Origin of the sequence: Kitasatospora sp. NPDC101157, from assembly GCF_044768255.1 — a bacterium.
Taxonomy (GTDB): Bacteria; Actinomycetota; Actinomycetes; order Streptomycetales; family Streptomycetaceae; genus Kitasatospora.
Genome location: NZ_JBIWPL010000006.1, coordinates 361,072 through 412,573, shown reverse-complemented (window position 1 = coordinate 412,573; position 51,502 = coordinate 361,072). Strand labels below are relative to the sequence as shown.

At 72.0% G+C, this 51,502-nt stretch carries 43 protein-coding genes and 4 tRNA genes; 20 read left to right on the top strand and 27 right to left on the bottom strand.

From position 1 onward, the window contains the following. Positions 1-71: 71 nt before the first annotated feature. The 4 genes from ACIRVF_RS16960 to ACIRVF_RS16945 all read right to left on the bottom strand — a co-directional run bounded on the left by ACIRVF_RS16960 (position 72) and on the right by ACIRVF_RS16945 (position 5,394). Positions 72-2,171 carry an FUSC family protein gene (locus ACIRVF_RS16960; RefSeq protein WP_402817507.1) on the bottom strand — a complete coding sequence of 700 codons (2,100 nt, stop codon included), beginning with the start codon at positions 2,169-2,171 and terminating at the stop codon, positions 72-74. A 9-nt stretch (positions 2,172-2,180) separates the two neighbouring features. Beyond that, a complete protein-coding gene (locus ACIRVF_RS16955) occupies positions 2,181-3,284 on the bottom strand; it encodes an HTTM domain-containing protein (RefSeq protein WP_402817505.1) in 1,104 nt (367 codons plus the stop codon). A gap of 137 nt (positions 3,285-3,421) precedes the next feature. Continuing rightward, the gene (locus tag ACIRVF_RS16950; RefSeq protein WP_402817503.1) at positions 3,422-4,081 is read right to left on the bottom strand and encodes a DUF5819 family protein; all 660 of its coding nucleotides are present in this window, start codon (positions 4,079-4,081) and stop codon (positions 3,422-3,424) included. Positions 4,082-4,209: 128 nt separating this feature from the next. Next, entirely contained in the window at positions 4,210-5,394 is a 1,185-nt protein-coding gene (locus ACIRVF_RS16945; RefSeq protein WP_402817501.1) for a rhodanese-like domain-containing protein, read from the bottom strand. 279 nt (positions 5,395-5,673) lie between these two features. Here ACIRVF_RS16945 and ACIRVF_RS16940 point away from each other — a divergent pair, with 279 nt between their 5' ends. Beyond that, positions 5,674-8,460, top strand: coding sequence for a SpoIIE family protein phosphatase (locus ACIRVF_RS16940; RefSeq protein WP_402817499.1), 2,787 nt, complete (start codon positions 5,674-5,676; stop codon positions 8,458-8,460). 55 nt (positions 8,461-8,515) lie between these two features. On the opposite strand, the gene ACIRVF_RS16935 is transcribed toward ACIRVF_RS16940, so the two are convergent. The 3 genes from ACIRVF_RS16935 to ACIRVF_RS16925 form a co-directional block, all read right to left on the bottom strand. Next, complete coding sequence (locus ACIRVF_RS16935; RefSeq protein WP_402817497.1) at positions 8,516-9,232, bottom strand: hypothetical protein; 717 nt, start codon at positions 9,230-9,232, stop codon at positions 8,516-8,518. A gap of 302 nt (positions 9,233-9,534) precedes the next feature. Then, on the bottom strand, positions 9,535-11,364 hold the full coding sequence (locus ACIRVF_RS16930; RefSeq protein ID WP_402817495.1) for a phosphatidylglycerol lysyltransferase domain-containing protein: 1,830 nt from the start codon (positions 11,362-11,364) through the stop codon (positions 9,535-9,537). A 17-nt stretch (positions 11,365-11,381) separates the two neighbouring features. After that, positions 11,382-11,510, bottom strand: coding sequence for a hypothetical protein (locus ACIRVF_RS16925; RefSeq protein ID WP_402817493.1), 129 nt, complete (start codon positions 11,508-11,510; stop codon positions 11,382-11,384). Positions 11,511-11,703: 193 nt separating this feature from the next. Between ACIRVF_RS16925 and ACIRVF_RS16920 the strand changes: the two genes are divergently transcribed. Beyond that, positions 11,704-12,354, top strand: a complete 651-nt coding sequence (locus ACIRVF_RS16920; protein ID WP_402817537.1) for a response regulator — start codon at positions 11,704-11,706, stop codon at positions 12,352-12,354. Further along, the gene (locus tag ACIRVF_RS16915; protein WP_402817491.1) at positions 12,351-13,502 is read left to right on the top strand and encodes a sensor histidine kinase; all 1,152 of its coding nucleotides are present in this window, start codon (positions 12,351-12,353) and stop codon (positions 13,500-13,502) included. The genes ACIRVF_RS16920 and ACIRVF_RS16915 overlap by 4 nt, the downstream gene beginning before the upstream one ends. Before the next feature lie 86 nt (positions 13,503-13,588). Here ACIRVF_RS16915 and ACIRVF_RS16910 read toward each other — a convergent pair. Continuing rightward, positions 13,589-13,672, bottom strand: a tRNA-Leu gene (locus ACIRVF_RS16910). 434 nt (positions 13,673-14,106) lie between these two features. Here ACIRVF_RS16910 and ACIRVF_RS16905 point away from each other — a divergent pair. The 6 genes from ACIRVF_RS16905 (at position 14,107) to pknB (ending at position 22,650) form a co-directional block, all read left to right on the top strand. Then, complete coding sequence (locus tag ACIRVF_RS16905) at positions 14,107-14,967, top strand: FhaA domain-containing protein (RefSeq protein ID WP_402817489.1); 861 nt, start codon at positions 14,107-14,109, stop codon at positions 14,965-14,967. Between the two features lie 46 nt (positions 14,968-15,013). Continuing rightward, entirely contained in the window at positions 15,014-15,562 is a 549-nt protein-coding gene (locus tag ACIRVF_RS16900) for an FHA domain-containing protein (RefSeq protein WP_402817487.1), read from the top strand. A 53-nt stretch (positions 15,563-15,615) separates the two neighbouring features. Beyond that, positions 15,616-17,265, top strand: a complete 1,650-nt coding sequence (locus ACIRVF_RS16895) for a PP2C family protein-serine/threonine phosphatase (protein WP_402817485.1) — start codon at positions 15,616-15,618, stop codon at positions 17,263-17,265. A 139-nt stretch (positions 17,266-17,404) separates the two neighbouring features. Further along, positions 17,405-18,808: an FtsW/RodA/SpoVE family cell cycle protein gene (locus tag ACIRVF_RS16890; protein WP_402817534.1), complete on the top strand. Its 1,404-nt coding sequence runs from the start codon at positions 17,405-17,407 to the stop codon at positions 18,806-18,808. Beyond that, on the top strand, positions 18,805-20,256 hold the full coding sequence (locus ACIRVF_RS16885) for a peptidoglycan D,D-transpeptidase FtsI family protein (protein WP_402817483.1): 1,452 nt from the start codon (positions 18,805-18,807) through the stop codon (positions 20,254-20,256). Before ACIRVF_RS16890 ends, ACIRVF_RS16885 begins: the two co-directional genes overlap by 4 nt. A 267-nt stretch (positions 20,257-20,523) precedes the next feature. After that, positions 20,524-22,650 carry a Stk1 family PASTA domain-containing Ser/Thr kinase gene (gene pknB, locus ACIRVF_RS16880; RefSeq protein WP_402817481.1) on the top strand — a complete coding sequence of 709 codons (2,127 nt, stop codon included), beginning with the start codon at positions 20,524-20,526 and terminating at the stop codon, positions 22,648-22,650. Positions 22,651-22,765: 115 nt separating this feature from the next. On the opposite strand, the gene ACIRVF_RS16875 is transcribed toward pknB, so the two are convergent. The 5 genes from ACIRVF_RS16875 to ACIRVF_RS16855 form a co-directional block, all read right to left on the bottom strand. Further along, positions 22,766-23,593, bottom strand: coding sequence for a class E sortase (locus ACIRVF_RS16875; RefSeq protein ID WP_402817479.1), 828 nt, complete (start codon positions 23,591-23,593; stop codon positions 22,766-22,768). 38 nt (positions 23,594-23,631) lie between these two features. Beyond that, positions 23,632-24,732, bottom strand: coding sequence for a class E sortase (locus ACIRVF_RS16870; RefSeq protein WP_402817477.1), 1,101 nt, complete (start codon positions 24,730-24,732; stop codon positions 23,632-23,634). A gap of 5 nt (positions 24,733-24,737) precedes the next feature. Continuing rightward, entirely contained in the window at positions 24,738-25,400 is a 663-nt protein-coding gene (locus ACIRVF_RS16865; RefSeq protein WP_402817475.1) for an aminodeoxychorismate/anthranilate synthase component II, read from the bottom strand. A gap of 55 nt (positions 25,401-25,455) precedes the next feature. Further along, positions 25,456-25,635 (bottom strand): hypothetical protein, encoded by a 180-nt coding sequence (locus tag ACIRVF_RS16860; RefSeq protein ID WP_030278236.1) that lies wholly within the window; start codon positions 25,633-25,635, stop codon positions 25,456-25,458. Between the two features lie 87 nt (positions 25,636-25,722). Further along, entirely contained in the window at positions 25,723-26,478 is a 756-nt protein-coding gene (locus ACIRVF_RS16855) for a DUF881 domain-containing protein (RefSeq protein WP_402817473.1), read from the bottom strand. Between the two features lie 165 nt (positions 26,479-26,643). On the opposite strand from ACIRVF_RS16855, the gene crgA reads away from it, so the two are divergent. After that, entirely contained in the window at positions 26,644-26,892 is a 249-nt protein-coding gene (gene crgA / locus ACIRVF_RS16850) for a cell division protein CrgA (RefSeq protein ID WP_402817471.1), read from the top strand. A 360-nt stretch (positions 26,893-27,252) separates the two neighbouring features. Here crgA and ACIRVF_RS16845 read toward each other — a convergent pair whose 3' ends face one another. Further along, positions 27,253-28,146 (bottom strand): rhomboid family intramembrane serine protease, encoded by an 894-nt coding sequence (locus ACIRVF_RS16845; RefSeq protein ID WP_402817469.1) that lies wholly within the window; start codon positions 28,144-28,146, stop codon positions 27,253-27,255. Between the two features lie 182 nt (positions 28,147-28,328). On the opposite strand from ACIRVF_RS16845, the gene ACIRVF_RS16840 reads away from it, so the two are divergent. Then, positions 28,329-28,982, top strand: a complete 654-nt coding sequence (locus tag ACIRVF_RS16840; protein ID WP_402817467.1) for a DUF5324 family protein — start codon at positions 28,329-28,331, stop codon at positions 28,980-28,982. 60 nt (positions 28,983-29,042) lie between these two features. Here ACIRVF_RS16840 and ACIRVF_RS16835 read toward each other — a convergent pair. From ACIRVF_RS16835 to dnaA, 13 genes are all read right to left on the bottom strand, one after another. Then, a tRNA-Ala gene (locus tag ACIRVF_RS16835) sits at positions 29,043-29,115 on the bottom strand. Positions 29,116-29,283: 168 nt separating this feature from the next. Next, a complete protein-coding gene (locus ACIRVF_RS16830; RefSeq protein ID WP_014137031.1) occupies positions 29,284-29,412 on the bottom strand; it encodes a DLW-39 family protein in 129 nt (42 codons plus the stop codon). A gap of 314 nt (positions 29,413-29,726) precedes the next feature. Next, positions 29,727-29,803: transfer RNA gene (locus tag ACIRVF_RS16825), tRNA-Ile, on the bottom strand. Between the two features lie 89 nt (positions 29,804-29,892). After that, positions 29,893-29,969, bottom strand: a tRNA-Ile gene (locus tag ACIRVF_RS16820). Positions 29,970-29,985: 16 nt separating this feature from the next. After that, complete coding sequence (locus ACIRVF_RS16815; RefSeq protein WP_402817465.1) at positions 29,986-31,359, bottom strand: class I SAM-dependent methyltransferase; 1,374 nt, start codon at positions 31,357-31,359, stop codon at positions 29,986-29,988. 258 nt (positions 31,360-31,617) lie between these two features. Continuing rightward, a complete protein-coding gene (locus tag ACIRVF_RS16810; RefSeq protein WP_402817463.1) occupies positions 31,618-32,364 on the bottom strand; it encodes a DUF3566 domain-containing protein in 747 nt (248 codons plus the stop codon). A 148-nt stretch (positions 32,365-32,512) separates the two neighbouring features. Then, positions 32,513-35,044: a DNA gyrase subunit A gene (gyrA, locus tag ACIRVF_RS16805; protein WP_402817531.1), complete on the bottom strand. Its 2,532-nt coding sequence runs from the start codon at positions 35,042-35,044 to the stop codon at positions 32,513-32,515. A gap of 131 nt (positions 35,045-35,175) precedes the next feature. Continuing rightward, positions 35,176-37,194, bottom strand: coding sequence for a DNA topoisomerase (ATP-hydrolyzing) subunit B (gyrB, locus tag ACIRVF_RS16800; RefSeq protein ID WP_402817461.1), 2,019 nt, complete (start codon positions 37,192-37,194; stop codon positions 35,176-35,178). A gap of 268 nt (positions 37,195-37,462) precedes the next feature. After that, entirely contained in the window at positions 37,463-37,996 is a 534-nt protein-coding gene (locus tag ACIRVF_RS16795; RefSeq protein WP_402817459.1) for a DUF721 domain-containing protein, read from the bottom strand. Between the two features lie 153 nt (positions 37,997-38,149). Next, a complete protein-coding gene (gene recF, locus ACIRVF_RS16790; protein WP_402817457.1) occupies positions 38,150-39,283 on the bottom strand; it encodes a DNA replication/repair protein RecF in 1,134 nt (377 codons plus the stop codon). A gap of 53 nt (positions 39,284-39,336) precedes the next feature. After that, a complete protein-coding gene (gnd, locus tag ACIRVF_RS16785; RefSeq protein ID WP_402817455.1) occupies positions 39,337-40,263 on the bottom strand; it encodes a phosphogluconate dehydrogenase (NAD(+)-dependent, decarboxylating) in 927 nt (308 codons plus the stop codon). A 137-nt stretch (positions 40,264-40,400) separates the two neighbouring features. Further along, complete coding sequence (gene dnaN, locus ACIRVF_RS16780; protein ID WP_360242831.1) at positions 40,401-41,531, bottom strand: DNA polymerase III subunit beta; 1,131 nt, start codon at positions 41,529-41,531, stop codon at positions 40,401-40,403. A 954-nt stretch (positions 41,532-42,485) separates the two neighbouring features. Continuing rightward, positions 42,486-44,279 carry a chromosomal replication initiator protein DnaA gene (gene dnaA / locus ACIRVF_RS16775; protein WP_402817453.1) on the bottom strand — a complete coding sequence of 598 codons (1,794 nt, stop codon included), beginning with the start codon at positions 44,277-44,279 and terminating at the stop codon, positions 42,486-42,488. Between the two features lie 353 nt (positions 44,280-44,632). Between dnaA and rpmH the strand changes: the two genes are divergently transcribed. The 9 genes from rpmH (at position 44,633) to ACIRVF_RS16730 (ending at position 51,326) form a co-directional block, all read left to right on the top strand. Further along, positions 44,633-44,770 carry a 50S ribosomal protein L34 gene (rpmH, locus tag ACIRVF_RS16770; protein ID WP_030059672.1) on the top strand — a complete coding sequence of 46 codons (138 nt, stop codon included), beginning with the start codon at positions 44,633-44,635 and terminating at the stop codon, positions 44,768-44,770. Positions 44,771-44,788: 18 nt separating this feature from the next. Continuing rightward, the gene (gene rnpA / locus ACIRVF_RS16765) at positions 44,789-45,217 is read left to right on the top strand and encodes a ribonuclease P protein component (RefSeq protein WP_380413691.1); all 429 of its coding nucleotides are present in this window, start codon (positions 44,789-44,791) and stop codon (positions 45,215-45,217) included. Continuing rightward, positions 45,214-45,528, top strand: coding sequence for a membrane protein insertion efficiency factor YidD (gene yidD / locus ACIRVF_RS16760; protein ID WP_188307180.1), 315 nt, complete (start codon positions 45,214-45,216; stop codon positions 45,526-45,528). Before rnpA ends, yidD begins: the two co-directional genes overlap by 4 nt. Positions 45,529-45,531: 3 nt before the next feature. Further along, entirely contained in the window at positions 45,532-46,686 is a 1,155-nt protein-coding gene (yidC, locus tag ACIRVF_RS16755) for a membrane protein insertase YidC (protein ID WP_402817450.1), read from the top strand. Positions 46,687-46,770: 84 nt separating this feature from the next. After that, positions 46,771-47,301 (top strand): protein jag, encoded by a 531-nt coding sequence (locus tag ACIRVF_RS16750; RefSeq protein WP_402817448.1) that lies wholly within the window; start codon positions 46,771-46,773, stop codon positions 47,299-47,301. 159 nt (positions 47,302-47,460) lie between these two features. Continuing rightward, entirely contained in the window at positions 47,461-48,309 is an 849-nt protein-coding gene (gene rsmG, locus ACIRVF_RS16745; RefSeq protein WP_402817446.1) for a 16S rRNA (guanine(527)-N(7))-methyltransferase RsmG, read from the top strand. Positions 48,310-48,572: 263 nt separating this feature from the next. After that, entirely contained in the window at positions 48,573-49,520 is a 948-nt protein-coding gene (locus tag ACIRVF_RS16740; protein ID WP_402817529.1) for a ParA family protein, read from the top strand. Beyond that, a complete protein-coding gene (locus ACIRVF_RS16735) occupies positions 49,517-50,575 on the top strand; it encodes a ParB/RepB/Spo0J family partition protein (RefSeq protein ID WP_402817444.1) in 1,059 nt (352 codons plus the stop codon). The genes ACIRVF_RS16740 and ACIRVF_RS16735 overlap by 4 nt, the downstream gene beginning before the upstream one ends. Before the next feature lie 133 nt (positions 50,576-50,708). Continuing rightward, a complete protein-coding gene (locus tag ACIRVF_RS16730) occupies positions 50,709-51,326 on the top strand; it encodes a GNAT family N-acetyltransferase (protein ID WP_402817442.1) in 618 nt (205 codons plus the stop codon). Positions 51,327-51,502: the final 176 nt, after the last annotated feature.

The window sequence follows — 51,502 nt, the reverse complement described above, 5'->3', positions numbered from 1 at the left end:
CCCCGGCGTCACCCACCCTCCCGAAAGCCCCACCCCCCAACAGCAACCCCCCAACAGCACCCCCCACCCCCCTACCGCTCCGCACTCCCCCGCAACGCCCGCTCCAAATCCCGCAAAGCCACCCCGATCAACCGAGTCCCCGCCCGCACCACGTCCCCCTGCACCCCCACCGGCACCCCCGCCTCCAACCGCTCCTGAGCCACCCGCACCGCCCTGAACTCCACCGTCCCCCCCGTCAACAAGGCCCCCGCCGCCAACGCCGTGGCCAGCCGCAACTCCTCCGCGTACTCAGCCGCCCCCGGCACGGGCTCCGCATCGGCACCCGGCAGGTGCGCCTCCAGCAGCACCGCCGCCCGCCCGAGGTGCCCGACCGCCGCCCGGGCCCGGTCGAGCTGCCGCCGGGTGACCCCGGTCAGCCCCGACTCGTGCCGCCCCGGCTCCGCGTCCGCCCGTTCCATGGCCTGGATGAGCTCCGACCGCGCCTCCCGCGAGTCCAGCAGCGCCGACCGGACGACCCGCCCCCGCGGCGTCGCCGGCTCCTCGTAGCAGGCGACGACCGCCGCCGCGTACCGCCCCGCCGCCGCCAGCCACTCGGCGAGCCGCTCCCCGAGCCGGGCCGTCTGCCAGGTGGGGAACAGCGCGTACGTGAGCAACGCCAGCAACCCCCCGAGCAGCGTCATCCCCACCCGTTCGAAGGCCGTCTCCAACGGGTTCCCCTCCTGCAGCCCGAGCAGGAACACCACGTACGTCGAGATCCCGACGGTCGTCAGCGCGTACCCGGTCCGGAACGCGAGGTACGCCCCGCCGATGCACAGCACCGCCAGCGCGGCCAGCACCCACTGTCCGGGGTGGGCCAGCTGCACCACCAGCGTCGAGACGACGACCCCGACGACCGTCCCGACGAGCCGGGCGACGCCCCGGCTGTACGTCTGGGCGAAGTCCGGCCGCATCACCATGGCCGCGGTCATCGGCGCCCAGTACCCGTGGTGGAACCCGAACGGCCGGGCCAGCAGGTAGGCGACCGTGACCACCCCGGCGAGCCGGACGGCGTGCTGGAAGATCGCCGAGCGCGGCCGCAGCTGCCGCCGTACGGTTCGCAGCGCGACCGGCAGCATCCGGAGGAGCGACGGTTTGTGCAGCGCCCCGCCGGCTCCGACCACGGGCGTGGTGATGGTGTCCGCGTCACCGCGTTCCAGCGCGTCCGCCGCCTTGCGCAGCAGGCCGCCGAGCCGCCGGGCCGAGCGCCGGGCGGCGCCCTGCAGCCGCGGCCCCTCGTCCGGCCGGACCAGGGTGAGCGCGGGCGCCGAACGGGGGAGCCGGACCGGGTCGCCGGTGCGGACCGCCCGGGCGATGGCGTCCATGACCTCGGCGGCGGCCGCCAGCACCTCGCGGGCGCGGTCGCGTTCCGGCCCTTCCTCGGGGGCGCCCACCTTGGGGTCGGCGAGCGCGGCGAGGGTGGGGCGGATGCGTTCGGCGATGCCGCGCAGGCCGCGCAGTTCGGGCGGCCGGTGGCGGTCCTGCCAGGGGGTGACGGCCGAGGCGTTCCGGGCGGTCATGAACGGTTCCGGGTCCACGTGCGCGGTCGGGTCCTGGCGCAACCGGCGGGCGTAGTCGGCGAGTTCGGCATAGGTGTCGGCGAGCGCGGCCCGCTGGGCGGTCCAACTCCCGATCGGCCAGAGGGTAATGACGGCGGCCTGGACGATCCCGCCGAAAGCGGCGACCAGCCCGTGGCCGAGCGCGGTGGCCACGCTGACCGGCAGCTGCACGACGATCAGCATCACCGAGACGGTGTTGGTGGCGACGATTCCGGCGGTCGGTCCGATCGCCCAGGCGAGCCCGGCGCCGAAGGCCCACACGGCGAGCAGCACCGGGAACAGCCCGTACACCCCGACCGCCAGGTAGCCGAGGAAGGAGCTGACGCCGAGCCCGATCCCGGCCGCGACGGCGAGGCTGGCGCGGGGCCGGAAGCTGCGCTGGAAGGTGGCCGCTCCGGCGATGAACGCCCCCATCGCGGCGGAGGTGGCCAGCCGGACCCCGCTGACCGCCAGGATCGGGAACAACACCAGCGCCACGGCGACCGCCCCGCGCAGCGCCCGCTTGGGGTCGGTGAGCGCCCGGTCCAGGGTGAGTCCGGTCCGCGCGGTGTCACGAAGGGCAGCGAACCAGGACATACCGACATCCTAGGGTGCGCGCACCGGCCTCCGCCGCAGCCGCCCGAGCCGCTCCGCCGCCCAGAGCAGCGCGCCGGTCGGCAGGAACACGGCGTCCGCCGCGACCATCGCGAGCGAGAAGACCGGCAGCCCGAGCACCACCGCGATCCCCAGGTGCTCGACCATCATCACCGCCAGCAGGACGTTCTTGACCCGCCGGTTCATCAGGGTGAACGGGAAGGCGACCTGCAGGGCCACCGTGGCGTACGAGATCAGGAAGACCGGGAACAGTGCCGAGCCGACCAGCCCGGACAGCCCCGGCCAGGGGGTGAAGTAGTCCAGGTGCAGCGGGTAGTACAGCGCCGTGCCGTCCTGCCAGCGCGAGCCCTGCACCTTGTACCAACCGGCCGTGGCGTAGATCAGCACCACCTCGACGGCGATCACCAGCATCGCGCAGTTGTGCACCATGTTGGCCAGCGCGTCGAGCACCGCCCGCGGCTCGCCGGCCGGCCACAGGCGTCCGAGCAGCCACCAGAGCCCGGCCACCGCCCAGAGCCCCCAGAACAGCGGCGCCCAGCCGAGGTAGGGGAAGGCCGGGGCGGTCCAGGTCAGGCTGTCGCCGGAGAAGTCACCGGCCTGACAGACCGCCAGCACCGCGCCGAGCAGCGCCCAGAGCACCACCCCGCCCCGCCCCGGGGCCGCCCGGCGGGCGTCCAGCGACCACACCTCGGCGCAGCGGGTGAAGACCAGGTAGACCGCCATCAGGTGGACGACGTTGTCCCCGCCGTCACCGAGCAGCACGTCGCGGTTCTGCAGCGACAGCACGGTGACCAGGAACAGCACCGTGCTCGCCCTGGTCCGCCAGCCCAGCAGCACGGCCAGGGCCGCCAGCACGGCCAGGTGGTAGACCAGCTCGAACCAGAGCCGTCCGCCGAACCAGGGCAGCACGGTGAACGCCCCGTCGTCGGCCAGCAGCCGCTGGGCCAGTTCCATCGACCAGGGCGAGCGGTCGCCGTACAGCACCCGCCGGTTGGGCCACTCGCGCAGCAGGTAGGCGAGCCAGACCAGCCCGAAGCCGATCCGCACCGCCGCGGCCTGGTGCCGTCCGAGCGCCCGTCCGGTGAACGTCTCCATCGCCCGTCCGAAGGCCGCCACCGGTCCGCGCCGCGGCGCCGGAGCGGGCGGCGGCGCCGGAGCGGGCGGCCCGTCCGGACCGGACGGCTGCCGCGGGAACCCCACGAGCTCGGCCGGTTCCACCGCCGACGCCTCGTTCACCCCAACCCCCGGTAGTCCTCGTCCCCGACCGGCCACCACGGCAGCTCCCGCACCTTGGGCGCCGGCGGCCCGGTCTCACCGCTCCAGGCCGGCGGCGGCACGGTGGCGGTGGTCACCCGGAACTCGATCTCCAGGACGCGCTCGCCGTCCACCTCCCGGCCGATCCGCTGCAGCGCGATCCGCTTGAGGTACTGCTCGGCGAGCTTTCCGCGCGAGTTGGTCGGCTTCTCGTCCTGCGGGTCGTGCGAGCCGTCGTAGAAGTCCCAGGCCCGGCGCAGCAGGTTCTGGTCCACGTGGCTGGGCGCCGGGTTGCCCCGGATCGCGGCGATGTCCTGCGCGGTCAGCCCGGTCCAGTCCCCGGTCCGGGTGGCGCCGCCGTCGGCGACGGTGCGCACCCGGGCGTCCAGGCTGACGTTCTGCTGCAGCGGGTTGGGCGCGAACAGCTTCCAGTTCTGCTCGAACTCCGGGTACACCACGCCGTCGACCTCGTCCCGGTACTGCCGGGAGAGCACGTTGTCGGGCGCGACGTGCAGGAACACCGCGGCGAGGAACAGCCCGGTGCCGCTGACCAGCACCGCGGCGGCCAGGCCGAGGAAGAGCTGCGCGGGCCCGGACCACACGCGTCCGGGGGCGGCCCGGTCCGTGGTACCCGTCATGGCCTCCCCGCCCGATCGGCGCGCCGCCGGCCCGCACCGGCGCGTCGCGCGCCCATCCTGCCCTAACCGTCACGCGGCGGGCGCGGCGAGGCGTCACCGACCGCGGGGGAACCGGCCGGACGACGGCGTCAGAGGACGAAGGCGGTCTGTCCGCTGCTGCTGACCATCGGCCGGCCCGCGCCCTCCCAGGCGTACATCCCGCCGTCCACGTTCACCGCGTCCCGGCCCTGCTGCACCAGGTACTGGACGACCTGCGCGGAGCGGCCGCCGACCCGGCAGATCACGTACAGCTTCTCGTCCGGCAGCTCGCCGATCCGGGCGATCACCTCGCCGATCGGGATGTGCAGCGCGCCGTCCACGTGGCCGGCGTCCCACTCGTCCTGCTCGCGCACGTCCAGCAGGGCGGCGTCGGCCGGCACTGAGGCGGCGTCGGTGGCGGGGATCTGCGCGAACATCGTGGGGCTCTCCTGGGGTCGGTTCGGGTCGGTGCCATTGTGGCCCACCGGGCGGTCCGGGGCCCCGAGCAGCCGCTCAAGCTCGGCCTGCTGGGCGGCGGCCTTGGCGAGCAGCTCCTCGGCGAGCTGCTCCAGCAGCCGGTCCGGGTCCTGCGGGGCGAGGGCGAGCAGCTGCCCCATCGGGGTCTGCTCCAGCCGGACCTGCTCGGTGGCGGTCTCGGTGATCTTGGCTGTCAGCCAGTCCAGCCGGCGGCGCAGCCAGCCCAGTCGGTCGGGGGAGTCGACGGCGGGCGCGGCCTCCGGCGCGGTGGACCACTCGGCGGCCAGACTCTCCAGCGCGGCGGTGTCCCCGTACGCGTAGGCCTCGTTGACCCGCACCAGGAACTCCGCCCGGCGCTGCTGCTCGGCGCCGTCGGTGGTCAGGTCCGGGTGGGCGCGGCGGACCAGCTCGCGGTAGATCCGCTGGGCCTCCTTGCCGGGGCGCACCCGGGCCGGCGCGGCGGGTGGCGGCGGGGCCTCCTCCGCGCCCTCGCCGGACTTCTCCCGCACCGAGTCGAACAGCGCGTCCAGGTCGGGCAGCTCCTCGACCCGCTGCCGCGCCTCGGCGGCCCGGCGCAGGTCCTCGGGGTCCCCGGTCCGGGCCGCGACGGCCTCGGCGACCAGTGCCTCCAGCTCGTCCAGCCGGGCGTAGAGCGGCCCCAGCAGCTGGTGGTGGATCAGCGCGAAGTTGTCGATCTCCACCCGCAGCGTCTGCACGTCCACGTCCATGCTGAGCCAGGCGAGCTCGGCCGCGGCGACCCGCTCCTCCAGGTCCTGCTGCTCCGGGTCCGTCCAGCGGACGGGGCTCTGCGCGCTCACGGTCTCGCCTCTGTCTCGTCCGGCCGACTGGGTCCTGCGGAGCCGCCGCGAGGGCGGCCCGGCCTGCCACCCTACCGTCGCGTTCCAAGGCCCCGTCCGGGTGAAGCGGGGGTACGAACCGGCGCGCGGCGCGCGACACGCAACCGATCCTGATGAATCTCCCCGTTTCGGTGTCGTGCCCGGCCCGGTCCGTGCTTCGCTGGTATCCGCACAGCGTGCCTTCCTCCGGAGAGAGGGCCGCCTCCAGGCGCGGCGGCCAGGCGGGAGCAGACCGAATCCATGGTGGCCGAGTCCAACTCCACACCGCTTCCGGCGGGCGCCCGGACCGCGCCGGGCGACCACCCGGCCGGAGTGGCCGCCCTGGTCCGGCTCGCCCTCGTGCTGGTCGACCGGACCGGTCGGATCGCCCAGTGGAGCCGGGCCGCCGAGGAGCTGTTCGGTCACCGCGCCGAGGCCGCCACCGACCGCCCCGCCTCGGGCCTGCTGCCCGCCCTGGAGTCGCGGGTGCTCGGGCGCTGCGCCGTGCGCCGCCGCTGTGACGCCCTCGACACCCTGGCCGAGCTGACCGCCGCCGGCCGCCCCTGGGCCGGCCGGCTGACCGTGATCGACCGCGAGGAGCACCAGCGCGACGTGCTCTGGTGGGCCTACCCGCTGCCCGGCCCGTCCGGCGGACTGCTCGCCCTCGCCGCCGACGCCCGCCCGCTGCGCACCGGCGGCCCGCGGCTGGCGCTCGGCGAGCGCCTGCTGCCGTTCGCCGCCGCACCGGCCGCCCGGGGCGGCTTCCACGGGCTGACCGCCGCGCTCACTCCGCCCGCCGCCGAGTTGCCCGAGCCACTGGCCCGGCTGCTGCCCGCCGCCCACCGGGCCCCGCTGCGGGAGGTGGCGGCTCTGGGCGGGCTGCCCGCGCTGCGGCTGGACGCGGCCACCGTGCTACCGGTGCTGCCCTCGGACCCGCAGAGCGGCACCGCCCACGCGGCCGCCGGCCTGGGCCGCCGCTACCCGACGCCCCAGCAGCGTGCCGCCCGGCTCGGTCCGCCGCCGCAGCCCGACCAGTCCGCACCCGGCCGCCGTCCCGGTGGCCCGCTACCCTCCCAACGCGAAGCCGTTCCACGGGAACAGCGGGAACAGCGGGAACAACGCGAGCACCGGGAACACCGCGAGGCCGCGCAGACCACCCCGGCCGTCCGCCCCGCCGCCGTCCTCGGCGGACCGGCCGGCACCCCGCCCGTCCCGTCCCCCCACGGAGGAGGAGCCACCATCGAGCAGCAGGCCGCCGCCGTCGAGTCGTCCGCCCCCGGCGTCCCGCCGCGCCGCGTCGACCAGGCCCCACCGGGCGCCGTCCCCGCCCCCGCCGGTGCCGAGGGGCCGCCGAGCGGCCGACTGAGCCCGTTCCTCACCAACGGGCAGGCCGGCGAGCAGCTGGCCCTGCTGAACGAGGTCGGCGGCAAGGTCGGCACCACCCTGGACCTCGGCTTCACCGCTCACGAGCTGTGCCAGGTGCTGGTCCCCCGGGTCGCCGACTTCGCCTGCGTGGACCTCGTGGACGGCCTGATCTCGGACTCCGAACTGCCGGTCGCCCGCCCCGACGACGACACGATGCTGCGCCGGGTCGCCCTGGTCTTCAACCAGACCGGCGGTGCCTGGGACCACGTGCTCGCCGAGGGCTCGCTGGTCAGCATGCCGCGCCGGACCCCGCCCGGAATGGCCCTCCAGCTCAACCAGCCGGTGCTGGTCCCGGTGGTCAGCGCGGACGTCGCCGTCGACTACGCGATCGCCCTCGGCGGCGCCCGGCTGGCCCCGGTGGTCTCCGGCCGCTCGATGCTGGTGGTCCCGCTGTCGGCCCGGGGCACCGTGCTGGGCATCCTCAAGCTGCTCCGGCTGCCGGACCGCGCCCCCTTCGACGAGAGCGACGCCGCCACCCTCAAGGAGCTGGCGGTACGGGCCGCGCTGTCGCTGGACAACGCCCGGCTGCACCGTGCCGAGGCACGCGTCGCCACCACCCTGCAGCGCTCGATGATCCCGACCCGACCGCCGCAGATCCCCGGCGTGCAGATCGCCCACCGCTACCTGCCCGGCGATCCGAAGGCCGAGGTCGGCGGCGACTGGTTCGACGCGATCCAGCTGCCCGGCAGCCGGGTCGCCCTGGTGGTCGGCGACGTGATGGGCCACGGCATCCACTCGGCGGCGGCGATGGGCCGCTTCCGCACCGCGATGCAGACCCTCGCCGCCCTCGACCTGCCGCCCGGCCAGCTGCTGCGCCACCTGGACAACCTGGCCCAGAAGCTCGGCGACGACCACCTGGCCACCTGCCTGTACGCGGTCTACGACCCGATCAACCGGACCTGCGAGCTGGCCAGCGCCGGCCACGTGCCGCCCGTCCTGGTGCACCCGGACGGCACCGGCGAGCTGCTGGAGATCCCGGCCGGCGCGCCGATCGGCGTCGGCGGGGTGCCGTTCGTCGCCAAGACCATCGACGTCTCGGACGGCTCGATGCTGGTGCTGTGCACCGACGGACTGGTCGAGGTCCGGGGCGGGGACATAGGAGCCGGCCTGGCGGCGCTGTGCGGCAACCTGATCGACCCGCAGCAGAGCCCCGAGCAGGCCTGTGACGAGGTGCTGCGCCGGCTGCACTCGGACGACCGCAAGGACGACGTCGCCCTGCTGGTGGCCCGCTTCGACGGGGTCGCCCCCTCCGAGGTGGCCACCTGGGACCTCACCGTGGACCACCGCGAGGTCCGCCGGGCCCGCTCGCTGGTCCGCGAGCAGCTGGCGGCCTGGCACCTGGAGGCGCTCAGCGACACCACCGAGCTGCTGGTCAGCGAGCTGGTCACGAACGCCGTACGGGTCGCCCGGGACCGGGTGCAGCTCCAGCTGATCCGGGTGGACAAGCTGCTGGTCGAGGTCAGCGACGACAACCACAACCTGCCCTCGCTGGAACCCGCCGAGCAGCTCGGGGAGACCGGCCGCGGCCTCACCCTGGTCACCAAGCTCGCCGAACGCTGGGGCACCGCCCGCAAGGCGGTGGGCAAGGTCGTCTGGTTCGAGCTGCCCCTCCCGCACGCATGACGGCCGCGTACGGGCAACGCCCCGTACGCGGCCGACACGCCAGATGGAGCGTCCCTCAGGGGATCACGGCCCCCGCCGGACGGCGCCGGGCCTCCTTCGCCACCTCCAGGGAGGCGACCGTGGCCACCGAGGTGGCGGCGCCGACCCCGGCCAGCACCCGCGGCCAGAAGTCCCCGAACACCTCGACCGAGACGGCGATCAGCAGCGCGGTGATCACCGCGACCACGTGCTCCAGGCCGGCCAGGTTCGGCAGCAGGACGGCCTCGCCGACCATCAGCACCACCACCAGGGTGGCGGTGAACCAGGCCCGGGTGCGGAAGGCGATGCAGATCGCCAGTGCCACCACCGCGGCCGACGGCCCGGTGTCCCGCACGTAGGCGACCCACTTCGGGAAGCCGAACAAGTGGCCCGGACCGATCGCCACCCCGACCCGGGCGAACAGCGTGCCCGCCAGGGTGCACGTGTAGGCGACCACCAGGGTCATCCGCCGGCCGAGCACGACTTCGGCGATCGCGAAGACCACGAAGACCTGGGCCAGCGCCCCCCACACCGGCAGGTCCAGGGCCGGCACGTACAGCGACAGCGGGGTCCGCAGCAGCGAGAGGTCGAGCGGCAACGAGGCCCGCACCACCCCGATGTGGTTGACGAAGCGTTCGCCGCCCGGCAGGTGCTGGACGACGCTGAAGAGCAGGATCAGAAACGTCGCCCCCGTGGCCAGCGGAAACGCGGCGAACCTCTTCCGCACCACCGCGCCCCGGACCGTCTGGTACAACGCTCCCCACTCGGCGACAGCGGCCTTTCCGGCTAGCGCCAGCGGCCCCTTTCGCACGCCCCCCGCGTGGGTCCTGTGAATCACAACCGTTTCTCCCGAATCCCCGGACTTGTCAGCTACTCCAACATTAGAAGCCCGTTAACAAATCCACATCGGCATGGATGGGGATCGAGGTCATCCTCAGGAGGGAGACGAATCCCCCCTCCGGACCCCCCTTACGACCGATGGCCCTAGGTGCCCCAGTGACACTGGCCCTAGGTACACCCCCGGCCGCCGGCCCCCCTCCGCCCCCCGACGGAGGGCTACCCCTTCCCGTCCCGCGCCGCCACCGGAACCCGGGGCGCCACCACGGTGGTTCCGGCGTGCCGGCGGCGGAACAGGGCGGGCAGGCTCGGCGCCACGATGAAACCCTCGGCACGGGCACTGGCGATGCCGATCCGCGGAATCTCGCTGCTCTTCTCGAACAGCAGGTAGCGCGGTTCCCAGATCGGCCGGTACTTGGCGTTCGCGCGGTACAGCGATTCGATCTGCCACCAGCGCGAGAAGAACCCGAGGACGGAACGCCACAGCCGCAGCACCGGGCCGGCGCCCAGCCGCGAACCGCGCTCGAAGACCGAGCGGAACATCGCGAAGTTCAGCGAGACCCGCTTCAGCCCCACCTCTTCGGCGCGCTGCAGCAGCTCGATCACCATGAACTCCATCAGGCCGTTCTCGGTGTCCCGGGCCCGGCGCATCAGGTCCAGCGAGAGCCCGTCCGGGCCCCACGGGACGAAGCTCAGCAGCGCCTTGAGCTCGCCCTCGCCGTCGCTGCACTCCAGCATCACGCAGCGGCCGTCGCCCGGGTCACCGAGCCGGCCCAGCGCCATCGAGAAGCCGCGCTCGGTCGCCCCGTCGCGCCACTCGTCGGCCTTGGCCACCAGCTCGGCCATCTCCGCCTCGGAGATGTCCTCGTGGCGGCGGATCCGCACCGTGTACCCGGCCCGCTTGACCCGGTTGTAGGCCTGCCGGACCACCCGCATGGCACGGCCGTCCAGGGAGAACTCGTCCAGCTCGACGATCGCCTCGTCGCCCAGCTCCAGCGCGTCCAGCCCGTGCCGGGCGTAGATCACCCCGGCCTCCTCGGAGGCGCCCATCACGGCCGGCGCCCAGGCGTGCTCCCGGGCCTCGGACAGCCAGGCCTCGATCGCGCCCGGCCAGGCCTCCGGATCGCCGATCGGGTCGCCCGAGGCCAGCGAGACCCCGCCGATCACCCGGTAGGTCACCGCCGCCTTGCCGCTGGGGGAGAAGATCACCGCCTTGTCCCGGCGCAGCGCGAAGTAGCCCAGCGAGTCCCGCTCGCCCTGCTTGTCCAGCAGGCCGCGCAGCTTCGCCTCGTCCTCGGGGGTGAGCAGCTCCTTGCCGCGCGGGCTGCGGAAGGCCACGTACAGCACCAGCAGGAAGAGCACCGCGCCCATCGCGTTGATCGCGGCGTTCACCCAGGTCGGGGCGGCGATCACCGAGCGCAGGTGCTCGGACGGGGTGACGGTGATCATCCGGCCGACCGAGTAGCGGAAGAGGTCCCACCAGCCGGCGCCGTTCAGCTCGTTGGTCAGCCAGACCAGCAGCGCGCCGACCGCACCGCCGAAGAACAGCCCGCCGACGAAGGTGGCCGCCGCGGTCTTCGGGTTGGAGCGGTCGCCCTTGGAGGTGAACTCCTTGCGCCCGATCAGCAGCGCCAGCACGAACAGGCAGGTCAGGACGGTGGAGAAGTAGTTGAGCGGGTGCCTGTTGAAGTGCTCGCCGGGCAGCACCATGGCCGCCAGGTACAACAGGGCGAAGACGCTGCCGAGGGCCATGTTGAAGATCCACGCGGCCCGCTTGCGACGCCGCATCGCGACGGCGAGGAAGACCGACAGCACCGCGGCCGCCAGCCCGGCGGTCATCATGTACGGGGTGAAGTACTCACCCTCGTTGTGCTCGGAGACCTGGTTGCGCCACGGCACCAGCAGCACCGTGGTGACGTTCAGCAGCGCCAGCAGCCTGAGGTACCAGACGGAGGCGGCGGCGGCCCTCGGGCGCCAGCGGTCGAGCACGCCGACGGGTCGTGGCCCGGCGGACGTGGCGGACGGCTCCGACTTCACAGTGGACGACACAGCTCAATTCCAAACGATCAGATGGTGGGGCGCATCCGCAACGGCCCGGCGCCGGGCGCCCGCACGGGCCCGACGGACTGACCGACCACCCCCGCCCGCCGACCGCCCGCGTCGAGCGGCAGGTCGGAAAGGGCAGCCAACTCCATGGTTCCGCACCATTCCTGAGAATTACGTGAACCGGGTAGCGGATTCCCACCCCCGCCGAACGGCGGGGGTCCATACCCCCCATGCGTTCGGCGACCCGCCCTGCCTACCCCTACTCTCAACAGCGACCCCCGCGGACCGACCGAACCCGGCCGCCCGAACCGAGGAGGCACCATCACCACCACCCGCGTGCTGATCGTGGACGACGAGATCCTGGTCCGCTCGGGCCTCGGCCTGATCGTCGGCTCCGCCCCCGACCTGGAGGTGGTCGGCGACTGCTCGGGCGGGCAGGCCGAGGAGCACGCCCGGCGGCTGCGCCCGCACGTGGTGCTGCTCGACATCCGGATGCCCGACCTCGACGGCATCTCGGTGCTGCGCCGCCTGCGCGCCCTGCCCGACCCGCCCGCCGTGGCGATGCTCACCACCTTCGACACCGACGAGTACATCGGCACCGCGCTGCGGGGCGGCGCGGCCGGCTTCCTGCTCAAGGACACCGCCCCCGAGCAGCTGGTGCACGCGGTCCGGGTGCTCGCCGCGGGCGGCAACATCCTCTCCCCGACCGTCACCCGCACCGTGATCGGCGGCTACGTGGACGGCGGCGGCCCGGACGCCGAGGCCACCGCGCTGGCCCGCACCCTGACCGGCCGGGAGCTCGACGTGCTCGCGCTGCTCGGCGAGGGCCTGTCCAACGCCGAGATCGCCGACCGGCTCTTCCTCGGTACCGGCACGGTCAAGGACCACATCAGCGCGATCCTCGGCAAGCTCGGCGCCGCCAACCGGGTGCAGGCCGCCGTGCTCGCCCATCGGGCCGGTCTGGTGCGGCCCAAGCCCGGCGACGAGGCATGACGACCGCCGACCAGCTGCCGTCCCGACGGCTGCCGGCCTGGTGCACCGCCCCCTGGCTGACGCTGCTGGTGCCCGTCCTGTACTCCCTGCTGGACACCGCGCTGGTGGCCCGGGACGCCACCTGGTGGCAGATGGCGCTCTCCACGCTGGCCGCCGTCGCACTGTTCTGGCGCCGCCGCTTCCCGGCGACGGTGCTGCTGCTCACCATGCCCGGCACCTGGGTGGAGGCGATCTGGCTCGCCCCGATCACCGCCGTCTACACGGTGGCCACCGAGCGCCCCGGTGCCAGGGTGCTGTTCCCGTGCGCCTCCCTCTTCACCCTGGTCTCCTTCTTCCACTGGCCACTGCCGAACCCGGTCATCGACCTCAGCCGGAACACCGCCCTGGACGCCATCCAGGCCGTCATGCTGGCCGCCGGCCCGGCCGCCACCGGCCTGCTCTCCCGCACCCGGCGGGAGCTGGCCGCCCGCCTGGACGAGCTGACCCGCGGCCAGGAGCGGGAGAGCCGGCTGCTCGCCGAGCGGGTGCTGATCAGCGAGCGCGGCCGGCTGGCCCGGGAGATGCACGACGTGGTCTCGCACCAGGTCAGCCTGATCAGCATCCAGGCCGGCGCGCTCCAGGTGAGCACCGCCGACCCGGCCGCCGCGGGCGTCGCCCGCACCATCCGCGAGCTGTCCGTACGGACCCTGGACGAGCTGCGCCAGATGGTCGGGGTGCTGCGCGGCACCGCCAACGGCCCCTTCCCGGACGCCCCGCTCGCCCCCCAGCCCCGGCTGGCGGACCTGCCGCGGCTGATCGAGCAGAGCGGCCTGGCCGCCGACACCGAGCTGAACCCGGGCGACCGCCCGTGGCCGGAAGCGGTCGAGCGGGCCGCGTACCGGACCGTCCAGGAGGCGCTGACCAACATCACCAAGTACGCGCCGGAGGCCGCGGTGTACGTGAAGGTCCGGGCGAAGGGCCGTCGGCTGCGGGTCGAGGTCCGCAACGAGGCGCCGCCGGTCCACCCGGCCGAGACACTGCCGGGCGGCGGCCACGGCCTGGTCGGCCTGCGCGAACGGGCCCAGCTGCTCGGAGGCACCCTCACCGCCGGCCCCACCCAGGACGGCGGCTTCGAGGTCCGCGCCGAGCTCCCCGCCACCCGCTCCTGAGCCGTCGTTCCCGGCGCCCGGGCCCGGCCGGGGCGAGCGGGCAACAAGAAAGCCCCGCAGATCCGAAGATCTGCGGGGCTTCGCTGTGCGCGAGGGGGGAGTTGAACCCCCACGCCCTTTCGGGCACTGGAACCTGAATCCAGCGCGTCTGCCTATTCCGCCACCCGCGCATGGGTGTTGTCTTCTCTGCCGTCCGATCCTCGGAACCGCCGGTACCATGTGGCCCTTCGCGCTTCCTCGGTCCGGCTTCCCTTCCGGGCGGCCCTTCCGACGTGGAAAACAGTAGCACGACCTGGGGGGCAGCTCCGAATCCGTTCCCCGGGGAGACCAACCGCATCGCGAACGGGTGCCCGACGAACGGGTGGGCGAACGGCGCGGGCGGTTCCGGTGGACACACCTGGCGTGCCGCACCCGAAATGCGTCACCCTGTGTGTCCGAGCCCACCCCCCGGCACCACGCGGTCCGGGAACCGTACGGAAGGGCCCGGCGTGGATACGATCAGTACGGAAGTACCGCAAGTAGGCACGACCGATTCCCCGGAGAACCGCTCCCCGAGGGGATCCGGACGGCAGGCAGGCGAACGAACCCTGGAAGGGGGTGCCCCATGGGGATGCTGAAGAAGTTCGAGCAGCGGCTGGAGGGTCTCGTCAACGGCACCTTCGCCAAGGTGTTCAAGTCCGAGGTCCAACCCGTGGAGATCGCCGGCGCTCTGCAGCGCGAGTGCGACAACAACGCGAGCATCTGGAACCGCGACCGCACCGTCGTGCCGAACGACTTCATCGTGGAGCTCAGCCCGCACGACCACGAGCGGCTCAGCCCGTACTCCGGGCAGCTCGGCGCCGAGCTCGCCGGCATGGTCCGCGAGTACGCCGAGGCCCAGCGGTACAGCTTCATGGGCCCGCTCCAGGTGAACCTGGAGAAGGCCGACGACCTGGACACCGGCCTGTACCGGGTGCGCAGCCGCACGCTGGCCTCCGAGGAGCCCCAGCAGTACGCCCCGCCGCAGCCGCAGCAGCCCGGCTACGACCGCCAGCCGGCCGCGCCGGCCCCCGGCGCACCGTGGCAGCAGGGCGGCGCCGGGCAGTACAACGCGCCTCCGCCGCCGCCCGCGCCCCCGGCGATGCCCGCGGGCCCGCCGGCCGGTGGCAACGTCCGCAACTTCCCCGGTGCCGGCCACGGCGCCTCGGTCCGCCGCTGGATCGAGGTGAACGGCGCCCGCCACCAGATCACCGGCGCGGCCTGCGTCCTCGGCCGCTCGACCGAGGCGGACGTGCGCATCGACGACCCCGGGGTGTCCCGCAAGCACGCCGAGATCCGCCCCGGCACACCTTCGATGGTCCTCGACCTGGGCTCCACCAACGGCATCGTGGTGGACGGGCAGCACACCCAGCGCGCTACGCTCCGCGACGGCTCCCGAATCGTCGTGGGCTCCACCACCATCGTCTACCGGCAGGTCGAAGGGTAGTGTCCGAGTTGTTCGCGCGCCTCGCTCACCGACTGGCGGGACGGTCATGTCAGAACTGACCCTCACGGTCATGCGGCTGGGCTTCCTGGCCGTGCTGTGGCTGTTCGTCATCGTCGCGATCCAGGTGATCCGCAGCGACCTGTTCGGTACCAAGGTGAACCCCCGTACCTCCCGCCGCGGCGCCGCCACCGCGTCCGGCGGCGGCGCGGCCTCCACCGCGGCACCGGGACGTCCGGCGGCACCCGCCGCCCCCGCCGGCAACGGCGCGGGCCAGACCCAGGGCGGCGGCCGCCGTCGCGGCGCCCCGACCCAGCTCGTGGTGGTCCAGGGCTCGCTGGCCGGGACCACGGTCGCGCTCCAGGGCCAGACCATCACCCTGGGCCGCGCGCACGACTCCACCATCGTGCTGGACGACGACTACGCGTCCTCCCGGCATGCCAGGATCTATCCGGATCAGACTGGGCAGTGGACGGTCGAGGATCTAGGCTCCACCAACGGCACCTATCTGGACCGGCAGCGCCTGACCGCGCCCACCCCGCTCCAGCCGGGCACGCCGATCCGTATCGGCAGGACCGTCATCGAACTGCGGAAGTAGTAGCGCATGAGGGACAGCATCCCGTCCATGACCCAGAGGGGGGCACAGGTCGCATGACCCTGGTGCTGCGCTTCGCCGCCGGCTCCCACAAGGGACTGATCCGGGAGGGGAACGAGGACTCCGGCTACGCCGGGCCGCGGCTGCTGGCCGTGGCCGACGGCATGGGCGGCGCCGCGGCCGGCGAGGTCGCGTCCTCCGAGGTGCTCGGCTCGATCGTCCGCCTGGACGAGGACGTGCCGGGCGCCGACCTGCTGACCCTGCTGGGCGACGCCGTCCAGGGCGCCAACGACCGGCTCCGGCAGATGGTCGAGGAGGACCCGCAGCTGGAGGGCATGGGCTGCACCCTGACCGCCATGCTGTGGACCGGCCAGCGGATGGGCCTGGTGCACGTCGGCGACTCCCGCGCCTACCTGCTGCGCGACGGCTCGCTGGTGCAGATCACCCAGGACCACACCTGGGTGCAGCGCCTGGTCGACGAGGGCCGGATCACGCCCGAGGAGGCCGAGACCCACCCCCAGCGCTCGCTGCTGATGCGGGCCCTGGACGGCCGCGGCCAGGTCGAGCCCGACCTGTCGATCCGCGAGGTCCGGGCCGGCGACCGCTACCTGATCTGCTCCGACGGCCTCTCCGGCCCGGTCAGCCACCAGACCCTCCAGGACACCCTCGGCAGCTACTACTCGCCCGAGCAGACCGTGCAGGAGCTGATCCAGCTCGCCCTGCGCGGCGGCGGTCCGGACAACATCACCTGCATCGTGGCGGACGTCATCGACGTCGGCGCCACGGACACCATGAGCGGCCAGTTCAACGACGTCCCGGTGGTGGTCGGCGCGGTCGCCGACACCCCGCCGTCCTCGACCGCCGCCGACCACTCCATCGCCGACACCCCGGCCGGCCGCGCCGCCGGCCTGGGCCGCGGCCCGCAGGGCGCCTTCGGCCCGGCCGAGGGCTACGAAGGCGGCTACGACGCCGCCCAGGGCGGCTTCGGCCCCGCCGAGGGCTACGAGGGCGAGGACGAGGGCGGCTACGGCTACCCCGGCGAGCCGTCGGTGTACGGCACCGAGGAGTTCGACGAGGAGCGGCCCTCCAGGCGCAAGCGCCGGGGCCTGACCGTCCCGCTGGTCGTCCTGGTCACGCTCGGCCTGCTCGGCGGCGCCGGGTACTTCGGCTACCAGTGGACCCAGGACCAGTACTACATCGGCGAGGACGGCGACCACGTCGCCATCTACCAGGGCATCAACCAGAACCTGGCCGGGCTCAGCCTGTCGTCGGTGCACGAGTCGCACAGCGACGCGCCGCTGAAGTGGCTGCCGCAGGACCAGCGCACCCAGGTGAGCCGGACCATCTCGGTCGGCAGCCTGCAGGAGGCCCAGAAGACGGTCGGGGACCTCGTGGGCTGGGCCAACCTGTGCCAGCGGGCCGCCGGCGCGGCCCCGCAGAGCACCCAGGCCGCCCAGCCGGCCCAGGCCACCAGGACCGGCTTCGTGGCTGCCACGCCGGTCACCCCGGGCGAGCGGGAGAAGCGCACCCCGCCCGCGGCCGCGCCCAGCGCCTCGCCGAGCGCGAGCACCCCGGCCACGCCCGCTCCGACGCAGAGCGCCACCCCTCCGGCGGCCGGCGCGCCGAGCGACCAGGCCCAGCCCCCGCAGCAGCCCCAGCTGAGCGAGGACGAACGCACCCGGGCCGAGGCCTGCCCGAAGCCGTGACGTCCGCGATCCGACACAGGTCCGCCCGGAGCGGGGCCGCCGGCCGGCAGGGAGCGGTCACCACGTGAGCAGCTACAACCTGAGCGGTGACAGCGACCGCGCCGCCGGCGGCCGACGCCGGGCGGCGGCCGGGCGCGTCGTGCCGCGACGCCGGGGCAACACCACCATCTCGCCCCAGGGCACCCCGAACCGGCGCAACACCGAGCTGGCCCTGCTGGTCTTCGCGGTCCTGCTGCCGATCCTGGCCTACGCCAACGTGGGCCTGGCGATGGACTCCCGGCTGCCGGCCGGCATGCTCGGCTACGGCCTCGGCATGGGCGCGCTGGCGCTGGTCGCGCACCTGCTGGTGCGCCGCTTCGCGCCGTACGCGGACCCGCTGATGCTGCCGATCGCCACCTTGCTGAACGGGCTGGGCGTGGTGATGATCTGGCGGCTGGACAAGGCCGGCCACCTGCTCAGCGGCAACTTCCCGGCGGCCCGCAACCAGCTGATGTGGTCGGCCCTCGGGGTCACGCTGTTCATCGGCGTCATGGTCTTCCTGAAGGACCACCGGGTGCTCCAGCGCTACACCTACATCTCGATGGTGGTGGCGCTGGTGCTGCTCGCCGCGCCGGCCTTCTTCCCGGCCCGGGCGGAGGACTTCGGAGCGAAGATCTGGATCCGGATGGGCAGCTTCTCCATCCAGCCCGGCGAGTTCGCCAAGATCATCCTGACCGTGTTCTTCGCCGGCTACCTGATGGTCAAGCGGGACGCCCTGGCGCTGGCCAGCCGCCGCTTCATGGGCCTGTACCTGCCGCGCGGCCGCGACCTCGGCCCGATCATCGTGATCTGGCTGCTCAGCCTGCTGATCCTGATCTTCGAGAACGACCTCGGCACGTCCTTCCTGTTCTTCGGCCTGTTCGTGGTGATGCTCTACGTCGCCACCGAGCGGACCAGCTGGATCCTGTTCGGCCTGCTGATGTCGGTCGGCGGCGCGGTCGCGGTGGCCACCACCACCAGCCACGTCAAGGTCCGGATCGACGCCTGGCTCGACCCGATGGCCGCCTTCTCCGCGAACCCGCCCAAGGGTTCCACCGAGCAGATCGGCCAGTCGCTGATGGCGCTCGGCTCCGGCGGGGTGACCGGCTCCGGCCTCGGCCAGGGCCGCTCCTGGCTGATCAACTTCGCCGCCAAGAGCGACTTCATCCTGGGCTCCTTCGGCGAGGAGCTCGGGCTCACCGGCCTGATGGCGATCTTCCTGCTGTATGCCCTGCTGGTGCAGCGCGGCCTGCGCACCGCACTCGCCGCCCGCGACCCCTTCGGCAAGCTGTTCGCCGTCGGGCTCGCCTCGGCGATGGCGCTGCAGGTGTTCGTCGTGGCCGGCGGGGTCACCGGGCTGATCCCGCTGACCGGTATGACCATGCCGTTCCTCGCGCAGGGCGGTTCGTCCGTGGTCGCCAACTGGGCGCTGGTCGCGATCCTGCTGAAGATCAGCGACAGCGCCCGCCGTCCCGGGGTCGAACCGGCCCCGGCCACCGAGGGCCAGGGAGGACCCGCCCGATGAACAAGCCGATCCGACGGGTCTCGATCTTCTGCCTCGTGCTGATCCTGGCCCTGATGGTGCGCACCAACTGGGTGCAGGGCGTCCAGGCCGACGCCTGGGCCTCCAACAAGAACAACAAGCGCCAGCTGTACGACCGCTACGCCCACCCGCGCGGCAACATCATCGTCAGCGGCCAGCCGGTGACCAGCTCCGACTTCGTGAACGGGCTGCGCTACAAGTACAAGCGCTCCTGGGTCAACGGTCCGATGTACGCCCCGGTCACCGGCTACTCCTCGCAGGCCTACGGCTCCAACGGGCTGGAGAACCTGGAGGACGGCGTCCTCTCCGGCACCGACGACCGGCTGTTCTTCCGCAACACCCTGGACATGCTGACCGGCGAGCAGCAGCGCGGCGGCGACGTCGTCACGACCATCAACGCCAAGGTCCAGAAGGCCGCCTTCGACGCCATGGGCGACAAGAAGGGCGCGGTCGTCGCCCTCGACCCGAAGACCGGCGCGATCCTGGCCCTGGTCTCCACCCCGTCCTATGACCCGGGCACCATCGCGGGCAACGACAACGGCGACGCCTGGAAGGCCCTCAACGCCGACCCGAACAAGCCGATGGACAACCGGGCGCTGAAGTACACCTATCCGCCCGGGTCCACGTTCAAGCTGGTCACCGCGACCGCCGCGTTCGAGAACGGCATGTTCCAGAGCATCGACGACACCACCTCGACGCCCGAGCCGTACATCCTGCCCGGCACCCAGACCCCGCTGAAGAACGAGAGCCCGAACGAGCGCTGCGAGAACGCCACCGTGAAGTCCGGGCTGGACCAGTCCTGCAACACGGTCTTCGCCAAGATCGGTGCGGACCTGGGCAAGGACAAGATGCGCGCGCAGGCCGAGAAGTTCGGCTTCAACAGCACCATCGACACCCCGGTCCGGGCCGAGAAGAGCATCTTCCCGAACAGCGCCAGCCTGGACGGCACCGCCCAGGACTCGATCGGCCAGCACGACACCCGCGCCACCCCGCTGCAGGTCGCCATGGTCTCCGCCGCGATCGCCAACAACGGCAGCCTGATGCAGCCGTACATGGTCGACCAGGAGCGCTCGGCCTCGCTGACCACCATCTCCAAGCACACCGAGAAGCAGTTCTCCCAGGCGATGAGCCCGGCCACCGCGCAGAAGATGCAGGACCTGATGGTCTCGGTGGTCCAGGACGGCACCGGCAAGAACGCCCAGATCCCGGGCGTGCAGGTCGGCGGCAAGACCGGCACCGCGCAGCACGGCGAGAACAACTCCGGACTGCCGTACGCCTGGTTCACCTCCTGGGCCAAGACCCCGGACGGCCAGTCGGTCGCGGTCGCGGTCGTGGTCGAGGACGGCTCGGACAACCGCGACGGGATCAGCGGCGGCCGGCTGGCCGCCCCGATCGCCAAGGCGGTGATGCAGGCCGCGCTCGGCAAGTAGGGGCACGCCCCCTGGTCCGAGGGTGAGGTGAAGGTCACGATCGGCACCCCCGTCCGGATACCGGTCTGATATCGGCCGACGGCTGACTCCGGTCCGGTGCGGTGCGACCGGTAGCGTATCCGCCAGCAGCGGGTGTGCCCGTTGCCGCCCGCGGGGCGGCGCACGGCCCGGCCGGAGAACCGGTCGCGGCGCGCGCGGCGTCACCCAGAGCGTGCGGGGACACCTACGTCACAACCTCACCGGCGGGTGAGGGAGAGGGTCGGAACTATGGAAGAGCCTCGTCGCCTCGGCGGCAGGTACGAGCTCGGCGGCGTCCTCGGACGCGGCGGCATGGCCGAGGTGTACCTCGGCCATGACACCCGGCTCGGCCGTTCCGTCGCAGTGAAGACGCTCCGGGCCGACATGGCCCGGGATCCGTCGTTCCAGGCCCGCTTCCGCCGCGAGGCACAGTCCGCGGCGTCCCTCAACCACCCCGCGATCGTCGCCGTGTACGACACGGGCGAGGACTACATCGACGGGATCTCCATCCCGTACATCGTGATGGAGTACGTCGAGGGCTCCACGCTGCGCGAGCTGCTGCACTCCGGCCGCCGGCTGCTGCCCGAGCGGGCCCTGGAGATGACCATCGGCATCCTCCAGGCCCTGGAGTACTCGCACCGGGCCGGCATCGTGCACCGGGACATCAAGCCCGCCAACGTGATGCTGACCCGGCAGGGCAACGTCAAGGTGATGGACTTCGGCATCGCCCGTGCGATGGGTGACGCCGGGATGACCATGACCCAGACCTCGGCCGTGATCGGCACCGCCCAGTACCTCTCCCCGGAGCAGGCCAAGGGCGAGCAGGTCGACGCCCGCTCCGACCTCTACTCCACCGGCTGCCTGCTCTACGAGCTGCTGACCGTCCGGCCGCCCTTCGTCGGCGACTCCCCGGTCGCGGTGGCCTACCAGCACGTCCGGGAGGAGCCGCAGCCGCCGTCGGTCTTCGACCCCGAGGTGCGCCCCGAGATCGACGCGATCGTGCTGAAGGCGCTCGCCAAGGAGCGCGACTACCGCTACCAGAGCGCCGACGAGATGCGCGACGACATCGAGCGCTTCCTCGACGGCCTCCCGGTCGCCGCCGCCCAGCAGGCCGCCGCCTACGGCATGGGCGCGGCCGGGTACGGCTACGACCAGAACGGCTACCCTCAGCAGCACGACCCGTACGGCCAGACCAACGTGCTGCCGCAGCAGCCCGGCGGCGGCCCGACCACCCTGCTGCCGCAGGCCGGCGGCCAGGGCCACGACGGCTACCAGGACGACGGCTACGGCCAGACCTACGCCGGCGCCCAGGGCGGCGGCCGCGACGGCTACGACGACGGCTACGGCCAGGGCGGCGGCCGGCGCGGCGACGACCGCCCGAAGAAGAGCAACACCTCCTGGATCGTGCTGGCGGTCGCCGCCGTGCTGGTCCTGGTCGGCACCTTCTTCGTGGCCCAGGCGATGTTCAGCGGCAAGGACGGCACCGGAACCGCGAAGGTGGCGGCGCCCAACCTGGTCGGCAAGAGCCTGGCGGACGCCAGGACGGCGGCGACCGCGGCCGGTGCCAAGCTCACGGTCACCGAGGGCGACAAGATCGCCTGCCCGGACAGCAACGTCAAGAAGGACCAGGTCTGCACCCAGACCCCGACGGCCGGCGCCCAGGTCTCCGAGGACGCCCGCATCACCGTGCAGCTGTCCTCCGGTCCGGCCAAGCAGCAGATGCCGGCCCTGACCGGCAAGACCAAGGACCAGGCGATGCAGGCGCTGTCCTCGGCCGGCTTCACCAACGTCGCCACCCCCGACTACAAGGACGACGACACCGCCCCGCAGGACACCGTCATCGCCCAGGACCCGCCGGCCGGCTCCCCCGCCGACCCGAGCGCCCCGGTCAAGCTGACGATCTCCCAGGGCAAGTCCAAGCAGACCGTCCCGAACGTGGTCGGCGCGCAGAAGGACGACGCCCAGAACCAGCTGCAGGCCCTCGGCTTCCAGGTCGACACGTCGAAGAGCACGCCGACCAACGACCCCACCAAGGTCAACACCGTCGCCTCGCAGTCGATCGCCCCGAACACCAAGGCCCCGGCCAACACGAAGATCTCCCTGACGATCTACAAGGCGCCGGACAAGTCCACCGTGCCGCCGCTGCAGAACGCCAAGCTGTCGGACGCCATCGCCGCGCTCTCCAAGGCCGGCCTGGGCTACACCGTGATCAGCGGCCCACAGGACCTGAACGCGGTCGTGGTCCAGAGCAACCCGGGCGCCGGCACCCAGCTGGACCCGAACACCCAGGTGCAGCTGTTCACCCGGCCCGCCGATCCGGCCAAAGGGGGCGACCCCATCACCACACCCCCCGGCAAAGGGGGGAACGACCACTAAGCCCTTCTTCCCGTGGTTCTGAGGGCCGGTCCTTCCCAGCGCTTCGACCCGAGGGCCCGTCACGATCGCCGTGACGGGCCCTCGGGCGTCTGCGGGAATCGGCCCTGAGGGGGCCTCAGGAGTGCCGCAGCTCCGGCGGCGGGGTGCGCCCGGCGTCCATGGCGTCCACCCGCACCAGGCTCCCCCAGACGGCCATCCGGTACCGCGAGGTGTACACCGGCGTACAGGTCGTCAGGGTGATGTACCGGCCGGGCGCGGTGTACCCGGAGCTCGCCGGGACGGGCGCGACGATGCCGGTGTCGTACTTGGACGTCTCCGGCAGGGTGTTGTCGACCTTGTAGACGTACCACTTGTCCTTGGTCTCGACGACGATCGCGTCGCCCTTGTGGACCGCGTCCAGGTCGTGGAACTTGGCGCCGTGGCCGTCCCGGTGGGCGGCCAGCGCGAAGTTGCCGGTCCGGTCCCAGGGCATCGCGGCCTTGTAGGGCTGCTCGTACACGCCCGCCACGCCCTCGTCCAGGACGGCGGTGGAGGTGCCCATCCGGATCAGCACCTGGTAGTCCCGGCCCATCGCCGGGACGTGCAGGAAGCCCACGTCGTCCCCGATCGCGGGCGGCGCCGCGGCCGCCCCGCCCGACCCGGGGGCGGTGCCGGACCCGCCCGGGGCACCCGGGGCCGGACCGGCCGCCCAGGAGCTGCGGAGCTTGTCCGCGGCGGCGGCCGCCGAACGGTCCGCCTGGACGTTGGTCCACCACAGCGAGTAGGCCACGAACAGGCCGAGCACCAGGCCCAGGGTGATCAGCAGCTCGCCGAACACCCCCAGTGCGGCCAGCGCCCGGCCCCGCCCGCCACGGCCCTTCGCGGCGTCCTGCTCGGGCGGGGGGAAGGCCTCCTCGGCCGGCTCGGCCGGCTCGGCCGACCGCGTGGTCCCGTCGTCCTGCATCTGTGCTGATCCCCCTCCGAAACCCGGCCTCCGGGCGGCTATCCGCCCGTGATCGCGGCCGGCTTGCCCTGGCTGCGCGGCCGTTCCTCGATCAGTTTGCCAAACAGGATGAGGCGGAACTTCGAGGTGAACTCCGGGGTGCAGGTGGTCAGCGTGATGTACCGGCCGGGGCCGGTGTACCCGGAGCCGTTCGGCACCGGCTTGATCACGCTCACGTTGTTGGGGGAGGTCTGCGGGATGCCGCCGGTGATCTCGTAGGTGTAGTAGCCGAAGGCGGTCTCCACCACGACCTTGTCGCCCTTGGCTAGCTCGTTGATGTACCGGAACGGCTCGCCGTGGGTGTTGCGGTGGGCGGCCAGCGCGAAGTTGCCCGACTGGTCGCCCGGCATCGCCGTGCCGGTGTAGTGGCCGACCAGGCCCTTGTCGAGCACCGCCGACTTGGAGGTGCCCTCGGCGATCGGGAACTTCAGTCCCAGCTTGGGCAGGTAGATGATGGCGAAGCCCTTGCCGGGCTCGAACACCTCGGGCTTGTTCGGGTCCGGGGCCTGCTGCCCCGCCCCGGGCGGCTGGGCGTCCCACTGCTGCTCCAGCTGGTTGCGGGCCCCGCTGGCGGCCTCGTCGGCCTGCACGTTGGTCCACCAGAGCTGGTAGGCGACGAACAGCAGCATCACCACGCCGAGGGTGATGCACATCTCGCCGACGAACCGCGCGGCCACCACGACCGCGGACTCCTTGGGGTGCGGACCACCGGCGCCCCGGCCCTTCGCCCGGCGCCGGCCGCCGCCCGCGCGGACCGAGGTCCGGCCCTGGGCGGCCCGGCGGCGCTCGGCCCGGCCGCCGGTGGGCGGGGCGGGCTCGGCGGCCGGCTCGGCGCCGTCGACGGGCAGCCGCAGCTGGAGGGTCTGGTCGGGCAGCCACGGGTACTCGGGGCCGCCCTCGACAGGCTGCTCGGCCTGCTCGTACACGCCCCAGCCGTCCTCGGACGCGCCCTGGACCGGGTGCTCCTGGGGGTACGGGCCACTACCGCCCCCGACGCCGTACGGCGCGCCGTCGTACTGCTGCGCGCCCCCGTACTGCTGCGCGCCCCCGTACGGGCCGGCCTCCGGCTGGTAACGCCCCTCCGGACGCACCGCGGTCATGCCGCTCAGCCCCGGCCGATCACCGGGGCGAGCCCGGCCGACCGGTCCACGGCCTGCGGGAAGCCGCACTCCGACAGCCAGTTGGCGAGCATCCGGTGCCCACCCTCGGTCAGCACCGACTCGGGGTGGAACTGCACGCCCTCGACGGGCAGTTCACGGTGCCGCAGGCCCATGATCACGCCGCTGACGGTCCGGGCGGTGACCACCAGCTCGTCCGGCACGGTGGCCGGGTCGACGGCCAGCGAGTGGTAGCGGGTCGCGGTCAGCGGCGACGGCAGGCCCTCGAAGACGCCGCCGTCCTCGTGCTCGACCGGCGAGGTCTTGCCGTGCAGCAGCTCCGGCGCCCGGCCGACCACCGCGCCGTAGGCGACCGCGATCGACTGCAGGCCCAGGCAGACACCGAACACCGGCAGCCCGATCCCCGCGCAGTGGCGCACCATCTCGATGCAGACCCCGGCCTCCTCGGGCGACCCGGGCCCGGGGGAGAGCAGCACCCCGTCGAAGCCCTCCTCCCCCGCCCGGCGGACGGCGTGCTCGACGGTCACCTCGTCGTTGCGGACCACCTCACAGGTGGCACCGAGCTGGTACAGGTACTGGACCAGGTTGAACACGAAGCTGTCGTAGTTGTCCACGACCAGGATGCGGGGCGGGTTCGACTGGGTGGTCATGCGCGCGTGGTCTCCGTGGGATGCGGTGCTGGGGGAAGTGCCGGGCCCGCCGGGGTCAGCCGGCCGAGGCGCCGTCGCCGCCGTCCACTGTGACGTCACCGAAGGGGAGCAGCGGTTCCGCCCACGGGAAGACGTAGGTGAAGAGGAGGTAGACGATCCCCAGGATCAGGAGCAGCGAGATGACGGCCCGGACCAGGGTGTTCCCCGGCAGATGACGCCAGATCCAGCCGTACATGGTGCTCCCTCTAGGTAGCGGACTGGGGTCAAGAGTAGACCCGGGATCAACGGCCGCGAGGCCGGTCCGCCACCGGCGCGGCCGAGGTCAGTCCGCCGAGCGGAGTTCGGTGGTGCCGGAGTAGCCGGGCAGCGTCAGGTCACCGCTCTCCTGGACCTTCCAGCCCAGGCCGTACGCCTGGACGTACTGCAGGTAGTTGCGGATCGTGGGGTCCGCCTCGACGGCCGAACGCAGGGCGTCCGTCTTCCCCACCGCCCTGATGACGTACGGCGGGGAGTAGACCCGGCCCTGGAGCAGCAGGGTGTTGCCCACGCAGCGGACGGCGCTGGTGGAGATCAGCCGCTGGTCCATCACCTGCACGCCCGCGGCGCCGCCCCGCCACAGCGCGTTGACCACCGCCTGGATGTCCTGCTGGTGGATGACCAGGTCGTTGACGCCCGGCTCGGGGACCCCGGGGATGCGCGCGGTGGCGTTCGGCGGGGCGTCGTTGAGGGTGACGGTCAGTCCGGCCCCCTGCACCGGCTCCAGGGCCGCGCCGAGCCGCAGGCCGCCCAGCTGTGCCGCGTCGGCGGGGTCGTGGCCCTGCTGCTCGGTGAGCTCCTGCGCCCGGGCCTGGAGGTCGGCCAGCTGGGCCTGCGCCTGCTGGTTCTGCGAGCTGCGCTGGCGGATCACGTCGCCGAGGCTCAGCAGCGAGTTGTCGGTCCGCAGGTCGGTGCCGCGGGCGGTCTGGGCGCTGATGTAGAAGAGCAGACCGGCGAGCGCGAACACGGCGCAGGTCAGGGCACGTCCGACAATTCGGATGCCGGAGCGACGGGTGACGGCCTTCCCGGGGGGAATCGACAAATTAGTCACCGTACCCTTATCTCCTTGAGACCCGCCGAGCCACTACGCTAACGGACGCCGGTGGCAGGTGGGGGAGCGGTCCCAGAGCGCTCTCCACGACCGACCGCCGGCGTCTCACCCGCTGCCTCTGCGCGGTCTCACAGCGCATCGACAGGAGAGCTCCTCGTGCCGAAGTCTCGACTCCGCAAGAAGTCCGACTACACCCCGCCGACCACGGCCGCGGTGAAGATCAGTTCGGGCCGCAGTTGGGTCGCCCCGCTGATGCTGGCACTGTTCCTGATCGGCCTGGTCTGGATCGTCACCTACTACGTGACCAGCGGCAGCTTCCCGGTCGAGAGCTGGCGGAACTGGAACATCCTGGTCGGCTTCGGCTTCATCGCCGCCGGGTTCGGCGTCTCCACCCAGTGGAAGTGACGCCCCGCGCGTCCTGAGGCCCCCGTTCGGGCCCTTCCCGCCGCTCCGGAACCGCAGATCCCGGAGCGGCGGTTCGACGTGCCCGGAACCGCTCGGAACCGCTCGGAACGCCTTGGGCGCGGCCCTGTCGGACAGTCCCACGATCACACGGTCACGCTTATCCACATGGTTATCCACACTGGGGAAAAGTCCCTGCAGCCTGTGGATAACTTTTCCCGCCCGGCCCGTCCACAGCTGTGCACAACTCCTCGCAAGCGTGGAATTCGCACAGGAGGACACGCGTAGAACAGCAGTCCACAGCCGGATCGGCGCACGAGCTGTGCACAACCCCGCACCCGCTGTGGACAAACGCCGACGGCCTCACGCCCCGTAGAGGGCCATCCCGGCCAGCAGCATCGCCGCCTCCACCGCCAGCGCACCGGCCACCGCCAGCCCCTGGACCAGCCCGCGCCGCTCGCGCGGGGCGAACATCAGCCCGAGGGCGGCCAGTCCGCCGATCACCAGGCCACCGATGTGCGCCCGCCAGTCGACGTTCGGACGGGAGAAGGTGACCACCAGGTTGAAGACCAGGAAGGCCAGCGCCGGGGCCAGCGGCCCCCGGTTCCGCAGCTGCATCACGATCGTGGCGCCGATCAGGCCGAAGACCGCCCCGGAGGCCCCCACCGAGTTCATCCAGTCGCCGGCCACCAGGAAGGCGAAGGTGCTGCCGCCCAGGCCCGCGAGCAGGTAGAGGGCCAGATAGCGCAGTCGGCCGAGCGCCTCCTCCAGCGGCGGGCCGAGCCAGAGCAGCACCAGCATGTTGAGCCCGACGTGCCACCACTGGAGGTGCAGGAAGGTGGCGGTCAGCAGCCGGTACCACTGGGCCGGGCCGTCCGCGACGCCGTACGGGCCGCCGGGGTGCGCCCGCCCGGCACTGGCCAGCGACCAGATCTCGCCCAGCCGGGGGTTGAGGACGTAGGCGGCCAGCACCCAGACCACGAGGTTGATCCCGACCAGCACCCGGGTCACCAGCCCGCCGTCCGGGGTCGGCGCTCCGCCGAACCGGGTGGTCGCCCGCCGCGCTCCCGCGTGCCCCTCGCCGACGCACTCGGGACACTGGAAGCCCACCGCGGCGGCCACCATGCACTGCGGGCAGATCGGCCGCTCGCAGCGGGTGCAGGAGATCCCGGTGGGTGTCCGGGGGTGCCGGTAGCAGCCGGGCTGCCCGCCCTCGGAGGAGCGGTCCGCGGACTGTCGCGGTTCATCCGGGAGCATCAGCGGTTTCCCCTTCCCGTTCCCGACCACCGGCGCCGCCAGCCTACTGCGGCGCCCCGCCCCGACACTCCGGGAACGCCCCTCCCCCGGCCCACCCCGGGGTGCCGGGGGAGGAATCAGGATGCATGATCAGCATTCAGGTGGATATGTACATAAAGGACGCCACCCAGGAGGAGAGACTCGTGAGCTTTTCGGACTCGGCCCGTGAGACCGCCACCCGGACCCGGGACACCGCCGCACAGTTCGCGGACGGCGCCAAACAGCGCCTCGGGCCCGCCCTGGACGCCCTCGGACCCAAGACCGCCCAGGCCGCCCACCACCTCCGCGTCCACTACGACCGACACCTCGCTCCGCAGTTCGGCCAGGCCTTCGCCCACCTACCCCCGGAGGCCCAGCAGAACGCCCTGAAGGCCCTCCACCGGGCCCAGGAGGCCGCACTGGCGGCCCGCCTGTCCGCGAGCCGCGCCGCCGAGCAGGCTCGCACCACGGTCGGCCCCAGGGTCAGCCAGGCCGTCGAAGCGGTCTCCCCGGTCGCCCAGGAGGCCCAGGCCCGCGGCGCCGCCGCCCTGACCGCCCTCCACGGCCACGTCAGCTCGGCCGAGATCAGCCGGCTCGCCGCCCGGAACGCCAAGCGGGAGCAGCGCTGCGGCAGCCGGACCGCCGGCCTCGTGCTGGCGGGGGTGCTGGCGGTCGGCGGCCTCGTCGCCTGGCAGTGGTGGCGCCGGCAGAGCAACCCGGAGTGGCTGGTCGAACCGCCGGGCGCGCACACCGCGACCGCCCCGATGAACGGCGGCATCCCCGAGGAGCCCACCGAGGACGACCGCCCGCAGGCCTAGGCCGCGAAAAGCCGAAGGGCGGCCGACCTGTCTCGCAGGTCGGCCGCCCTTCGGGCGCTGTGGAGCATAGGAGACTCGAACTCCTGACATCTGCCTTGCAAAGGCAGCGCTCTACCAACTGAGCTAATGCCCCTCGACGGCACGGCGCGTGCCAACGGGCACTAGCGTACCGGGTTCCGGCGGGATTCCGAGAGCCGTCCCCCTGGGAGAACCGGCCGGTCCGTCCGGATGAACGGGCCGACCGGTCCGGGAGGCGCGGATCAGCGCCTCCGAAGATCGTCGATCGTCAGATCGCCCGGGCTCAGCGACCGGCCGGAACCGGGTCGGTGGCCTCGGTCCACAGGTCCTGCTCGGCGCGGTCCGCCTGGACCTGACGGTAGACAAAGAAGCCGCCGAGGGCGACCAGGGCGACCAGGAGGAGCTTCTTCACCGCGGGACCTCGTCCTTCTTGCGTTGGTGGACTCAAGAGCCGGTGCTCCGGCCGGAACGACCGGGCCGACGAGTCCAGATGTGTTTCGAGCGCGAACGGGCGGCCGGGTGCCAGACTGCCCTTGCGGCCGATGATACACACCGGTGTCCCAATCGTGACCAGCCACCGGCGCCGTCAACGCGGCGGTCCGGTCCGATGATTGACGACGCACCTCGTCCGCACCCCGTCCGCACGGATCGTCCGCACCCGGCGGACCCGGAATTTCGCCGGGAACGCCGAAGGGCCCGGAGTGGATCACTCCGGGCCCTTCGGGGTGGTGGGCCTAACAGGACTTGAACCTGTGGCCTCTTCCTTATCAGGGAAGCGCTCTAACCGTCTGAGCTATAGGCCCTCGCTGTACAGCAGAGCGTACCGGAAGCGGCCCGATCTGCGAAAACGACGCCGAAGGGCCCGGAGTGGATCACTCCGGGCCCTTCGCGGTGGTGGGCCTAACAGGACTTGAACCTGTGGCCTCTTCCTTATCAGGGAAGCGCTCTAACCGTCTGAGCTATAGGCCCTTGCCGCACTGAAAGATTAGCGGACCGACCGCCGATCTCCCAAATCCGTTCCGACCGGGGCCGCGGCAGTGGCCCCGGCGGCCGGGCGCACCAGCCACTCCTCGCGGGTCGGCGGCAGGCCGGCGGCGCCCTCCTCGGTGCTGCGCACGGCGAGGATCTGGTTGATCCCGATCCGGTTCTGCTCGAAGGCGAGCGCGGAGGCGGCCATGTACAGCCGCCAGACCCGGGCGCGGCCGATGCCGACCAGCCGGACCGCCTCCGTCCAGTGCGCCTCAAGGTTGGCCACCCACTCGCGCAGGGTCAGCCCGTAGTGCTCGCGCAGCGACTCGACGTCCCGGACCTCGAATCCCGCCTCCTCCAGCCGGGCCACGGTGGAACCGACCGGGGAGAGCTCGCCGTCCGGGAAGACGTAGCGGTCGATGAAGGGACTGGTGCGGTGCGGTTCACCCGGGTGGTCGGGGCGGCGGGCGATCTGGTGGTTGAGCAGCCGACCGCCGGGCGCCAGCAGCCGGTACAGGCCCTCGGCGTAGACCCGGTACTGCTCGGAGCCGACGTGCTCGGCCATGCCGACGCTGGAGATCGCGTCGAAGGGGCCGTCGACGATCTCCCGGTAGTCCTGCAGCCGGACCTCGACCCGGTCGGCCAGGCCGGCCTCCTCGACCCGCGCCCGGGCCAGCGCGACCTGCTCCTTGGAGATCGAGACGCCGACCGCGGTGACGCCGTAGTTCTTCGCCGCGTGCAGCAGCAGCGAACCCCAGCCGCAGCCGACGTCCAGCAGCCGCATCCCGGGCCGCAGGCCCAGCTTGCGGCAGATCAGGTCGAGCTTCGCCTCCTGGGCGGCCTCCAGGCTCTTCGCCTCGGGCGTCCAGTAGGCGCACGAGTAGACCATGGACGACCCCAGCACGAGGCCGTAGAAGTCGTTCCCGACGTCGTAGTGGTGGCTGATGGCCGCGCGGTCCCGGGTGCGGCTGTGCAGCCGTCCCCGGGGCTTGCGGACCTCCTCCGGGGGCGGGGTGGGCTCCGGGCCGAGCGCCCCGGCCCGCAGGGCGGCGGCGAGCACCCGGCGGCCCTTGGCACCGAGGACGTCGCGCGGCCCGAGGGTCATGGTGCGGATCTCCGGCAGCTCGGCGAAGCGGGCGACCGCGGAGAGCGTCTCGTACAGGTCGCTGCCGGGGGCGATTTCCAGGTCCCCCGCGACGTAGGCCCGGGCCAGGCCCAGCTCGTCCGGCTGCCAGAGCAGGCGACGCAGCACCCGGCGGTTGCGCAGGACCACCGTGGGCGCGCCGGGCGGCCCGGCGACGCTGCCGTCCCACGCCTGCACCCGCAACGGGACCGGGATGCCCAACAGCCCTTCCAGGGCCTCCACGAGCTGACCTGCGAGCTTCGCCACCGCGCGCCTCCGTCCAGTCGTCCTGCGGAACCTCAGCTGACCCGGTCGACCGACCGGGGCGGCCTGCGGCACTCCCAGGCGTGGGAACGGGCGGCGTCCAGCTAATCCCACGGCGGGTGGACCGTTTCCGGGCGGCACGCCGCGGGGGCCGGCTGTCACCCGAAATGCCGACGGGCCCCGCAGGCTGCAACAGCCTGCGGGGCCCGTACATTCCGTCCGGGGACGGAGAACTGACCGGAGGTCAGGATCCGGCCGGGATCAGTCCTCCTCGGCCAGGGTCAGTTCGACGCCGCCGGTGAAGCCGGCCGCCGCGTTGTAGATGAACGCGGAGAGCGTGGACAGCGCGGTCAGCAGGACGACGTCGACCACGGCGATCAGCGTGGTGAACATCATGACCTTGCCGAAGCCGATGTAGTCCATCAGGTTGAGCTGGCTGCTGGCGTTGTCCGCACCGCCGCCGGTGACGTCCTTGAGCGTCTTGGTCAGCGAGTCGAAGACGCCGAGCGAGTCCAGGGTCATCCACAGCACGGCCGAGGCCACGATGATGATGATGCCGACGGCCAGCGACAGCAGGAAGCTGACCTTCATCACCGACCACGGGTCGACCTTGGTGACCCGCAGTCGGGCCTTGCGGGTGCGGCCGAGGCCGCCCCCGACGGTCGCGGGCCCACCGGAGGGGCGGCGCGCCGCCCCGGGGACGGGGGTGCCGCCGGGCGGGGTGTTGCCGCCGGTCCGGGTGCCCCGGGCCGGGGTCGGCTGCCCCTTGGCGTACGTGGTCGGCTGCGAGAAGCCGCTCTGGCCGGCGCCCTGGTTGCCGGACGGGGTCTGGCCCCCGTAGGTCGCGCCGGCGCTCTGCCCGGCCCCGCCGACCGACGGCATCAGCGAGGTGGACGCGGCCGAGTGCTCGGTCGGGGGCTGTCCCGGCACGCCGCCGTACGAACCCCCGCCCTGCGCGCCCGGACGGCCGCCGGAGGGTCCTCCCGCAGCACCCGTGGCTCCACTCACCTGGTCCTCCCGCACTTCCCACCAGGGCGGCGCCGCCCTGGTCCGTCACTCGTCATCCAGCGCCCGGCGGGTTTGCCCGGTGCTGGTCGGCGTCCGGTGCCGCCGCGCCCACTCCTGTGGACGCGGCGGCACCGGTCCGCGGTTCGGTTCAGACCTCGGCGTCTCCGCCGACCGCCGTCCCCGCACCCTCGGCCGTCTCGGTGGACTCGGTGACCTCGTCCTCCGCCGTCTCGTCGTCCTCGGCCTCCGCGTTGCGGGCCACGCCCACGACCGCGTCGCGCTTTCCGAGGTTGATCAGTTGGACGCCCATGGTGTCACGTCCGGTTTCACGAACCTCGGAAACCCTCGTGCGGATCACCCCGCCCGAGAGGGTGATCGCCATGATCTCGTCGGTGTCGTCGACCACGAGCGCGCCGACCAGGGAGCCCCGGCCCTCGACGATCTTCGCCGCCTTGGTGCCGTAGCCGCCGCGTCCCTGGACACGGTACTCGTCGACGGCGGTCCGCTTGGCGTACCCGCCGTCCGTGGCGGTGAAGACGTAGGTGCCCGGACGGACGACGTTCATCGAGAGCAGCTCGTCGTCCTCGCGGAAGGCCATGCCCTTGACGCCGGAGGTGGCGCGGCCGGTGGACCGCAGCGCCTCGTCGGTCGCGGTGAAGCGGATCGACTGGGCCTTCTTGGAGACCAGCAGCAGGTCGTCCTCGGCGGAGACCAGCTCGGCGCCGATCAGCTCGTCGTCCCGGCCCTCCTCGTCCTGGCGCAGGTTGATCGCGATCAGGCCGCCGGAGCGCGGGGAGTCGTAGTCCTTCAGCGGGGACTTCTTCACCAGGCCGGCCCGGGTGGCGAGGACCAGGTACGGCTTGTCCTCGTAGGTGCGCACGGCCATGACCTGGGCGATGTGCTCCTCCGGCTGGAAGGCCAGCAGGTTGGCCACGTGCTGGCCGCGGGCGTCGCGGCCGGCGTCCGGCAGCTCGTAGCCCTTGGCGCGGTAGACCCGGCCCTTGTTGGTGAAGAACAGGATCCAGTTGTGGGTCGTCGTCACGAAGAAGTGGTCGACGATGTCGTCCTGCTTGAGCTGGGCGCCGCGCACGCCCTTGCCGCCGCGCTTCTGCGAGCGGTAGAGGTCGGAGCGGGTCCGCTTGACGTAGCCGCCACGGGTGATCGTGACGACGATGTCCTCCTCGGCGATGAGGTCCTCGATGGAGAGGTCGCCGTCCGAGGGGATGAGGGTCGAGCGCCGGTCGTCGCCGTACTTCTCGACGATCGCGGCGAGCTCCTCGGAGATGATCTCGCGCTGACGGACCGGCGAGGCGAGGATCGCGTTGTACTCGTCGATCTTGCGCTGCAGCTCGTCGTGCTCGTCGGTGATCCGCTGGCGCTCCAGGGCGGCCAGGCGGCGCAGCTGCATCTCCAGGATCGCGTTGGCCTGGAGCTCGTCGATCTCCAGCAGGCCCATCAGGCCGGTGCGGGCGGCGTCGGCGCTCGCCGAGGCCCGGATCAGCGCGATGACCTCGTCGATCACGTCCAGGGCCTTGAGCAGCGCGCGCAGGATGTGGGCGCGTTCCTCGGCCTTGCGCAGCCGGAAGGTGGTGCGCCGGACGATGACCTCGACCTGGTGGTTGACCCAGTGCCGGATGAAGGCGTCCAGCGACAGCGTGCGCGGCACGCCGTCGACCAGGGCCAGCATGTTGGCGCCGAAGTTGGTCTGCAGCTCGGTGTGCTTGTACAGGTTGTTGAGCACGACCTTGGCGACCGCGTCGCGCTTGAGCACGACCACCAGGCGGGTACCGGTGCGGGACGAGGACTCGTCGCGGACGTCCGCGATGCCGGCGATCTTGCCGTCCTTGACCAGGTCGGCGATCTTCAGCGCGAGGTTGTCCGGGTTGACCTGGTACGGCAGCTCGGTGATCACCAGGCACTGGCGGCCCTGGATCTCCTCGACCTCGACCACGGCCCGCATGGTGACCGAGCCGCGGCCGGTGCGGTAGTAGTCGTCGATCCCGCGGCGGCCGACGATCAGCGCCCCGGTGGGGAAGTCGGGGCCCTTGATCCGCTCGATCAGGGCCTCCAGCAGCTCCTCGGCGGAGGCCTCCGGGTTCTCCAGGTACCAGAGCGCGCCGGAGGCGACCTCGCGGAGGTTGTGCGGCGGGATGTTGGTGGCCATGCCGACCGCGATGCCGGTGGCACCGTTGACCAGCAGGTTGGGGAAGCGCGCGGGCAGGACGGTCGGCTCCTGCGAGCGGCCGTCGTAGTTGGGCGCGAAGTCGACGGTCTCCTCGTCGATGTCGCGCATCATCTCCATGGCCAGCGGCATCATCTTGCACTCGGTGTAGCGCATGGCCGCCGCCGGGTCGTTGCCCGGGGAGCCGAAGTTGCCGTTGCCGTCCACCAGCGGCATCCGCATCGACCACGGCTGGGCCAGGCGGACCACGGTGTCGTAGATCGAGGTGTCACCGTGCGGGTGGTAGTTGCCCATCACGTCGCCGACGACGCGGGCGCACTTGTAGTAGCCCTTCTCGGGCCGGTACCCGCCGTCGTACATCGCGTAGAGCACGCGGCGGTGCACCGGCTTGAGGCCGTCGCGGACCTCGGGGAGCGCCCGGCTGACGATCACGCTCATCGCGTAGTCGAGGTACGAGCGCTGCATCTCGGTCTCAAGCTCGACCGGCTCGATCCGCATGGTCGCCTGGGCGGTGGCCTCGGCGGGCTCGGGGGTCTCGGGCTGGTCGCCTTCGGGACGGTTGTCGTCGACCACTGGTGGTCAGTTTCCTTTCACGCGGACTGGTACGTGCGGGGCCTGGCGCGCAGGCGTCACACGTCCAGGAAGCGGACGTCCTTGGCGTTGCGCTGGATGAAGGAGCGGCGGGCCTCGACGTCCTCGCCCATCAGCACGGAGAACAGTTCGTCGGCGCGGGCAGCGTCCTCCAGGGTGACCTGGAGCAGCAGGCGGTGCTCGGCGTCCATGGTGGTGACCCGGAGCTCCTCGGCGTTCATCTCGCCGAGACCCTTGAAGCGCTGGATCGCGTCGTCCTTGGGCAGCCGGCGCCCGGCCTCCACGCCCGCGGCGATCAGCGCGTCGCGCTCGCGGTCGGAGTAGGCGTACTCGAAGTCGTCCTTGCCCCACTTGATCTTGTACAGCGGCGGCATGGCGAGGTAGACGTACCCGGACTCGACCAGCGGCCGCATGAAGCGGAACAGCAGGGTGAGCAGCAGGGTGCGGATGTGCTGACCGTCGACGTCGGCGTCGGCCATCAGGACGATCTTGTGGTAGCGCAGCTTGGAGTCGTCGTAGTCCTCCTGGATGCCGCAGCCGAAGGCCGAGATCAGCGCCTGGACCTCGGTGTTCTGCAACACCTTGTCGATCCGGGCCTTCTCGACGTTCAGGATCTTGCCGCGGATCGGCAGGATGGCCTGGGTGCGCGGGTCGCGGCCCTGCTTGGCCGAGCCGCCGGCGGAGTCACCCTCGACGATGAAGATCTCGCACTCGGACGGGTCCTTGGACTGGCAGTCCGAGAGCTTGCCCGGCAGCGAGGCGGACTCCAGCAGTCCCTTGCGACGGGTGAGGTCGCGGGCCTTGCGGGCGGCGACGCGCGCGGTCGCGGCCTGGATGGACTTGCGGATGATGTCCGCGGCCTCGTTGGGGTTGCGGTCCAGCCAGTCGTTGAGCTGCTCGTGGACGACCTTCTGGACGAAGGTCTTCGCCTCGGTGTTGCCGAGCTTGTCCTTGGTCTGGCCCTCGAACTGCGGCTCACCGAGCTTGACCGAGATGATCGCGGTCAGGCCCTCGCGGATGTCCTCGCCGGAGAGGTTGTCGTCCTTCTCGCGGAGCAGCTTCTTGTCCCGCGCGTAGCGGTTGACCAGGCCGGTCAGCGCGGCGCGGAAGCCCTCCTCGTGGGTACCGCCGCCGTGGGTGTGGATGGTGTTGGCGAAGCTGTAGACCCCCTCGGTGTAGGAGGAGTTCCACTGCATCGCGATCTCCACCGAGATCGCCTTGTCCTTGTCCTCCGCCTCGAAGTCGATCACCGAGGGGTGGATGACCTCGCCCTTGCGGGAGTTGAGGTGGGCGACGAAGTCGGCGATGCCGCCGTCGTACTTGTACGTGACGGTGAGCGGCTTGCCCTCCTCGTCCACGTGCTCGGGGCGCTCGTCGGTCAGCGAGATCGACAGGCCCTTGTTGAGGAAGGCCATCTCCTGGAAGCGCCGGGAGAGCGTCTCGAAGGAGTAGACGGTGGTCTCGAAGATGTCGGGGTCGGCCCAGAAGGTGACCGTGGTGCCGGTGCGGTCGGTCTCCGCGCCCTTGACCAGGGCGGCGGTCGGCGCGCCCATCTTGTAGTCCTGGGTCCAGACGTTGCCGTCCTTGTGGATCTCCACCGAGAGCCGGGTGGACAGCGCGTTCACGACCGAGACACCGACGCCGTGCAGACCGCCGGAGACGGCGTAGCCGCCGCCGCCGAACTTGCCGCCCGCGTGCAGGACGGTGAGCACGACCTCGACGGCGGGCTTGTCCTGGCCGGGGACGATGTCCACCGGGATGCCGCGGCCGTTGTCGACGACGCGGACCGCGCCGTCGGCCATGATCGTGACGTCGATGGTGTCGGCGTACCCGGCCATCGCCTCGTCGACGGAGTTGTCCACGACCTCCTGCACCAGGTGGTGCAGGCCGCGCTCACCGGTGGAGCCGATGTACATGCCGGGGCGCTTGCGGACGGCGTCGAGGCCTTCCAGCACCTGGATGTTGCTACCGGTGTAGGAAGCCTGGTCGGTGGTCTGGTCTGGGGTCTGGCTGGGGTTGCCGGAATCGGCCACGAAGCGCCCTCTCTGGCACAGCACGGGCCGCAATCCCGCCCCGTGCGGGCGAGCGTGCGACCACGGCGTTTCGACTCGGTTGCCACTAGCAACAGTGTTTGGCTTTCAGTCTACCGGTACGACTGACAGAGATGGGCGTTTGGCAGCCCTTGAAGGCAGATACGCCGCCCTGAATCCCCTCTGCACGAGTCCCGATACTCGACCGGGGGGCCCGGGGCGCCTGGAAGGGCCGTCAGGGGTTCCGGAAGATCGTGGTCCGATCCCACCGGGGGTCGAACGGCGCCGGCCGGGGTCAGCCCCAGGTGTCGCCCGGGCCCTTGCTCCCCGGGGCGCGCAGCCGGCCGTAGCCGCGGACCGGGGCGGCCGGCCCGAGCACCTTGATGGTCCGGACCGTGCCGTGGCCCAGCTCGTGGTTCAGACGGGCCACCAACTGGCGTGCCAGCCAGCGGAGTTGGGTGGCCCAGGCGGTGGAGTCGCACTGCACGGTGAGCACCGCCTCCGCCTCGTCGTAGGAGGAGGGGTGGCAGTGCGCGGAGATGTCCGGGCCGACGATCTGGGGCCAGCGGCCCATCACCCCACCGACCGCGGCGGAGGACTCCCAGCCGCGTTCGGTCAGCAGCCGGTTCAGTGCCGCGCCCAGCGGCACCGGGTCGCGGCCGTCCGAGCGGGCGCCGCTGCGCAGCCCGTGCCGCTTCGCCTCGCGCTTCTGCTGGACCTGCTCACCGCGCTGACGGGCCTGGGCGCGGGCAGCGCGCAGGGCGGACCGGGCGAGGTCGGCCCCGGTGGGCGCGGCTGCGCCGGGGGAGGTCTCCGTCGACTCGCTCACGGCGATCTCCTTTCCCCAGCCTGTGGACAACCCGATGAGCCGTCCAGCCTACGGGAGCGCACGGACGCCGGGCGTCGGCGCGTGCCGTGCCACGGGTCACGGGTACGGGCGCGGGTTCGCCGCCGGTGCGGGGGCGGGCCGACGGGCGGGGGATCAGGCGTCGATCCGACGGACGGCGCCGTCGGCGACCGCGAACCGGGCGCCGGCCAGCGCCTTCGGCACGTCCTCGGCCACCGCCGCGGTGACCAGCACCTGCTCGCCGTCGGCCACCAGCTCGGCCAGCCGGTCCCGGCGGGCCGCGTCCAGCTCGGCGAACACGTCGTCCAGGATCAGCACCGGCTCGCCGCCGTCCGCGCGCAGCAGCTCGTACGAGGCCAGCCGCAGCGCGAGCGCGAACGACCAGGACTCGCCGTGGCTGGCGTAGCCCTTGGCGGGCAGCGGGCCGAGCTTGAGCACCAGCTCGTCGCGGTGCGGGCCGACCAGGGTGATGCCGCGCTCGACCTCCTGCTTGCGGACCGCCTGCAGCGCCTGCAGCAACTGCTCCTCGGCCTGCTCCCGGCTGGTCGGCAGCTCGCCCTCGAAGGAGCTGCGGTACTCCAGCGCGGTCTCGCCGCCGCCCGGAGCCAGTTGGCCGTAAGCGGCCGTCACCAACGGCTGCAGGGCAGCCACCAGCTGGATCCGGAAGGCCGTCAACTCGGCTCCGGCGCGGGCCAGATGACCGTCCCAGACCTCCAGGGTGGAAAGGTCCGCGCCCTTGCCGCCGCCGGCCCGGCGGGCCATCGCGGCGGTCTTCAGCAGGGCGTTGCGCTGCTTGAGCACCCGCTCGTAGTCCTGGCGGACCCCGGCCAGCCGGGGCGCCCGGGCGGTCAGCAGCTCGTCCAGGAAGCGCCTGCGCTCGCCCGGGTCGCCCTTGACCAGGCTGAGGTCCTCGGGGGCGAACAGCACGGTGCGCAGCAGGCCCAGCACGTCGCGCGGGCGGACGTTGTCGGAGCGGTTGATCCGGGCCCGGTTGGCCTTGCCCGGGGTGAGCTCCAGCTCGACCAGGGTGGAGCGGCCGCGGTCCACCACCGAGGTGCGGATCACCGCGCGCTCGGCGCCCAGCCGGATCAGCGGGGCGTCGGTGGCGACCCGGTGGCTGCCCAGGGTGGCGACGTAGCCGATCGCCTCGACCAGGTTGGTCTTGCCCTGGCCGTTGGGCCCGACGAAGGCGGTCACGCCCGGGTCGAGGGGAACCTCGGCCCGGGCGTACGACCGGAAGTCGGCGAGCGACAGGTGCGCGACGTGCATGGCTGTGGACTGCGCTCGCCTTCTGTGAACAGACCTGTGGAGAACTGCCGGGACTACTTCGACTCGACCGCGTGGCCGCCGAACTGGTTGCGCAGCGCGGCGATCATCTTCATCTGCGGCGAGTCGTCCTGGCGGGAGGCGAAGCGGGCGAACAGCGAGGCGGTGATCGCCGGCAGCGGCACGGCGTGGTCGATCGCGGCCTCGACGGTCCACCGGCCCTCGCCGGAGTCGGCGGCCCAGCCGCGCAGCTTGGCCAGGTGCTCGTCCTCGTCCAGGGCGCGGACGGCCAGGTCCAGCAGCCAGGAGCGGATGACGGTGCCCTCCTGCCAGCTGCGGAAGACCTCGCGCACGTCGGTGACCTCGGGGGCGGCCTCCAGCAGCTCCCAGCCCTCGGCGAAGGCCTGCATCATCGCGTACTCGATGCCGTTGTGGACCATCTTGGCGAAGTGGCCGGCGCCCACCGCGCCCGCGTGCACCGAGCCGAAGTCGCCCTCCGGCTTGAGCGCGTCGAAGACCGGCTGGACCCGGGCGACGTGCTCGGCGTCGCCGCCGTACATCAGCGCGTAGCCGTTCTCCAGGCCCCAGACGCCGCCCGAGACGCCGCAGTCGACGAAGCCGATGCCCTTGGCCGCCAGCGCCTCGGCGTGCTTGATGTCGTCGGTCCAGCGGGAGTTGCCGCCGTCGACCACCACGTCGCCGGGGGAGAGCAGCTCGGCCAGCTCGTCGACGGTCGCCTGGGTCGCGGCGCCCGCCGGGACCATCACCCAGACCACGCGCGGGCCCTGGAGCTTGGTGACGAGCTCCTGCAGGCTCTCGACGTCGGAGATCTCCGGGTTGCGGTCGTATCCGACGACGGTGTGGCCGGCGCGGCGGATCCGCTCGCGCATGTTGCCGCCCATCTTGCCGAGACCGATGAGGCCGAGCTCCATGACCAAATCCTTACTGTGGGGACGTGCCTGGCGGCGGCGCCGTTGCCGCACTTCCCCGAGCCTACGCTTCCGACCGCCACCGGCTCCGCGCGGTCGGGCCGACCGGGGGAGACGTCCACAGGCTGTGCACAGCGGGTGTGCACAGCCTGTGGACGACCGGCCGGGTCGGCGCCGGCCCGAGCGGGGGGTCAGCCGGAGAGGCGGACCGGCATGATCAGGTACTGGTAGGCCTTGTCCTCCTCGGCGTCCACCGAGACCTTGCCGCTGAGCAGGGCCGGCTTGGTCGGGGTGGTGAAGCTCAGCTGGGCGAACGGGGAGTCGATGGCCTTGAGGCCCTCCTCCAGGTAGCCCGGGTTGAAGGCGATCGAGATGTCGTCACCCTCCAGGTCGGCCTCGATCCGCTCGGTGGCCTGGGCGTCGTCGCCCGAACCGGCCTCCAGGGTCAGCACACCCTGCTCGAAGTTGAGCCGGACCGGGGTGTTGCGCTCGGCAACCAGCGAGACGCGCTTGAGCGCCTCCAGGAAGGGCTGGGTCTGGATCGCCGCGACCGCGCTGAACTCGGTCGGGAAGAGGCTGCGGAACTTGGGGAACTCGCCCTCCAGCAGCCGGGTGGTGGTGCGGCGGCCGGCGCCCTCGAAGCCGATCAGGCCCTCGCCCGCGCCGCCCGAGGAGAGCGCGATGGAGACGGTGTCGCCGCTGCCCAGGGACTTGGCGATGTCCTGCAGGGTCTTGGCCGGCACCAGGGCGACCGCGGAGATGTCCGACTGCTCGGGCTTCCACAGCAGGTCGCGGACGGCGAAGCGGTAGCGGTCGGTGGCGGCCAGGGTGATCCGGTCGCCCTCGATCTCGACCCGGACGCCGGTGAGGACCGGCAGGGTGTCGTCCCGGCCGGCGGCGACCGCGGCCTGGCTGACGGCCGAGGCGAAGACGTCACCGGAGACGGTGCCGGTGGCGGTCGGCATCTGGGGCAGCGCCGGGTACTCGTCCACGGGGAGGGTCGGCAGGGTGAAGCGGGAGCTGCCGCAGACCACGCTGACCCGCTGGCCGTCGGTGGAGATCTCCACAGGCCTGTTGGGAAGGTTGCGCGAGATGTCGTTGAGCAGGCGACCGGAGACCAGGACGGTGCCGGCCTCCTCGACGTCCGCCTCCAGCTCGACCCGGGCCGAGACCTCGTAGTCGAAGCCGGACAGCGCCAGGCTGCCCTCCTGCGCGGTCAGCAGCAGGCCGGCCAGCACCGGCACCGGCGGCCGTGCCGGGAGGCTGCGGGCAGCCCAGGCCACCGCCTCCGCGAGGACGTCACGCTCCACCCGGAACTTCACCGGTAACCGCCTCCTGGATCGAGCGCTCCCGCTCGCACTCTGGTTCGTCTGATCTTGATCGTCGGTCCGCCTGTCCGCCGAGCTCTACCACTCCGCTTCCAGTCGCAAAGGACAGTCTGACGTACTCCGCCGACAGACGGGGCAGACGGGCGGAAGCGAACCCGAACAAGTGTCGGGGAGCGGTTGTCCACAGATTTCGGGCCCACCCACTTTGAAAGCAGGTTCACGGTCTATCTGTGTAGCGGTAGTAGTAGGGCCTGTGGAAACCGTGGATAACCCCGTTTCCGCAGGTCAGGGCCCGAATTTTGTCCACAGTGGGTGTGGACGGCGGCTGTGGACGGGCAGGCCGCGCTGTGGACAGCCGAGCGTTACCCACAGGGCACGCTGGGTATCCACAGGTTATCCCCAGGGCTGTCCCCAGATCCGGGCCCGGTTATCCACGGGCACCGGTCAACTCTACGTGACGCCTTTCACACCAGGGTATGAACAGTGGCCCACGGTTGTCGAACTGTGGACCCGGCTGTGGACAACCTGGGGATAACCGCCCCGTCCCTGGGGACAACCGGTGGATAACCCGAACGGCCCACTGGCGGCCCGTCAATTGTCCACACCCTGTGGATAACCGTTGTGCACAAGTCCACAGGCACCTGACCTGCGCGGAAGAGCGTAGCGGCGGCGGGCCTGTGGACGAATTCTGGATAACTCCGGACTCCCCGGCCTGTGGACCGTGCAGAAGGGGCCCGTCCTGTGGACAACCGCCTTGCGCGCCCTCGGTTTTCGAATCACCGGTCAGTTGTTCGGCGCGGGCTGTGGACTGGTGGACCGTCCGTCGCCCGGATCCCTGCCCCGCCGACGTCGGGCGCACACCTGTGGAGATGCGAAAAGGGCGTCAGGATCGCTCCTGACGCCCTTTTCCGGCCGGCGTGGCCGACGGGCCCGACTCGGCGCCGCCGCCTAGCTCTTGATGCGGTTGGTGAGTTCGGTGACCTGGTTGTAGATCGAGCGCCGCTCGGCCATCAGCGAGCGGATCTTGCGGTCCGCGTGCATCACCGTGGTGTGGTCCCGGCCGCCGAACTGCGCGCCGATCTTCGGCAGCGACAGGTCGGTGAGCTCCCGGCACAGGTACATGGCGATCTGGCGGGCGGTCACCAGTACCCGGCTGCGCGAGGAGCCGCAGAGGTCGTCCACGCCGAGGCCGAAGTACGCGGCGGTCTGCTGCATGATGACCTGCGCGGTGATCTCCGGACCGGCGTCCTCGTCCCCGCCCGGGATCAGGTCCTTGAGGACGATGCCGGCCAACTCCAGGTCCACCGGAGCCCGGTTGAGGTTGGCGAAGGCGGTGACCCGGATCAGCGCGCCCTCCAACTCCCGGATGTTGCGGGTGATCCGGGACGCGATGAACTCCAACACGTCGGCGGGGGCGTTCAGTTGCTCCTGGATCGCCTTCTTGCGCAGGATCGCGATCCGGGTCTCCAGCTCCGGCGGGGTGACGTCGGTGATCAGGCCCCACTCGAAGCGGTTGCGCAGCCGGTCCTCCAGCGTGGTCAGCAGCTTGGGCGGCCGGTCCGACGAGAGGACGATCTGCTTGTTCGCGTTGTGGAGGGTGTTGAAGGTGTGGAAGAACTCCTCCTGGGTGGACTCCTTGCTCGCCAGGAACTGGACGTCGTCCACGAGCAGGATGTCCATGTCCCGGTAGCGGCGGCGGAAGGTGTCCGCCTTGCCGTCCCGGATCGAGTTGATGAACTCGTTGGTGAACTCCTCCGAGGACACGTAGCGCACCCGGGTGCCCGGGAAGAGGCTGCGCGAGTAGTGCCCGATGGCGTGCAGCAGGTGGGTCTTGCCCAGCCCGGACTCGCCGTAGATGAAGAGCGGGTTGTACGCCTTGGCCGGGGCCTCGGCGACCGCCACCGCCGCCGCGTGCGCGAAGCGGTTGCTGGCGCCGATGACGAAGGTGTCGAACAGGTACTTGGGGTTCAGCCGGGCGGCCGGTTCGTCCTTGCGCGAGCCGCCGGCCGGGGGAGCGCCGGGCGGGGCGGGCACCCCGGGCACGGCGGGGCGCTCGGCGGAACGCTCCGGGGCGGCCTTCTCGGCCGGGCGGCCGCCGGCGGGGCGGGAGCCCTGTCCGCGGCGGCCCGCTCCGGTGCGCGGCTGCTCGCCGGGGCCGGGGCCGTACGCGCCGCCGAAGAGGTCGCCCTGGGTGGTGGAGGGCGGACTGGGCAGGGGCCGCGGCGCCTGGCGGGGCGCGGGCTCCTCGGGCTCGTGGTACGACGCCTGGGGTTCCTGGTAGCCGGGCCAGGGCTGGGCCGACTGGCCGCCGTAGGGCGCGGGGCGGTGCTCGTAGCCGCCGGTGTCGTAGCGGGGGCGCTCGTAGTCCTGCTCGTACGGCTGCTGCTGGTAGCCCTGGTCGCGGTAGTCCTGGTCCTCCTCGGCCGGGCCGGGGTACGGCTCGACGGGGGCCTGGGCGACGGGCGCGGTGGGCACGGCGTTGGCGTCTACCATCACGGCGATCCGGACCGGCCGGCTGAGCTCGCGGCTGAGCGCGTCGGTCAGCTGGGGCAGCAGCCGACCCTCCAGCACCTGCTTGGCCCGCTCGTTCGGGGTCGCCAGCAGGGCGGTGTCGTGCATCATCCACATCGGCTGGGTGCGCTGCACCCACTGTTTGTCCATCTCCCCGACGTCGGGGTCGCTGACCAGCCGCTCGACGACCCTCGCCCAGACCGGGACTAGGTCGCTGTTGACATCAGCCACTGGTGCACGCTTTCCAAGAACAAACCAGACAAGTCCTGCAACGGTAGTCAGCGAACAGAGACGGATCAAGTCGTTGTCCACAGGCTGTGGGTAAGTGGACCTCCGAAGGGCTGGTTTGACCCTCGCGCCCCGTCCCGCGTACCGTAACCAGGTCGAGTTGTCGATGGCCGCTGCCGCATGTCCGCGGGTCCACCCGCTCCATAAGGCGCGCAGCACGGGCGCCGTGGATTGCCTCAGACCCCAGCCGAACTGGGGCGATGGGCCGGATTTCCGAATCAGGGGAGATCACGCGGACGCACGGTGACGGCCAAGCGACCCCCCGTCATCCTACGATTCACCTCAGGAGCCCCCGAGTGAGCAAGCGCACCTTCCAGCCGAACAACCGTCGTCGCGCGAAGACCCACGGCTTCCGGCTGCGTATGCGTACCCGCGCCGGCCGCGCCATCCTGGCTGCCCGCCGTGGCAAGGGCCGCGCCAGCCTGTCCGCCTGATCCGCACCAGAGTCTGTTGTGCTGCCCTCCGAGAATCGGCTGCGGCGGCGCCAGGACTTCGCGACCGCGGTGAAACGCGGTCGCCGGGCCGGCCGGCCCCTTCTGGTCGTCCATCTCAGCAGAGACGGTGACCCGCAGGGGCAGACCGACCGGACCAGCGACTCCCGCCCGCACGTCGCCGAGGGGACTCCTTCGGCGCGTGCGGGTTTCGTCGTGAGCAAGGCCGTTGGCCCGGCGGTCGTTCGCAACCTGGTCAAGCGCCGGTTGCGCCATCTAGTCCGTGATCGCCTGTCCAGGCTGCCCGCCGGTAGCCTGATAGTGGTGCGTGCGCTGCCCCAGGCCGCGACCGCCTCGTACCAGGACCTCGAACGTGACCTGGACGCGGCGCTGAAGCGGCTGCTGAGGGCCGAGCCCGCCGCAACGGCGCCGACGGGAGCAGGGCGATGAAGTACCTGCTGATGGGTCTGATCAGGGTCTACCAGTGGACCATCAGCCCACTGCTCGGTCCGGTCTGCCGTTACTACCCCTCCTGCTCGCACTACGGCTACGAGGCCGTCAAGGTGCACGGAGCGGTCAAGGGCGGCGGACTGACCGTCTGGCGCATCCTGCGCTGCAACCCCTGGTCGCCCGGCGGGGTGGACCACGTTCCGCCGCGCAAGCACCCGGTGTGGCACCGCCGGCTGCGTGATCTGCTGAGCCCCAAGAGCGGGACCGCCGAGCCGGAGCCGGTGGCGAAGCCCGATGTCCAAGGAGTCTGACCGGTGACCTTCGGTTTTCTGAGTCCCCTCTACACGGCGGTGTCCTGGATCATCGTCCAGTTCCACTCGCTGTACAGCCACGTCTTCGATCCGGACGGCGGCTGGGCCTGGGGTCTGGCCATCGCCTCGATGGTGGTCGTCATCCGGATCTGCCTGATCCCGCTCTTCGTGAAGCAGATCAAGGCGACCCGGGCCATGCAGGCGATCCAGCCGAAGATGAAGGCCATCCAGGAGCGCTACAAGAACGACCGGCAGCGCCAGTCCGAAGAGATGATGAAGCTGTACAAGGATGCGGGTACCAACCCGTTCTCCAGCTGCCTTCCCATCATCGTCCAGGCGCCGTTCTTCACCGCTCTCTACGGCGTGCTGTCCAAGGTCGCCAAGGGCGAGGACATCGGCGTGATCCACGGCTCGCTGCTGGTGAGCGCCGGCAAGGCGCACATCTTCGGCGCCCCGCTCTCCGCGACCTTCCTCGGCAGCCCCGAGACCAGCGTCAAGATCGTCACCGCGGTGATGATCGTGATGATGTCGCTGTCGCAGTTCGTCACCCAGCGCCAGCTGATGACCAAGAACGTCGACCTCACGGTCAAGACGCCGTTCATGCAGCAGCAGAAGATGCTGATGTACGTCTTCCCGGTCATGTTCGCCGTCATGGGCATCAACTTCCCGGTCGGTGTCCTGGTCTACTGGCTGACCACCAACGTCTGGTCGATGGGCCAGCAGCTGGTCGTCATCCACAACAACCCGACCCCGGGCAGCAAGGCCTTCCAGGAGCGCCAGGCGCGCCTGAAGAAGGCCGGGCGACTGCGCGCGGACGGTACGGAGATCAAGGGCGCGCTCTGGGGCATGCTGCCCCCGTCCAAGGCGGCCATCGCCGAGGCGGCCTCCGCCACGGCCGTGGTCGAGGAGTCGGTCCGGGCGAGCCGCCAGCAGCCCCGTCGCCAGACCAAGGCCCAGCGTCAGCAGGGCGGTGCCACCCAGGCGGCCGAGCCGGGCGAGGGCACCCCGGTCGAGCAGCCCGCCGAGGAGGCCGTCGCGGCCGACTCCAATGCGAAGCCGGCGGCCGCCAAGCAGACCGCGGCCAAGCCCGGCGGCACCAAGCAGGGCACCCGGCAGCAGCCCAAGCGCGGCGGCCAGCGGCCGAAGAAGAAGTCCTGACCGGCCTCCTGGCCTCGTTGTCGCAGCTGCGAAGAGCTTCGTTCCCCGCCCGCCAGCCGGGCCCATCTCCGAAGGAGTCCATCAGTGACGGAAGGCACCACCTCCGCCGTCGAGACCGAGGCCGCCGCCGGCGCCGACGAGAACCTCGTCACCCGCCTGGAGCAGGAGGGTGACATCGCGGCCGACTACCTGGAGGGTCTGCTCGACATCGCGGACCTCGACGGTGACATCGACATGGACGTCGAGGGCGACCGCGCCCTGGTCTCCATCGTCAGCGACGGCAACGACCGTGCGCTGCAGCGACTGGTCGGCCAGGACGGCGAGGTGCTGGAGGCCCTGCAGGAGCTGACCCGGTTGGCTGTCCACCGGGAGACCGGCGAGCGCAGCCGCCTCATGCTGGACATTGCCGGCTTCCGGGCCCGCAAGCGCGAGGAGCTGGCCGCGCTGGGCGCGAAGGCCGCCGAGCAGGCCAGGAGCACCGGCGAGCAGGTCAAGCTGCGGCCGATGACGCCGTTCGAGCGCAAGGTGGTCCACGACGCGGTCGCGGCCGCCGGTCTGCGCAGCGAGTCGGAGGGCGAAGAGCCCCAGCGGTGCGTGGTCGTGCTGCCGGTCTGAGGCCGGCGGATCGATGACCGGTCGCCGCGGCGGCCGGTGAGCCTTACCGGACGCGACCCCGTCCGCCTCGTGCGGGCGGGGTCGTTGTTCCTTCTGGGATGTTTCACGTGAAACAGTGCGTTGAGCGGGTCGGTGGATCCGGAGATCGGAGAGGTCGAGATGGACACGGAGAGCGCGGCCACCGGCCGTCCGGGGGCGGACGTGAACCCTGACGCCGAGGGGCGGTCCGCCGAGGCGGCCGAGACGGCCGAGACGCCCGAGCTGGACGTGCTGGCCGAGGCGCCGGCCGCCGCCCGGGAGGTCTTCGGCGACCGCTTCGACGCCGCCGTCCGCTACACCGAGCTGCTGGCGACCGCGGGTGTCCGGCGCGGGCTGATCGGCCCGCGCGAGGTGCCCCGGCTGTGGGACCGCCATGTGCTCAACTGCGCGGTGCTGGCCGAGCTGCTGCCCTCCGGCTCCACCCTGTGCGACGTCGGTTCGGGTGCCGGTCTGCCCGGCATCCCGGTGGCCCTGGCCCGTCCGGACGTCTCGGTGACCCTGCTGGAGCCGCTGCTGCGCCGGACCACCTTCCTGGAGGAGGTCGTCCGGGAGCTGGCGCTGGAGAACGTCACGGTGCTGCGCGGTCGCGCCGAGGAGATGGTCGGCAAGCTCGCGGTGGATGTGGTGACCGCCCGGGCGGTGGCCCCGCTGGACCGGCTGGCCGGCTGGGGCATGCCGCTGCTGCGCCCGCACGGGCAGATGCTGGCGCTCAAGGGCGACAGCGCCGAGCAGGAGCTGGCCGACTCGCGTGCCGGGCTGGCCAAGCTGGGCGCCGTCGAGTGGACCGTGATCTCGGTCGGCGAGGGCACCCTGGAGACCTCGACCCGGGTGGTCCAGGTCAAGGCGGGGGAGAGCCCCGGCGGGGTGAAGGCCGCCACCCGGCGCGCCAAGGTGGCCCGGGCCGGTCGCAACGCCGGTGCGAAGAACGGCGGCACCACCGGCCGGGGTGGTCGGCGCCGCGCCCGCTGATCCCGGAAAAGCCGCCACGACGGGCGGACGGTCCTCCTCGCAGGGGAACCGTCCGCCCGTCGTCGTTCAGGTGACGGGCGGGCCGAAAAGCGGACATCGGAGTGTCGCAACGTCAGATTTCCGACATAGCGGGCATGGTGTTTCACGTGAAACGTCGCTCCTTGCTCTCCGGAATCCTCGCTCGCGGCCGGGCGGCGACTGTTGCCGCTCCGGTTTCACGTGAAACACTGAGCCCCATGCAGGACTCGGAGACCATCGACCAGATCGATGACACGCCCATCGCGCGGGCTGCCCAGGCTGCGGTTCAGGCGATCGGCCGAGCGGGGGAGGGGCTTCCCCGGCCCGCCGCGACCCGGGTGATCGTGGTCGCCAACCAGAAGGGTGGGGTGGGCAAGACCACCACCACCGTGAACGTGGCCGCCTCCCTGGCCATGCACGGGCTGCGCGTCCTGGTGGTCGACCTCGACCCCCAGGGCAACGCCTCCACCGCCCTCGGCATCGACCACCACGCCGAGGTGCCGTCCATCTACGACGTCCTGGTCGAGGGCAAGCCCATGGCCGACGTGGTCCAGCCCGTCGTGGACGTCGAGGGGCTCTTCTGCGTCCCCGCCACCATCGACCTGGCCGGCGCCGAGATCGAGCTCGTCTCGCTGGTGGCCCGGGAGAGTCGGCTGCAGCGCGCCATCGCCGCCTACGAGCAGCCGTTGGACTACATCCTGATCGACTGTCCGCCCTCGCTGGGCCTGCTGACGGTCAACGCCCTGGTGGCCGGTCAGGAGGTGCTGATCCCGATCCAGTGCGAGTACTACGCGCTGGAGGGCCTCGGCCAGCTGCTGCGCAACGTCGAGCTGGTGCGCGCCCACCTCAACCCCGCGCTGCACGTCTCGACCATCCTGCTCACCATGTACGACGCCCGGACCAGGCTGGCCGCCCAGGTCGCCGAGGAGGTCCGGACCCACTTCCAGAACGAGGTGCTGAGCACGGCGATCCCGCGCTCGGTCCGCATCTCGGAGGCGCCCAGCTACGGGCAGACGGTGCTGACCTACGACCCGGGCTCGACCGGGGCGCTCTCCTACCTGGAAGCCGCCCGCGAGCTCGCGCTGCGCGCGGCCGGTCAGGGCGGTTCGCTGGTGGGTCAGCAGCGGGGCGGCAGCGGTACGGGGCACGGTGCCCCGGTGGTACAGCACGGTACGACGGAGGGTCATCAGTGAGTGGTCGCAGGGGTCTGGGACGAGGGCTTGGGGCGCTGATCGGCCCGGCCGCGCCGGCGGACGGCGGGGCGGCGCAGCCGGTCGCGGCCACGCCCGCGCCGACCTCGGTGGTGACGACCGGCGCGACGTCGCCGGCCTCGGTGCCCGTGCTGCCGGGTGGGCGTGCCACGGTGGCGGCCCGGGCGGCCGTCGGACGGCAGCCGGCGCCGGTCCCCGGTGCCTCCTTCGCCGAACTGCCACTGGACGCGATCACCCCCAACCCGCGCCAGCCGCGCGAGGTGTTCGACGAGGACAAGCTGGCCGAGCTGGTCGCCTCCATCAGGGAGGTGGGCCTGCTCCAGCCGATCGTGGTGCGCGAGATCGAGGCCGGGCGCTACGAGCTGATCATGGGCGAGCGGCGCTGGCGGGCCTCCCGTGAGGCGGGCCTGGAGCGGATCCCGGCGATCGTCCGGGCCACCGAGGACGACAAGCTGCTGCTGGACGCCCTCCTGGAGAACCTCCACCGGGCGGAGCTGAACCCGCTGGAGGAGGCTGCCGCCTACGACCAGCTGCTGCGGGACTTCTCCTGCACCCACGAGGAGCTCGCCGACCGGATCGGCCGCTCGCGCGCGCACGTCTCGAACACGCTGCGGCTGATGAACCTCTCGCCGACCGTCCAGAAGCGGGTCGCCGCCGGTGTGCTGACCGCCGGCCACGCCCGCGCGCTGCTGGCGCTGCCGGACGCCGAGCGACAGGAGGAGGTGGCCAGGCGGATCCCCGCGGAGGGCCTCTCGGTGCGGACCACCGAGGAGATCGTCCGGGTGATGCTCCAGGAGCCGGAGAAGCCCTCGCGCCAGACGCCGAAGGCGGGCAAGATCATCTCCCCCGCCTTCAACGACCTGGCGAGCCGGCTGTCGGACCGCTTCGACACCCGGGTCAAGGTCGAGGTGTCGCAGCGCGGCGGGAAGCTGGGCAAGGGCAAGGTGGTGCTGGAGTTCGGTTCGGTGGAGGACCTCAACCGGATCCTGGACAGCATGGCCCCCGGCGAGGACGGTCTGCGGCTGTCGCAGGGCTGAGCCGGCCGTCCGGACCGAGGACGACGACCCGATGGGTGCATGTGCCACGTGAGCGCTGTTTCACGTGAAACATGCACCCATCGGTGTTCGTGGGGGAATGCTCGACCCTGAGAGGGAGGAGGAGGTACGGGCCATGGGACGCCGGATCGCTCCGCTGACGCTGGACAACCTCGCGGACCTGCCGACGGGCTGCCGCTCCTGCGTGTTCTGGGAGCTGGACCCGGTCAGCGCCAAGGAGGCGGTGGAGTCGGGGAAGCCCGAGCTGGAGAAGGAGGGGTGGATCTCCGCGGTGCTGCTGGAGTGGGGGTCCTGCGGCCGGATCGTCTACGTGGACGACCGGCCGGCCGGGTTCGTGCTCTACGCGCCGCCCGCGTACGTGCCCCGCTCCCAGTCCTTCCCGACCAGCCCGGTCTCGCCGGACGCCGTTCAACTGATGGTCAGCCGGGTGCTGCCGGGCTACCAGCGGCAGGGGCTGGGCCGGGTGCTGGTGCAGACCGTCGCCAAGGACCTGCTGGGGCGCGGAGTGCGGGCGATCGAGGCCTTCGGCTCGGCGGGCCGGGTGCCGACCAGCTGCGTGCTGCCGGCCGACCATCTGCTCGCGGTCGGGTTCAAGACCGTACGGCCCCATCCGCGCTACCCGAGGCTGCGGTTGGAGGCCCGGACCACCCTGTCCTGGCGCGGCGACGTCGAGGGGGCGCTGGAGCGGCTGCTCGGCGGCGGGCGGAAGGAGCCGGCGCTGCGGCCGTTCTGAGCGGTGCTGCGGAACGCCGTGCCGCGAAGACGGCGGCGCCGCAAAGCGGCGGGGGGGGGGCCCCCCCGGGGGGCCCCCCCCCCCCCGCCGGCCCCCCCCCCCCCCCCCCCAACAACCCCACCCCCGAACCCCGCCGCCCCGCCCCCCGCCGGCGGCCCCGGGGAGTAGTTCACCCC

What these genes read in the sequence shown, in the direction of transcription:
- ACIRVF_RS16915 (WP_402817491.1), top strand. Translation starts at nt 12,351, where the DNA reads ATGACGACCGCCGACCAGCTGCCGTCCCGACGGCTGCCGGCCTGGTGC.
- ACIRVF_RS16955 (WP_402817505.1), bottom strand. Translation starts at nt 3,284, where the DNA reads ATGGAGACGTTCACCGGACGGGCGCTCGGACGGCACCAGGCCGCGGCG.
- ACIRVF_RS16895 (WP_402817485.1), top strand. Translation starts at nt 15,616, where the DNA reads ATGACCCTGGTGCTGCGCTTCGCCGCCGGCTCCCACAAGGGACTGATC.
- ACIRVF_RS16865 (WP_402817475.1), bottom strand. Translation starts at nt 25,400, where the DNA reads ATGACCACCCAGTCGAACCCGCCCCGCATCCTGGTCGTGGACAACTAC.
- ACIRVF_RS16730 (WP_402817442.1), top strand. Translation starts at nt 50,709, where the DNA reads ATGGGACGCCGGATCGCTCCGCTGACGCTGGACAACCTCGCGGACCTG.
- recF (WP_402817457.1), bottom strand. Translation starts at nt 39,283, where the DNA reads ATGCACGTCGCGCACCTGTCGCTCGCCGACTTCCGGTCGTACGCCCGG.
- rsmG (WP_402817446.1), top strand. Translation starts at nt 47,461, where the DNA reads ATGGACACGGAGAGCGCGGCCACCGGCCGTCCGGGGGCGGACGTGAAC.
- ACIRVF_RS16950 (WP_402817503.1), bottom strand. Translation starts at nt 4,081, where the DNA reads ATGACGGGTACCACGGACCGGGCCGCCCCCGGACGCGTGTGGTCCGGG.
- ACIRVF_RS16860 (WP_030278236.1), bottom strand. Translation starts at nt 25,635, where the DNA reads ATGTACGGCTGGATCTGGCGTCATCTGCCGGGGAACACCCTGGTCCGG.
- yidD (WP_188307180.1), top strand. Translation starts at nt 45,214, where the DNA reads ATGAAGTACCTGCTGATGGGTCTGATCAGGGTCTACCAGTGGACCATC.
- ACIRVF_RS16960 (WP_402817507.1), bottom strand. Translation starts at nt 2,171, where the DNA reads ATGTCCTGGTTCGCTGCCCTTCGTGACACCGCGCGGACCGGACTCACC.
- ACIRVF_RS16875 (WP_402817479.1), bottom strand. Translation starts at nt 23,593, where the DNA reads ATGCAGGACGACGGGACCACGCGGTCGGCCGAGCCGGCCGAGCCGGCC.
- ACIRVF_RS16845 (WP_402817469.1), bottom strand. Translation starts at nt 28,146, where the DNA reads ATGCTCCCGGATGAACCGCGACAGTCCGCGGACCGCTCCTCCGAGGGC.
- ACIRVF_RS16900 (WP_402817487.1), top strand. Translation starts at nt 15,014, where the DNA reads ATGTCAGAACTGACCCTCACGGTCATGCGGCTGGGCTTCCTGGCCGTG.
- gyrA (WP_402817531.1), bottom strand. Translation starts at nt 35,044, where the DNA reads ATGCGGATCGAGCCGGTCGAGCTTGAGACCGAGATGCAGCGCTCGTAC.
- ACIRVF_RS16885 (WP_402817483.1), top strand. Translation starts at nt 18,805, where the DNA reads ATGAACAAGCCGATCCGACGGGTCTCGATCTTCTGCCTCGTGCTGATC.
- pknB (WP_402817481.1), top strand. Translation starts at nt 20,524, where the DNA reads ATGGAAGAGCCTCGTCGCCTCGGCGGCAGGTACGAGCTCGGCGGCGTC.
- ACIRVF_RS16905 (WP_402817489.1), top strand. Translation starts at nt 14,107, where the DNA reads ATGGGGATGCTGAAGAAGTTCGAGCAGCGGCTGGAGGGTCTCGTCAAC.
- ACIRVF_RS16870 (WP_402817477.1), bottom strand. Translation starts at nt 24,732, where the DNA reads ATGACCGCGGTGCGTCCGGAGGGGCGTTACCAGCCGGAGGCCGGCCCG.
- ACIRVF_RS16925 (WP_402817493.1), bottom strand. Translation starts at nt 11,510, where the DNA reads ATGGAGTTGGCTGCCCTTTCCGACCTGCCGCTCGACGCGGGCGGTCGG.
- ACIRVF_RS16940 (WP_402817499.1), top strand. Translation starts at nt 5,674, where the DNA reads ATGGTGGCCGAGTCCAACTCCACACCGCTTCCGGCGGGCGCCCGGACC.